The organism is Streptomyces sp. SS1-1 (assembly GCF_008973465.1).
GTDB lineage: Bacteria > Actinomycetota > Actinomycetes > Streptomycetales > Streptomycetaceae > Streptomyces.
Genome location: NZ_WBXN01000004.1, coordinates 3905055 through 3962054, shown reverse-complemented (window position 1 = coordinate 3962054; position 57000 = coordinate 3905055). Strand labels below are relative to the sequence as shown.

52 protein-coding genes and 1 tRNA gene are annotated in these 57000 nt (G+C 72.5%); 23 read left to right on the top strand and 30 right to left on the bottom strand.

Annotated features, from left to right (window positions below; genetic code table 11):
- Positions 1-20: 20 nt before the first annotated feature.
- The 7 genes from F8R89_RS19535 to ssd all read right to left on the bottom strand — a co-directional run bounded on the left by F8R89_RS19535 (position 21) and on the right by ssd (position 5661).
- Entirely contained in the window at positions 21-452 is a 432-nt protein-coding gene (locus F8R89_RS19535; protein WP_151785172.1) for an Rv3654c family TadE-like protein, read from the bottom strand.
- Positions 449-892, bottom strand: coding sequence for a TadE family type IV pilus minor pilin (locus F8R89_RS19530; RefSeq protein ID WP_151785171.1), 444 nt, complete (start codon positions 890-892; stop codon positions 449-451). The genes F8R89_RS19535 and F8R89_RS19530 overlap by 4 nt, the downstream gene beginning before the upstream one ends.
- On the bottom strand, positions 879-1088 hold the full coding sequence (locus F8R89_RS19525; protein ID WP_151785170.1) for a DUF4244 domain-containing protein: 210 nt from the start codon (positions 1086-1088) through the stop codon (positions 879-881). The genes F8R89_RS19530 and F8R89_RS19525 overlap by 14 nt, the downstream gene beginning before the upstream one ends.
- 131 nt (positions 1089-1219) lie before the next feature.
- On the bottom strand, positions 1220-2023 hold the full coding sequence (locus F8R89_RS19520; RefSeq protein ID WP_151785169.1) for a type II secretion system F family protein: 804 nt from the start codon (positions 2021-2023) through the stop codon (positions 1220-1222).
- Positions 2024-2139: 116 nt separating this feature from the next.
- Positions 2140-3021: a type II secretion system F family protein gene (locus F8R89_RS19515; protein WP_151785168.1), complete on the bottom strand. Its 882-nt coding sequence runs from the start codon at positions 3019-3021 to the stop codon at positions 2140-2142.
- The gene (locus tag F8R89_RS19510) at positions 3014-4204 is read right to left on the bottom strand and encodes a TadA family conjugal transfer-associated ATPase (RefSeq protein ID WP_264158889.1); all 1191 of its coding nucleotides are present in this window, start codon (positions 4202-4204) and stop codon (positions 3014-3016) included. Before F8R89_RS19510 ends, F8R89_RS19515 begins: the two co-directional genes overlap by 8 nt.
- A 344-nt stretch (positions 4205-4548) precedes the next feature.
- Positions 4549-5661 carry a septum site-determining protein Ssd gene (ssd, locus tag F8R89_RS19505; RefSeq protein WP_151785167.1) on the bottom strand — a complete coding sequence of 371 codons (1113 nt, stop codon included), beginning with the start codon at positions 5659-5661 and terminating at the stop codon, positions 4549-4551.
- A 574-nt stretch (positions 5662-6235) separates the two neighbouring features.
- On the opposite strand from ssd, the gene F8R89_RS19500 reads away from it, so the two are divergent.
- On the top strand, positions 6236-7069 hold the full coding sequence (locus F8R89_RS19500; RefSeq protein ID WP_151785166.1) for an HAD family hydrolase: 834 nt from the start codon (positions 6236-6238) through the stop codon (positions 7067-7069).
- A 424-nt stretch (positions 7070-7493) separates the two neighbouring features.
- Here the strand turns inward: F8R89_RS19500 and F8R89_RS19495 are convergent, their stop codons facing one another.
- Entirely contained in the window at positions 7494-8318 is an 825-nt protein-coding gene (locus F8R89_RS19495) for an oxidoreductase (protein ID WP_151785165.1), read from the bottom strand.
- Positions 8319-8463: 145 nt separating this feature from the next.
- Here F8R89_RS19495 and F8R89_RS19490 point away from each other — a divergent pair, with 145 nt between their 5' ends.
- Positions 8464-9474, top strand: a complete 1011-nt coding sequence (locus tag F8R89_RS19490) for an ATP-binding protein (RefSeq protein WP_151785164.1) — start codon at positions 8464-8466, stop codon at positions 9472-9474.
- Between the two features lie 79 nt (positions 9475-9553).
- On the opposite strand, the gene F8R89_RS19485 is transcribed toward F8R89_RS19490, so the two are convergent.
- Entirely contained in the window at positions 9554-10918 is a 1365-nt protein-coding gene (locus F8R89_RS19485) for a hypothetical protein (protein ID WP_225994440.1), read from the bottom strand.
- A gap of 292 nt (positions 10919-11210) precedes the next feature.
- Between F8R89_RS19485 and F8R89_RS19480 the strand changes: the two genes are divergently transcribed.
- The 6 genes from F8R89_RS19480 to F8R89_RS36810 all read left to right on the top strand — a co-directional run bounded on the left by F8R89_RS19480 (position 11211) and on the right by F8R89_RS36810 (position 19621).
- Positions 11211-13847 carry a bifunctional SulP family inorganic anion transporter/carbonic anhydrase gene (locus F8R89_RS19480; RefSeq protein WP_151785163.1) on the top strand — a complete coding sequence of 879 codons (2637 nt, stop codon included), beginning with the start codon at positions 11211-11213 and terminating at the stop codon, positions 13845-13847.
- A gap of 369 nt (positions 13848-14216) precedes the next feature.
- A complete protein-coding gene (gene acs, locus F8R89_RS19475; RefSeq protein ID WP_151785162.1) occupies positions 14217-16172 on the top strand; it encodes an acetate--CoA ligase in 1956 nt (651 codons plus the stop codon).
- 192 nt (positions 16173-16364) lie between these two features.
- The gene (gene nhaA / locus F8R89_RS19470) at positions 16365-17804 is read left to right on the top strand and encodes a Na+/H+ antiporter NhaA (protein ID WP_151785161.1); all 1440 of its coding nucleotides are present in this window, start codon (positions 16365-16367) and stop codon (positions 17802-17804) included.
- Positions 17805-17881: 77 nt separating this feature from the next.
- A complete protein-coding gene (locus tag F8R89_RS19465; protein WP_151785160.1) occupies positions 17882-18379 on the top strand; it encodes a phage holin family protein in 498 nt (165 codons plus the stop codon).
- Positions 18376-19311 carry an alpha/beta fold hydrolase gene (locus F8R89_RS19460; protein ID WP_151785159.1) on the top strand — a complete coding sequence of 312 codons (936 nt, stop codon included), beginning with the start codon at positions 18376-18378 and terminating at the stop codon, positions 19309-19311. Before F8R89_RS19465 ends, F8R89_RS19460 begins: the two co-directional genes overlap by 4 nt.
- A 127-nt stretch (positions 19312-19438) precedes the next feature.
- Positions 19439-19621 (top strand): hypothetical protein, encoded by a 183-nt coding sequence (locus F8R89_RS36810; protein WP_079033903.1) that lies wholly within the window; start codon positions 19439-19441, stop codon positions 19619-19621.
- Positions 19622-19651: 30 nt separating this feature from the next.
- On the opposite strand, the gene F8R89_RS19450 is transcribed toward F8R89_RS36810, so the two are convergent.
- The 3 genes from F8R89_RS19450 to nth form a co-directional block, all read right to left on the bottom strand.
- The gene (locus tag F8R89_RS19450) at positions 19652-20851 is read right to left on the bottom strand and encodes a MarP family serine protease (protein WP_151785158.1); all 1200 of its coding nucleotides are present in this window, start codon (positions 20849-20851) and stop codon (positions 19652-19654) included.
- 107 nt (positions 20852-20958) lie between these two features.
- The gene (locus F8R89_RS19445) at positions 20959-21654 is read right to left on the bottom strand and encodes an NUDIX hydrolase (RefSeq protein ID WP_151785157.1); all 696 of its coding nucleotides are present in this window, start codon (positions 21652-21654) and stop codon (positions 20959-20961) included.
- 70 nt (positions 21655-21724) lie between these two features.
- Positions 21725-22597, bottom strand: a complete 873-nt coding sequence (nth, locus tag F8R89_RS19440) for an endonuclease III (protein WP_413251294.1) — start codon at positions 22595-22597, stop codon at positions 21725-21727.
- A 274-nt stretch (positions 22598-22871) separates the two neighbouring features.
- Between nth and F8R89_RS19435 the strand changes: the two genes are divergently transcribed.
- From F8R89_RS19435 to F8R89_RS19425, 3 genes are all read left to right on the top strand, one after another.
- Entirely contained in the window at positions 22872-23546 is a 675-nt protein-coding gene (locus F8R89_RS19435; RefSeq protein ID WP_053750087.1) for a Crp/Fnr family transcriptional regulator, read from the top strand.
- A 228-nt stretch (positions 23547-23774) separates the two neighbouring features.
- On the top strand, positions 23775-24659 hold the full coding sequence (locus F8R89_RS19430) for an NUDIX hydrolase (RefSeq protein WP_151785156.1): 885 nt from the start codon (positions 23775-23777) through the stop codon (positions 24657-24659).
- 28 nt (positions 24660-24687) lie between these two features.
- Positions 24688-25536 carry an MBL fold metallo-hydrolase gene (locus F8R89_RS19425; RefSeq protein ID WP_151785155.1) on the top strand — a complete coding sequence of 283 codons (849 nt, stop codon included), beginning with the start codon at positions 24688-24690 and terminating at the stop codon, positions 25534-25536.
- An 82-nt stretch (positions 25537-25618) separates the two neighbouring features.
- On the opposite strand, the gene F8R89_RS19420 is transcribed toward F8R89_RS19425, so the two are convergent.
- Entirely contained in the window at positions 25619-26086 is a 468-nt protein-coding gene (locus F8R89_RS19420; RefSeq protein WP_151785154.1) for a RidA family protein, read from the bottom strand.
- Positions 26083-26244: a DUF4177 domain-containing protein gene (locus F8R89_RS19415; protein ID WP_003975360.1), complete on the bottom strand. Its 162-nt coding sequence runs from the start codon at positions 26242-26244 to the stop codon at positions 26083-26085. The genes F8R89_RS19420 and F8R89_RS19415 overlap by 4 nt, the downstream gene beginning before the upstream one ends.
- Before the next feature lie 105 nt (positions 26245-26349).
- On the opposite strand from F8R89_RS19415, the gene F8R89_RS19410 reads away from it, so the two are divergent.
- Together F8R89_RS19410 and F8R89_RS19405 are read left to right on the top strand one after the other, a co-directional pair.
- A complete protein-coding gene (locus F8R89_RS19410) occupies positions 26350-27330 on the top strand; it encodes an ArsA family ATPase (protein ID WP_151785153.1) in 981 nt (326 codons plus the stop codon).
- Positions 27331-27388: 58 nt separating this feature from the next.
- A complete protein-coding gene (locus F8R89_RS19405; RefSeq protein WP_225994439.1) occupies positions 27389-28834 on the top strand; it encodes an ArsA family ATPase in 1446 nt (481 codons plus the stop codon).
- Positions 28835-28986: 152 nt separating this feature from the next.
- Here the strand turns inward: F8R89_RS19405 and wblA are convergent, their stop codons facing one another.
- Positions 28987-29325 carry a transcriptional regulator WblA gene (gene wblA, locus F8R89_RS19400; RefSeq protein ID WP_055625082.1) on the bottom strand — a complete coding sequence of 113 codons (339 nt, stop codon included), beginning with the start codon at positions 29323-29325 and terminating at the stop codon, positions 28987-28989.
- A gap of 479 nt (positions 29326-29804) precedes the next feature.
- Between wblA and F8R89_RS19390 the strand changes: the two genes are divergently transcribed.
- Positions 29805-32105 (top strand): transglycosylase domain-containing protein, encoded by a 2301-nt coding sequence (locus F8R89_RS19390; protein WP_151785152.1) that lies wholly within the window; start codon positions 29805-29807, stop codon positions 32103-32105.
- Positions 32106-32198: 93 nt separating this feature from the next.
- On the opposite strand, the gene F8R89_RS19385 is transcribed toward F8R89_RS19390, so the two are convergent.
- Positions 32199-32663 (bottom strand): GatB/YqeY domain-containing protein, encoded by a 465-nt coding sequence (locus tag F8R89_RS19385; RefSeq protein WP_055625084.1) that lies wholly within the window; start codon positions 32661-32663, stop codon positions 32199-32201.
- A 141-nt stretch (positions 32664-32804) separates the two neighbouring features.
- Between F8R89_RS19385 and F8R89_RS19380 the strand changes: the two genes are divergently transcribed.
- The 4 genes from F8R89_RS19380 to F8R89_RS36805 all read left to right on the top strand — a co-directional run bounded on the left by F8R89_RS19380 (position 32805) and on the right by F8R89_RS36805 (position 35577).
- The gene (locus F8R89_RS19380; RefSeq protein ID WP_151785151.1) at positions 32805-33731 is read left to right on the top strand and encodes a metallophosphoesterase; all 927 of its coding nucleotides are present in this window, start codon (positions 32805-32807) and stop codon (positions 33729-33731) included.
- Positions 33732-33935: 204 nt separating this feature from the next.
- The gene (locus F8R89_RS19375; protein WP_151785150.1) at positions 33936-34757 is read left to right on the top strand and encodes a Pr6Pr family membrane protein; all 822 of its coding nucleotides are present in this window, start codon (positions 33936-33938) and stop codon (positions 34755-34757) included.
- A 33-nt stretch (positions 34758-34790) separates the two neighbouring features.
- Positions 34791-34864, top strand: a tRNA-Pro gene (locus F8R89_RS19370).
- Positions 34865-35358: 494 nt separating this feature from the next.
- Positions 35359-35577: a hypothetical protein gene (locus F8R89_RS36805; protein ID WP_225994438.1), complete on the top strand. Its 219-nt coding sequence runs from the start codon at positions 35359-35361 to the stop codon at positions 35575-35577.
- A 53-nt stretch (positions 35578-35630) separates the two neighbouring features.
- Here F8R89_RS36805 and F8R89_RS19360 read toward each other — a convergent pair whose 3' ends face one another.
- From F8R89_RS19360 to F8R89_RS19345, 4 genes are all read right to left on the bottom strand, one after another.
- Complete coding sequence (locus F8R89_RS19360) at positions 35631-36698, bottom strand: MerR family transcriptional regulator (RefSeq protein WP_151785149.1); 1068 nt, start codon at positions 36696-36698, stop codon at positions 35631-35633.
- Between the two features lie 122 nt (positions 36699-36820).
- Positions 36821-37228, bottom strand: coding sequence for a PIN domain nuclease (locus F8R89_RS19355; RefSeq protein WP_151785148.1), 408 nt, complete (start codon positions 37226-37228; stop codon positions 36821-36823).
- The gene (locus F8R89_RS19350; protein ID WP_151785147.1) at positions 37225-37452 is read right to left on the bottom strand and encodes a type II toxin-antitoxin system VapB family antitoxin; all 228 of its coding nucleotides are present in this window, start codon (positions 37450-37452) and stop codon (positions 37225-37227) included. Before F8R89_RS19350 ends, F8R89_RS19355 begins: the two co-directional genes overlap by 4 nt.
- Positions 37453-37530: 78 nt before the next feature.
- On the bottom strand, positions 37531-38685 hold the full coding sequence (locus F8R89_RS19345; protein ID WP_151785146.1) for an acyltransferase family protein: 1155 nt from the start codon (positions 38683-38685) through the stop codon (positions 37531-37533).
- A gap of 132 nt (positions 38686-38817) precedes the next feature.
- Between F8R89_RS19345 and F8R89_RS19340 the strand changes: the two genes are divergently transcribed.
- The gene (locus F8R89_RS19340) at positions 38818-39819 is read left to right on the top strand and encodes a sporulation protein (RefSeq protein ID WP_192806173.1); all 1002 of its coding nucleotides are present in this window, start codon (positions 38818-38820) and stop codon (positions 39817-39819) included.
- Positions 39820-39965: 146 nt separating this feature from the next.
- A complete protein-coding gene (locus F8R89_RS19335; RefSeq protein ID WP_151785144.1) occupies positions 39966-40421 on the top strand; it encodes a tellurite resistance TerB family protein in 456 nt (151 codons plus the stop codon).
- Between the two features lie 120 nt (positions 40422-40541).
- Here the strand turns inward: F8R89_RS19335 and F8R89_RS19330 are convergent, their stop codons facing one another.
- The 3 genes from F8R89_RS19330 to F8R89_RS19320 all read right to left on the bottom strand — a co-directional run bounded on the left by F8R89_RS19330 (position 40542) and on the right by F8R89_RS19320 (position 43449).
- The gene (locus F8R89_RS19330; protein ID WP_192806172.1) at positions 40542-41903 is read right to left on the bottom strand and encodes an LCP family protein; all 1362 of its coding nucleotides are present in this window, start codon (positions 41901-41903) and stop codon (positions 40542-40544) included.
- Between the two features lie 199 nt (positions 41904-42102).
- The gene (locus tag F8R89_RS19325) at positions 42103-43035 is read right to left on the bottom strand and encodes a M56 family metallopeptidase (RefSeq protein WP_151785143.1); all 933 of its coding nucleotides are present in this window, start codon (positions 43033-43035) and stop codon (positions 42103-42105) included.
- Positions 43036-43041: 6 nt separating this feature from the next.
- Positions 43042-43449: a BlaI/MecI/CopY family transcriptional regulator gene (locus tag F8R89_RS19320; protein ID WP_151785142.1), complete on the bottom strand. Its 408-nt coding sequence runs from the start codon at positions 43447-43449 to the stop codon at positions 43042-43044.
- A gap of 166 nt (positions 43450-43615) precedes the next feature.
- Here F8R89_RS19320 and F8R89_RS19315 point away from each other — a divergent pair, with 166 nt between their 5' ends.
- Complete coding sequence (locus F8R89_RS19315; RefSeq protein WP_151785141.1) at positions 43616-43828, top strand: twin-arginine translocase TatA/TatE family subunit; 213 nt, start codon at positions 43616-43618, stop codon at positions 43826-43828.
- Positions 43829-43862: 34 nt separating this feature from the next.
- On the opposite strand, the gene F8R89_RS19310 is transcribed toward F8R89_RS19315, so the two are convergent.
- From F8R89_RS19310 to F8R89_RS19295, 4 genes are all read right to left on the bottom strand, one after another.
- Positions 43863-44285 (bottom strand): hypothetical protein, encoded by a 423-nt coding sequence (locus tag F8R89_RS19310; RefSeq protein WP_151785140.1) that lies wholly within the window; start codon positions 44283-44285, stop codon positions 43863-43865.
- A gap of 65 nt (positions 44286-44350) precedes the next feature.
- Entirely contained in the window at positions 44351-44821 is a 471-nt protein-coding gene (locus tag F8R89_RS19305) for an SHOCT domain-containing protein (protein WP_151785139.1), read from the bottom strand.
- A gap of 79 nt (positions 44822-44900) precedes the next feature.
- Positions 44901-46568 (bottom strand): hypothetical protein, encoded by a 1668-nt coding sequence (locus tag F8R89_RS19300; RefSeq protein WP_192806171.1) that lies wholly within the window; start codon positions 46566-46568, stop codon positions 44901-44903.
- Between the two features lie 18 nt (positions 46569-46586).
- On the bottom strand, positions 46587-47237 hold the full coding sequence (locus F8R89_RS19295; protein WP_151785138.1) for an HdeD family acid-resistance protein: 651 nt from the start codon (positions 47235-47237) through the stop codon (positions 46587-46589).
- Positions 47238-47475: 238 nt separating this feature from the next.
- Between F8R89_RS19295 and F8R89_RS19290 the strand changes: the two genes are divergently transcribed.
- Positions 47476-48885 (top strand): DUF2252 domain-containing protein, encoded by a 1410-nt coding sequence (locus tag F8R89_RS19290; RefSeq protein WP_151785137.1) that lies wholly within the window; start codon positions 47476-47478, stop codon positions 48883-48885.
- A gap of 43 nt (positions 48886-48928) precedes the next feature.
- Here the strand turns inward: F8R89_RS19290 and F8R89_RS19285 are convergent, their stop codons facing one another.
- The 3 genes from F8R89_RS19285 to F8R89_RS19275 form a co-directional block, all read right to left on the bottom strand.
- Complete coding sequence (locus F8R89_RS19285) at positions 48929-49126, bottom strand: hypothetical protein (RefSeq protein WP_151785136.1); 198 nt, start codon at positions 49124-49126, stop codon at positions 48929-48931.
- Positions 49127-49230: 104 nt separating this feature from the next.
- Entirely contained in the window at positions 49231-49761 is a 531-nt protein-coding gene (locus F8R89_RS19280; RefSeq protein ID WP_151785135.1) for a hypothetical protein, read from the bottom strand.
- Positions 49758-52367, bottom strand: coding sequence for a LuxR C-terminal-related transcriptional regulator (locus tag F8R89_RS19275; protein WP_151785134.1), 2610 nt, complete (start codon positions 52365-52367; stop codon positions 49758-49760). The genes F8R89_RS19280 and F8R89_RS19275 overlap by 4 nt, the downstream gene beginning before the upstream one ends.
- 505 nt (positions 52368-52872) lie before the next feature.
- Between F8R89_RS19275 and F8R89_RS19270 the strand changes: the two genes are divergently transcribed.
- The gene (locus F8R89_RS19270) at positions 52873-56892 is read left to right on the top strand and encodes an AAA family ATPase (RefSeq protein ID WP_151785133.1); all 4020 of its coding nucleotides are present in this window, start codon (positions 52873-52875) and stop codon (positions 56890-56892) included.
- The last annotated feature ends 108 nt before the right edge of the window (positions 56893-57000 follow it).

The following is a 57000-nucleotide window of genomic DNA, read 5'->3' as shown; positions in this document are numbered from 1 at the left end:
CCGTCCCTCCAGGGAGCCTCCTACGGCTCCCCGGCACCCGGAGTGTCTCCCGGGCTCGGGCCAGGCGCACCCGGTCCCCCAGGGCCCGCCCGAGCCCGGACCTTCGCGGTGAACGGGCCCCGCCCCGACGCAGCCGTCACGTCCGACACGTCGCCCACCACCGCGCACCGCACGAGCCGCGCCCCGCTCGCCTCAGCAACCCGCTCCGCCCGAGCGCATGCCCCGGCCGTGCCCTCCGCCCAGTGGTCGGCCGCCGCGAGGGCCGCCAGATCCGCACCGCCCGCCGCACGGTGCCGGATCACCACCGCATGCCCGAGAGCCAGCACCACGCCGAACACAACACACAGAACGGCGATCAGGCCGAGGCTCCAGGCGGTGGCCGATCCCCGGTCGGAACCGGGACCTGTCCAGGACGCCCCGAAACGGCGCCTCCGCCCGCACCCCGCGCTCACGACTCCACCCCCACCCTCTCCTCCGCCGCCGCCACGGCCTCCTCCCGCACCTCGAAGGGCAGCCCGCGCAGCACCGGCGGTCTCGCCACCACGACCACCCGGACCACGCCCCCTTCCCGGGCGACCGTGACCTTCGCCCCGTCCGGTGCGACGTCTCCGGCCACCTCGATGACGGCGTCGTCCGGGTCCTGCCGGGCTGCCGCGCGGGCCCCGGTGCGGGCGGCATCCACGCACTGGATCTGCGCCGCCACCGCGAGCAGCCCCCACACCAGCGCCATGGCGAACATCACGAGCACCGGCAGCACGACAGCCGACTCGGCCGTCACGAACCCCCGATCCGACCCGAGCACTCCGCCCCGGCCCTTCCTGTGCCCCGCGGGGGCCCCACGGGCCGGACGACCGCCCGGCCCGCGTCGGCCTCCCCGCTCATGCCCCGCCATCGAGCGCCCGCTTCACGATGCCCTGGAGCTCCTCGCTGACCTCCCCGCTCGTCACGACCTTGTAGAGCACCACGGCGAAAGCCACCGCCGCCACGATGCCCATTGCGTACTCGGAGGTGACCATCCCCGCGTCCCTCCGCGCCGCCCGCGCCCTGCCCACCAGGGCCGCCATCCGTGCCCGTACCGCCTTGAACATCCGTAACCCCCGTAAGGTCCGCTTCTGTTGATCCAGGTCCCACACACATCCACGCTCGACGCGCTCTCACCACGCATCCGCGCCGCGCGTCCTCACCGCGCGTCCACCGCGCGTCCTCACCGCTCACCCCGTCACGTGCCGCCTCCTCCCAGCACACCGCCCGCCAGCCCGATGACCACGGGCGCCACCCCGACCGCGATGAACGCGGGCAGGAAACACAGGCCCACCGGCGCGGTGACCATGACGGCCGCTCTCCTGGCCCGCTCCGTCGCCGCACGTGTCCAGTCCGCGCGGGCCTCCGCAGCGAGCCGTGCGACCGGTCCGGCCGCCGGGAGACCGGAGACACCGGCGCGTTCCAGCAGCCGCGCCAGCGCCGCCGCCCCCGGTATCGAGGCCAACCGCCGCCACGACTCCCCCGGTTCACCACCGAGACGGCACTCCGCGGCACCCCTCGCCAGCGCATCCCCGACCGGCCCGCCCAACGCCTCGCCCACGGCCTGCGCCGCCACCACCGGACTCGCGCCGGCGGCGATGCAGGCCGCCAACAGGTCCGCTGCGAGCGGGAGTCGGCGCGACACCTCACCCGCGTCGACCGCGTCCACCTCCGCGCCCGCCGCGCCTCCACCGGAGCCCTGTCTCCGACGCCACCACCAGAGGCCGCCGGCCCCGGCCGCCCCGACCACCAGCCCCGCCAGACCACCCACCAGGGCCCAGCCGGCCATCCCGACGGCCGCGACGGGCGCCCAGCGCCGTATCCCGCGCCGCACGTCGAGGCGTCTACGAGCCGGTGCCAGGACGGCCCTCCTCATCAGCCCCACCAACCGCCCCCGGACCCTGCGCTCCCGGCGCACGTCCGCCCACCACCGCACCAGCCACCCGGCGATCAGAACCGCCCCCACAGCCATCCCCAGCCTGTGGGCAACTTCCCCGCTCACACCACCGCCCCCTTCCTGCCCGTCCGTCTCGGACCCGTCCTGTCGGACCTGCCCCTGTCCAAATCCGGGATCGCGCCCTCACTCCGCCTCCTCTCGCGGCCTCTCACCCCGCCTCCTCACCCCGCCTCCGCTCCCCGCACGATCCGCGCCGCCCACCACATGCCGGCCCCCTCCAGCACCCCGCCGACCGCGAGGCACCCGAAGCCCGCACCGGTGTGCAGCAGCACGTGCAGGGGATCCGCGCCCATGGCCGCCCCGAGCAGCAGCCCGAGCACCGGCAGCCCGGCGAGCATCACCACCGTCGATCTCGCTCCCGCCAACTGGGCCCGCAGATCGGCACGTTGATCGCGCTCCGCGCGGAGCGCCGCCTCCAGCCGGTCCAGCCCGGCCGCGAGGCCGGCGCCCTGGTCGACGGCGACCCGCCAGCACGCGGCCAGCCCCGACAGCCCTTCGGCACCGGGCTGCCGAGCCGCGGAGACGAGCGCGCCTGGCACATCGCCGCCGAACCGCGCCGCCGCCAGTACGGCGGACTGCGCCGCACCGAGCCCGCCCGAGTCATGCGCCGCCCGCAGCAACGCCTCACCGGGCTGCCGCCCCGCCCGCACCTCACCGGCCAGCGCCCCGCACAGCGCGATCACCGCGCCTCCGCGCAGCTCCCGCGCGCGCCGCTCCTCCCGGGCCAGCCGCATCCGTCTCAGCAACGGCACCCCGCCCGCCCCCGCGACGAGCGGCAGCACCGACGACCCGAGCACCGCCAGCACCAGACCGGCGACCAGAGCCCACCCCTCGGCTCGCACACGCCCCCGCACCCGCCGCAGCGTCCCGGTCACCCGCCACCAGTCGGACGGCCCGGCGTCCAGCCCCTCGCCGCCCGCGAACAGCACTCGAGCCCGCCGGACACCCTGGTCCTGCCCGCCCACCAGACAGACGGCCGCCGCTCCGAGGCACACACCGGCCGCGCCCAACCCGTCCAGCGCGCCGGAGACCACCTCACCCATGGCTCCCCCCACCTGCCCCCGCGGCACTCCTGACCTCGCCACCCCCGCGCAGAAGCGGCTGGAGCCGCTCCCAGCCCCGCTCGGCCACGAACCCCTCCGGGGCCCACCGCAGCGCCGGCACGGTCCGCACCAGCCCGGCCGGGTCCCGCTCCAGCACATGCACCTCGGCGATCCGCCGACGCCCGGTCCGGTCCCGTACGAGATGGAGGACGACCGACAGCGCTGCGGCCAACTGACTGTGCAGGGCGGCCCGGTCGAGTCCCGCCGCCGTACCGAGAGCTTCGAGACGGGCGGGCACATCGGCGGCCGCGTTGGCGTGGACAGTCCCACAGCCGCCTTCATGACCCGTGTTGAGCGCGGCGAGCAGATGTACCACCTCGGGTCCGCGCACCTCGCCGACGACGAGCCGGTCCGGCCGCATCCGCAGCGCCTGCCGCACCAGGTCCTCCAGGGTGACGAGCCCCGCCCCCTCCTGGTTGGCGGGCCGGCTCTCCAGCCGTACGACATGCGGGTGGTCCGGCTTCAGTTCCGCCGAGTCCTCGGCGAGCACGATCCGCTCACCCGGCCCGACCAGCCCCAGCAGGGCGCTCAGCAGCGTCGTCTTACCGCTGCCGGTGCCGCCGCTGATGAGGAAGGACAGCCGCGCGCCGACCAGGGCCCGCAACACCCGGTCCCCGCCCGGCGGCACCGTCCCCGCCGCGACCAGTTCGCCGAGTCTGAAGGCCCGTGGCCGCGCCACCCGGAGCGACAGACACGCACACCCCACAGCCACCGGTGGGAGCACCGCGTGCAGCCGGGTCCCGTCGGGCAGCCGGGCGTCCACCCAGGGCCGGGCGTCGTCCAGGCGCCGGCCTGCCACCGCTGCGAGGCGCTGCGCGAGACGTCGTACGGCCGCCGCGTCGGGGAAGCACACGGAGGTCAGCTCCAGGCCCCCGCCCCGGTCGACCCAGACCCGGTCCGGTGCCGACACCAGCACGTCGGTCACGGCCGGATCGGCGAGCAATGGCTCCAGCGGGCCGCTGCCGACCAGCTCGGACCGTAACTGCTCGGCCGCGCCCAGCACTTCGGCATCCCCCAGCACCCTGCCCTGCTCCCGCAGGGCCTGCGCGACCCGGGCCGGAGTCGGCTCGGACCCGCTCTCCGCCAGCCACTGCCGCACCCCGTCGAGCAGCCCCGCCGGCACATCCGCCGTCCCACCGACACCGCCCGGCGCCCACCGCCCACCGGCCGCACCACCCACGCCACCCGGCCGGGCTCCGCCTTCGCCGGCCGCCGTGCGCACAGACACCCCATGAACGCCCGACCGGACCCGCGCCCCGCCTCCACCCTCCGAACTCCGCACCGCCCAACTGGGCACCCGCGCCCGTGCAACAACACGCGCGCCCGCACCCGCACCCGCGCTCATCACCGTCTCCGAGCCCCCGCGCGCCGAACCCGAACTCACCCGGCCACCGCCGACCTCTCGCACAACTCCGCCCTCCACCTCGCCTAGACCCCTCACGCCGCCCTCCACCTCGCTCAGGCCCGTCACGCCGCCCTCGCCTCGCACAGCGCCCGCTCCCAGAACTCCCTGCAGAAGCGGGCCAGCGGGCCCCGCGCCGCCGCGCCGGGTGGTTCCCGGTGCTCGTGGGGCCGCAGCAGCCCCGGCTCCACCGGCACCTCGCCCACCAGCGGCAGATCCAGGAGCCGGGCCACTTCCCGGTCGTCGAGTCCGGGCGCGTAGGGCCCCCGTACGACCAGGCGCAGGTCTCTCAGCAGCAGTTGGATCGCCGACGCCACCTGCCGGGCGGCGGCGACGGCGCGCAGCTCGGCGGGGACGACGAGGAGGCCGACGTCGAGCTGGGCCAGGGCTTCCGCGACGCCGTCGTCGATCCGGCGGGGCAGGTCGACGACGACGGCTCCACCGCGGCGCCGGGCCGCCGCCAGTACGGCACGCATCGCCTGCGGAGGGACCGCGACGCTGTCGCCCCGGTCCCAGCTGAGGACCCGCAGGGAGTGCAGTTCGGGCAGGGACTCCTCGAGGGCGCCGCTGCCCAGCCGTCCGCGTGAGCCGGCGAAGGCGGGCCAGCGCAGGCCCTCGACGGCCTCTCCGCCGAGAACGACGTCGAGTCCGCCGCCCAGTGGGTCGCCGTCCACCAGCAGCGTGCGCAGTCCCTCGCGCGCGGCCGTCACGGCGAGGGCACACGCGAGCGTGGAGGCCCCCGATCCGCCGCGTCCTCCGATGACCCCGACGGTGAGGGCGGGCCGGCCGACGCCTTCGGCGACGTCGGCGATCCGGTCGACGAGCCACTGCTCGCCGTCGGGCAGCATCAGGACGTGGTCGGCGCCGATCTCGACGGCCCGGCGCCAGACCCCCGAGTCGTCCTGGTCGCGGCCCACGAGGACCACTCCGCCTCGGCGTCCGGCGCCGCGTACCCGGCGGGCCGCGTCGTCGCCGACGAGCACGAGCGGGGCCGCCTCCCAGCCGCTGCGGGGCTCGGGCACCCCGTGGTGGACCTCGGGTGTGGCGCCGGCCGCCGCGCACAGGCGCAGCAGATCGTCGAGCAGGTCGGCGTCCTCGGTGACGATCAACGGCTTCCCGGGCCGCCCGGAGCCGGGCCCCGGCGGATCGTGTGTGACGGCTGCGGTCACGGTGTCCATCCCCCATCGCTGCATCGTTCGCGCGGCCCTGCGGCCACGCCATTCCCAAAGGTGTGAAGAGCCGGTAAGCGGCCCCCATATGAACGGCCGATTGGAACCGGCCAATCACGCCCGACAAACCGGAACCGGCCATGAAGTCGGCCCGCCGGGACGCGTCGGAATCACGATGCAGCGATCCGGCAAATCGTGTGGATCTTGGTCAATAACTGTGGACAACTCGGTAGTTGTGAATATGACCGTCACCCAAACCGGTGAGCCTTGCACTCACCTCTGGACGATCTCCCCACAGCGGCGCCACGATTACGGAGTGTCACGGATCGGAAGCATGCCGAAAGGGCGGCAGCAGCCGCCGGGCTCCGGCCTCGCGGCCGTGGCCATAAGGGAAAAATGGCCCCGGACATGCGACGACCCCCGCCGGGGGGGAGAGCGGGGGTCGTCTCCACGGCCGACTCGGGGGGGGGGAGGAGTCGGACCGGGTTAGCACGGTCGCGAACGATCCGTGACTTCCATGGTGTACCCGAGAGCCTTCTCAAGCAAACCCACGCGCCCACCTTACGCCGAATGGGCTGCGCCTATGCTCAGGGGCGTGGAAAACCACTCCTTGCCCCGCACAGCCGCCTTCTTTGACCTGGACAAGACGGTCATTGCGAAGTCGAGCACGCTCACCTTCAGCAAGTCCTTCTACCAAGGCGGCCTGATCAACCGCCGGGCCGCCTTGCGGACCGCCTATGCGCAGTTCGTCTTCCGCGTGGGCGGTATGGACCACGACCAGATGGAGCGGACCCGCGAGTACCTCTCGGCGATGGTCCGCGGCTGGAACGTCCAGCAGGTCAAAGAGATCGTCGCGGAGACGCTGCACGACCTCATCGACCCGATCATCTACGACGAGGCAGCGTCCCTCATCGAGGAGCACCACACGGCCGGCCGCGACGTCGTGATCGTGTCGACGTCCGGCGCCGAGGTCGTCGAGCCCATCGGTGAGCTGCTCGGCGCCGACCGCGTGGTGGCCACCCGGATGGTCGTCGGCGACGACGGCTGCTTCACCGGAGAGGTGGAGTACTACGCGTACGGCCCGACCAAGGCCGAGGCGATCCGGGAGCTGGCCGCGTCCGAGGGCTACGACCTCGCCCGCTGCTACGCCTACAGCGACTCGGCCACCGACCTGCCGATGCTGCAGACCGTCGGGCATCCGCACGCCGTGAACCCGGACCGCGCGCTGCGCCGCGAAGCGCTCGCGCGCGGGTGGCCGATTCTGGACTTCCACCGGCCGGTCCGGCTCAAGCAGCGCTTCCCCGCCTTCTCGGTACCGCCGCGGCCCGCCCTCGTCGCGGCGGCCGCCATAGGCGCGGCCGCGGCCACCGCCGGCCTCGTCTGGTACGCGAGCCGGCGCCGCACGGCGCTCGCCTGAGGCGCGCTCCCGCCGCCTCTCCCGTCCCGTGCGGATATCGATGCCCGTTTGGCCCATATTTGAGAGCAAAAGTAAAGAACTGCAGCGAGGTCTTCCGCTTGGTTGCGGTCTGGAGTACAAAGGACTCAACGGCCCGCGAGACCAAGGACATCCGAGAGGATCACCTGAGCTACGCAGATTGGCCCCACGGACCGAGCATGGACATTGGGCACCCACGCGACGTCGACCCGTCGATTACGGGCCAGCCGCACCAGGTGACGGGCAAAGTTCCCGACCTGATGGGCAACATATCGAGGACGCTTGGTAACCCGATGGACATGCCAGCGGCGGTACGAATCCTCGTACCGCCGCATTTCTTTGTCCGGGTTCGCCGCGGCTCACACTGTCCGTGGAATTCGCGTCGCGCCACACGGCGGAAAGCCGCTCACGCGGCTCCGCGCTGGAGCGCCTCGCAGACCGCCGTCGACTCGCGGGCACCCAGCTCGACCGCCTTACCGCAGTGGGCGATCCAGGCCGCCATACCCTCGGGCGTGCCGGAGACATAGCCGTCGAGCGCCGCCAGATAGGCCGCACGGCCCAGCTCGGCATGCCCCACCTCGGCCGCGCACACCGACTTCGGGTCGAGCCCGCTGCCGACCAGGACGACCCGTTCGGCCGTACGCGCCACCAGGCCGTTGTGGGAGGTGAAGGGGCGCAGCGCCAGCAGCTCCCCGTGCACGACGGCCGCTGTCACCAGCGCGGGCGCCGATCCGCCCGCGATGATCAGCTCGGACAGGCCCTCCAGCCGGCCGTGCGCCTCCGCGGCGCTCGGCAGCGGCAGCTCGATCAGCGGTTCGTCGACCGCCTCGCCCTCCTGCCGCGGCCGTCCGACCCGCTGGTCGCCCTCCGCCGCGGCCACCAGGTGCAGCCGGGCCAGCACCCGCAGCGGCGACTGACGCCAGATGGACAGCAGTTGACCGGCCTCGGCGGTGAGCCGCAGGGCCGCGCCCATCACGCGCGCCTCGTCGTCACCGCTGAAGTCGGTCCGCCGGCGCACCTCCTCGAGCGCCCAGTCCGCCCCGGACAACGCCGCGGAGCCTCGGGCGCCGCGCAGGGCCGCCTCGGACGTGATCTCGTTGCTGCGGCGCCGCATGATCCGGTGCCCGTACACCCGGTCGACTGCCTTGCGCACCGATTCCACGGCCTCGGGCACACCGGGGAGCGACCCGAGGGCCGCGAGCGGATCGGCGGACGCGCCTGTCGTACTCATGAGTACGACATTACGCGCCGCCCCCGCTCCGGCCGCCACCCCGTCCGGACTCCCGCGCGCGAGACGACGGCCTCCACCCCTCGATCGGGTGGCCTTTCCGCCCCACATGCCACGTACAGCTACCGTCCCACTACTCTTGGTGAACATGAAAATTGCTTTCGTCGGGAAGGGCGGCAGCGGAAAGACGACGCTGTCCTCCCTGTTCATCCGCCATCTGGCGGCGGCCGGAGCGCCGGTCGTCGCCATCGACGCCGACATCAACCAGCACCTCGGAGCCGCGCTCGGTCTCGACGAGAGGGAAGCCGCGGCGGTCCCCGCCATGGGCGAGCGGCTGCCGCTGATCAAGGACTACCTGCGCGGCCACAACCCGCGCATCGCGTCCGCCGCGACGATGATCAAGACGACGCCACCGGGCGAGGGGTCGCGGCTGCTGCGGGTACGCGAGCCGAACCCGGTGTACGACGCCTGCGCCCGGCCGGTGGAACTCGACGGCGGCGCCGTCCGTTTGATGGTCACCGGCCCCTTCACCGACTCCGACCTCGGAGTCGCCTGCTACCACTCCAAGACCGGAGCGGTGGAGCTGTTCCTGAACCACCTCGTGGACGGCCAGGACGAGTACGTCGTGGTCGACATGACGGCGGGCTCCGACTCCTTCGCCTCCGGGATGTTCACCCGCTTCGACATCACGTTCCTCGTCGCCGAGCCGACCCGGAAGGGGGTCTCCGTCTACCGCCAGTACCGGGACTACGCGCGCGACTACGGAGTCGCCCTCAAGGTCGTCGGGAACAAGGTCCAGGGGCAGGACGACCTGGACTTCCTGCGCGCCGAGGTCGGGGACGACCTGCTGGTGACCGTCGGGCACTCGGACTGGGTCCGGGCCATGGAGAAGGGCCGTCCGCCGCGGTTCGAGCTCCTGGAGGACGCCAACCACACGGCGCTGCGCCGTCTGCGGACGGCCGCCGACGCGACGTACGAGCTGCGGGACTGGGAGCGCTACACCCGTCAGATGGTGCACTTCCATCTGAAGAACGCCCAGTCCTGGGGGAACGAGCGCACCGGGGCCGATCTGGCCGCGCAGATCGACCCCGGGTTCGTCCTCGGCGAGCACCTCGGCGCGCTCTCCGAGGCGGACTCCTCGCTGTCCCCCACCGTCTGACCACGGCCCGCCCCACCGGCCTGACGCACCGGCCCGCCCGTCCGGTCCCGCCCCGCCGCCGGGGTGGGCGGCCGGAGTCCTACCGTCCGGCCGGCGGCGCTCCCGGCACTCCCTTCGGGGCCGGGGCCCCGCTGCCCGACAGGAAGGACGCCCAGCCCTGCTTCGGAGCCTCGCCGACGGTCAGCGTGCGCAGTTTGCGCAGGGTCGCGGGGTCCTGGGCGTCGAGCCAGTCGGCGAGCTGGCGGAAGGACACGCAGCGCACATCGGGCTTGTTGCAGACGGCTTCGACGACCTCCTCGACGGCACGCATGTAGGTGCCGCCGTTCCAGGACTCGAAGTGGTTGCCGATGATCAGGGGGGCGCGGTTGCCGTGGTACGCCCGCTGGAAGCCCATGAGCAGCCCGTCCCGCATCTGGTCGCCCCAGAACTCGTGCTTGGCGGGGTCACCCTGGGTCTTGGTCCCGGACTGGTTGACCATGAAGTTGTAGTCCATGGTGAGCTGTTCGTAGGAGTGCCCCGGGAACGGCACCAGCTGCATCGACAGGTCCCACATACCGTCCTTCTTCGTGGGCCAGAGCTGGTTGTTGACGCCGCTGGAGTCGTAGCGGAAGCCCATCTCCCGGGCGGCCTTCACGAAGTTGGAGCGGCCTTCCAGGCAGGGCGTGCGGGCGCCGATGAGTTCCTTGTCGTAGTCGAAGGGCAGAGGGTCCGCCTGTGCCATCCCGGTGTTGGTCTTCCAGGACTTCACGAACCTCTTGGCCTGGCTGATCTCCTCCTTCCACTCCTTCACGGACCACTCGCCGACGCCGCCGCCCTTGCCGCAGAAGTGCCCGTTGAAGTGGGTGCCGATCTCGTTGCCCTCCAGCCAGGCGAGGCGCAGCTGCCGCACGGTGTCGGTGATCCCCGCCTGGTCGTTGAAGCCGATGTCCGAGCGGCCCGGTGAGTGCTGCGGCGGCCGGTAGAGGTCGCGCTTGTCCTCCGGCAGCATGTACACACCGCTGAGGAAGTACGTCATGGTCGCGTTGTTGGCCTTGGCGACCTTGCGGAAGTGGGAGAACAGCTTCTGGCTGTCCTCACCGGCACCGTCCCAGGAGAACACCACGAACTGGGGCGGCTTCTGGCCCGGCTTCAGGCGTTCCGGCCGCGGCAGATGAGGCTGGGCGCCGGTGTACGCCGTGGAGCCGTCGCCGATCAGGCGGATCGCGCTCTTCGGCGCGGGGGCCACCGGCTTCTGCTTCTGCGGCCCGGGCGCGGCCTGCCCGTCCGGGTCGGAGCCGATCGCGCATCCCGCGAGCGACGCCGCGCAGACGGCGGCGATCGCGGTGCCCGCGGCGATCCTGCGATGTCCGGCGGAGCGGTGCGGTGGGGTGCGTCTGCGGGGTGTGGCCGACCTGGCGGATACGGCGGTAGCGCGGTGAGGAGCGGTCCTGCGGGTGGCGGCCATGTCCGTCCACCTTCTTCCTTCTCTCGGGTCCGGCGGCGCCGCCAAGATCGCACGGGTCGAAGGTGGAATTAATACGACAAGCCGACTAATCCGCCACTTCACCCTCCAGAGGGATTTATTAGTCCATTTGCTCGGACACTCTATTCCCGGTCTTTACTCTCCATTACGATCCGTTTACCGACTGTCACCACCCGCCGCTGTACGCCGTGACCACACGGCCGCGACAGACCCCTGGCGCACCGCCAGGAGCCCCGACGATCCGCGACCGCGCTGCCCCGGAGGAGACGGGAACATGTCAGCCTGCACCCCCACACGCCACGACGACGCCAACCCCAAGGAGCACAGCCACGAGCCCCACAGCCCGCCGGCCCGGCCCCGCGGCCCCCGCCTCGCCGGCGCCGACGTATCGGCGTCCATCGCGGTCTTCCTGATCGCCCTCCCCCTCTCCCTGGGCATCGCCCTCGCCACCGGCGCCCCCCTGCAGGCCGGCCTCGTGGCCGCCGCCGTCGGCGGAGTCGTCGTCGGACGGCTCGGCGGCGCCCCCCTCCAGGTCAGCGGCCCCGCCGCCGGACTCACCGTCGTGACCGCCGAGCTGATCCAGCGCTACGGATGGCGTACGACCTGCGCCATCACCGTCCTCGCCGGACTCGCCCAGCTCGGCCTCGGCCTCCTGCGCGTGGCGCGCACCGCCCTCGCCGTCAGCCCGGCCATCGTGCACGGCATGCTCGCCGGCATCGGCGTCACCATCGCCGTGGCCCAGCTGCACATCGTCCTCGGCGGCACCCCGCACAGCTCGGTCCTGCTCAACCTGCGGGACCTGCCGGCCCAACTCGCCCAGGTACAGACCGCCGCCCTCGCGGTGAGCGCCCTGACCCTCACGCTGCTCCTGGCCTGGCCCCGCCTCCCCGGCCGGGCCGGACACCTCCTGCGGACCGTACCCGCGCCCCTGGTCGCCGTCACCGGGGCCACCGGCTGCGCGGCACTCCTCGGGTTCAGCCTGCCCAAGGTGGACCTGCCGTCCTGGAGCAGCCACGCCCTGGCCGGCCTCCCCGAAGGCCCCGTGCTCGGCCTGATCGCCGCCGTGCTCACGATCACGCTGGTGTGCAGCGTGCAGTCGCTGCTCGGCGCGGTCGCCGTGGACAAGCTGGTCGCCGCCCGGCCCGAGTTGTCCGCCCGCGTCGGCCGCGCCGACCTCGACCGCGAACTGCTCGGCCAGGGCGCCGCCAACGTCGTCTCCGGTGCCCTCGGCGGCCTCCCCATCGCCGGAGTGGCGGTCCGCAGCACGGCGAATGTGAACGCGGGTGCCGTCAGCCGGAACTCCACGATGCTGCACGGCGTTCTCGTAGTGATCGCCGCGCTGCTGATGGTCCCGGTGCTCGAGCTCATCCCGCTCGCCTCGCTCGCCGCCCTGGTGATGGCCGTCGGCATCCAGATGGTGTCCCTGCACCACATCCGCACGGTGACCCGCCACCGCGAAGTGCTCGTCTACGCCGTCACCACCCTCGGCGTGGTCTTCCTCGGCGTCCTCCAGGGCGTGACGCTGGGGATCGCCATGGCGGTCGGCGTCGCCCTGCACCGCCTCACCCGCACCCGGATCACCCACCACGCGCAGGAAGGAGTCCATCGCGTCCGTGTCCGAGGTCAGTTGACGTTCCTCGCGGTGCCCCGGCTCAGCCGCACCCTGCACCAGGTCCCGCAAGGCGCCCACGCCGTCGTGGAGTTGGACGGCTCCTTCATGGACCACGCGGCGTACGAGTCCCTCCAGGACTGGCAGAGCACCCAGGCGGCACACGGAGGCACCGTCGAACTGGTCGGCCGCCGCACCGGCGTCCGGATCGGCGAACCGACGGGAGCGGCCGGCCTCCACCTGGACGGCGGTCCGGGCACCTCCGACACGTCCGGCTGCCGCTGCCACCCGTGGACGCCGTGGCGCAACCACCAGTGCGCCATCCCGGAGACGGGCACCTCCGACGGCCCGACCGGCCCCGGCACCACGGGCGACGGACCCGCACCCGAGGACACCGAGCCCTCCACCCAGTCCCCCACCCAGCCCTCCACCCTGACCGACGGACTCACCGCACTCGCCACCGCAGCGGGGACGCTCACGGGCCCGACGACTCCGGTCGCCTCCGGCAGCCCAGCCGCCGAAGGGCCCGCGACGACCGGCACCACCAGCACACCCACAGCCACCCGCACCGCCGCGCCCGCCGGCACCGGCACCGTCACCGCCCACCAACTGGCCCGAGGCATCAGCGCGTTCCAGCGCAACACCGCGCCGCTCGTGCGGGGCGAGCTGGCGCGGCTGGCACGGGAGGGGCAGCAGCCCTCGCAGCTGTTCCTCACCTGCGCGGACTCCCGGCTGGTCACCTCGATGATCACCAGCAGCGGCCCCGGGGACCTTTTCGTCGTCCGCAACGTCGGCAATCTCGTCCCGCCGCCCGGCGAGGAGAGCGGGGACGACTCGGTGGCCGCCGCGATCGAGTACGCGGTGGACGTGCTGCGGGTGCGGTCCATCACGGTGTGCGGACACTCCGGGTGCGGGGCCATGCAGGCCCTGCTCGCCTCCGACGAGGACACCGCCCGGAACACCGCCCAGGCCACCGGCCAAGACGGCGTGGAGACCCCGCTCCGCAGATGGCTGCGGCACGGCGGACCGAGCGTCGCCCGGATGGCCGACGGCAGCCGGCCCACGGCCAGACTCGCCGGGCGAGCGGCGGCCGACGCGGTCGAGCAGCTCTGCCTGACCAATGTGATCCAGCAGCTGGAGCATCTGCGCGCCCATGACTCGGTGAGCCGGGCCCTGCGGGCCGGAGAGCTGGAGCTGCACGGGATGTACTTCCACGTCGGCGAGGCCCAGGCGTACCTGCTGGCCGAGGGCGGGGAGGACGAGGTGTTCGACCACGTCGGGGTCGCCGACCTGTCGGCCTGACCCGGCCGAAGCCGCGCGGCCCCGCCCCGAGCACGGGGCCGCGCGACACCCAGGGGGCCCGCGCATCGCAGGACGGGCGGCATCCCGCTCCCACCGGTCGCCGCAACGCACCGCGGCCCCCGGCCGGGGCCATCCGGGCGACTCGTACGGGAGTCCCCGCAGGCCCCGGCGTCGGAGTGTGAAAGGGATTACATGCCTGAACCGCGTGCGTACGGCGTCCGTGGGAACGGATGACCGGCGCCGACAGCAGGTGTGCACCCGGCCGCAGACAGGTCTAAACCAATTATCCGTCGACCCTTGTCAGCGGGCCCTCGGGTCTGATGAGCTGTGGCCTGGGACACAACGGACACCCTGGGAAAGGGAGATGTCGTGAGCAACGAAAGCCTGGCCAACCTGCTCAAGGAAGAGCGCAGGTTCGCACCCCCCGCCGACCTGGCTGCCAACGCCAACGTCACGGCGGAGGCGTATGAACAGGCCAAGGCTGACAGGCTCGGCTTCTGGGCCGAGCAGGCCCGCCGCCTGACCTGGGCCAAGGAGCCGACCGAGACGCTGGACTGGTCGAACCCGCCGTTCGCCAAGTGGTTCCAGGACGGCGAGCTCAACGTCGCCTACAACTGCGTGGACCGGCATGTCGAGGCCGGCCACGGCGACCGGGTGGCCATCCACTTCGAGGGCGAGCCCGGCGACAGCCGCGCCATCACCTACGCCGAGCTCAAGGACGAGGTCTCCAAGGCGGCCAACGCGCTGCTGGAGCTGGGCGTGCGCAAGGGCGACCGGGTCGCCGTCTACATGCCGATGATCCCCGAGACGGCCGTCGCGATGCTGGCGTGCGCGCGCATCGGCGCCGCCCACTCGGTCGTGTTCGGCGGCTTCTCCGCCGACGCGCTCGCCACCCGCATCCAGGACGCCGACGCCAAGGTCGTCATCACCTCCGACGGTGGCTACCGGCGCGGCAAGCCGTCCGCGCTCAAGCCCGCCGTGGACGAGGCGGTCTCCAAGGTGGACAACGTCGAGCACGTGCTCGTGGTCCGCCGTACCGGCCAGGACGTGGCCTGGGACGACAGCCGTGACGTGTGGTGGCACGAGGTCGTCGACCGGCAGTCCGCCGAGCACACCCCGGAGGCGTTCGGCGCCGAGCAGCCGCTCTTCATCCTCTACACGTCCGGCACGACCGGTAAGCCCAAGGGCATCCTGCACACCTCCGGCGGCTACCTCACCCAGACCGCCTACACCCACCACGCCGTCTTCGACCTCAAGCCGGAGACCGACGTCTATTGGTGCACCGCGGACGTCGGCTGGGTCACCGGTCACTCGTACATCGTGTACGGGCCGCTGGCGAACGGCGCGACGCAGGTCATGTACGAGGGCACGCCCGACACCCCGCACCAGGGGCGTTTCTGGGAGATCGTGCAGAAGTACGGGGTGACGATCCTCTACACGGCGCCGACGGCGATCCGGACGTTCATGAAGTGGGGCGACGACATCCCCGCGAAGTTCGACCTGTCCTCGCTGCGCGTCCTGGGCTCGGTGGGCGAGCCCATCAACCCCGAGGCGTGGATCTGGTACCGCAAGAACATCGGCGCCGACACCACCCCGGTCGTCGACACCTGGTGGCAGACCGAGACCGGCGCCATGATGATCTCGCCGCTGCCCGGTGTGACCGAGGCCAAGCCCGGCTCGGCCCAGCGCCCGCTGCCCGGCATCTCCGCGACCGTCGTGGACGACGAGGCGAACGAGGTGCCCAACGGCGGAGGCGGCTACCTGGTCCTCACCGAGCCGTGGCCGTCGATGCTGCGCACCATCTGGGGCGACGACCAGCGGTTCATCGACACGTACTGGTCCCGGTTCGAGGGCAAGTACTTCGCCGGTGACGGGGCGAAGAAGGACGACGACGGCGACATCTGGCTCCTCGGCCGGGTCGACGACGTGATGCTGGTGTCCGGCCACAACATCTCCACCACGGAGGTGGAGTCGGCGCTGGTGTCCCACCCGTCGGTCGCCGAGGCGGCCGTCGTCGGCGCCGCCGACGAGACCACCGGCCAGGCCATCGTGGCCTTCGTCATCCTGCGCGGCACGGCCGCCGAGACCGAGGACCTGGTCGCCGACCTGCGCAACCACGTCGGCGCCACCCTCGGCCCGATCGCCAAGCCCAAGCGGATCCTGCCGGTGGCCGAGCTGCCGAAGACCCGCTCCGGCAAGATCATGCGCCGTCTCCTGCGGGACGTCGCCGAGAACCGCCAGCTCGGTGATGTGACCACGCTGACCGACTCGACCGTCATGGACCTCATCCAGGCGAAGCTGCCGACGTCGGCCGGCGAGGACTGAGCCGTCCCACCACGTCCCGAGGGCACCCGGCGCCCAGCGCGCGCCGGGTGCCCTTCACGTTCGTACGCTGAGACCCGGATGCACCCCCGTGCACCCGTGAGTAGGCTGAACGCAGCGAAATCGTTCATAGGTGCGCCGGGAAGTCTGGTCGGCATGTGCTCCGCCATGCCCATCGACCGGAGGTAATTCCCCGTGGCCGCGTCCCCTCCCCCCGCTCCCACCCGCAAGGCCTTCGGACGGCTGTCGCTGCCCGAGCGGAACTTCGTGGCGGACGCGCTGCGCACCGAGACCGTCGGCGGTGTCCTGCTCCTCGTCGCCGCGATCGCCGCGCTGCTGTGGGCGAACATTCCGGCCCTGCAGCACAGTTACGAGACGGTCGGGCACTACCACTTCGGCCCCGAGTCGCTGGGCCTGAACCTGTCCGTCGAGCACTGGGCGGCCGACGGGCTCCTCGCGATCTTCTTCTTCGTCGCCGGGATCGAGCTCAAGCGCGAGCTGGTCGCCGGTGATCTGAAGGACCCGAGCAAGGCCGTCCTGCCGGTCGTCGCGGCCCTGTGCGGCATGGCGGCACCGGCCCTCGTGTACACGGTGACCGTGCTGACGGGCGGCGGTTCGACGGCGGGCTGGGCCGTGCCGACGGCGACCGACATCGCGTTCGCGCTGGCCGTCCTCGCCGTCATCGGCACCTCGCTGCCGAGCGCGCTGCGCGCCTTCCTGCTGACCCTCGCCGTCGTCGACGACCTCTTCGCCATCCTGATCATCGCGCTGTTCTTCACCGAGCAGCTGAACTTCGCCGCGCTCGGCGGAGCCGTCGCGGGCCTGGTCGTCTTCTGGCTGCTGCTGCGCAAGGGCGTGCGCGGCTGGTACGTGTACGTGCCGCTCGCCGTCGTCATCTGGGGGCTGATGTACAACAGCGGCATCCACGCCACCATCGCCGGTGTCGCGATGGGCCTGATGCTGCGCTGCAGCACGCGCGAGGGCGAGAAGGAGTCCCCGGGCGAGCACATCGAGCACCTCGTACGGCCGCTCTCGGCGGGGCTGGCCGTGCCGCTGTTCGCGCTGTTCAGCGCCGGGGTCGTGGTCTCGGGGGGCGCGCTGCGGGACGTGTTCACCCAGCCGGAGACGCTCGGAGTGCTGCTCGGGCTCGTCGTCGGCAAGACCGTGGGCATCTTCGGCGGCACCTGGCTGACGGCCCGCTTCACCCGGGCCTCCCTCAGCGACGACCTGGCGTGGGCGGACCTGTTCGCCGTGGCGACCCTCGCCGGGATCGGCTTCACCGTGTCCCTGCTGATCGACGAACTCGCCTTCACGGACGACCCCACGCTCACCGACGAGGTCAAGGCGTCCGTCCTCCTCGGCTCCCTCATCGCGGCGGCGCTGGCGACCGTGCTGCTGAAGATACGGAACGCCAAGTACCGCCGGATGTGCGAGGAGGAGGAGCGCGACGAGGACGCCTCCGGGGTGCCGGACATCTACGAGCAGGACGACCCCGAGTACCACCTGCGCATGGCCGCCCTGCTCGAACGCAAGGCCGCCGAGCACCGCCGGCTCGCCGAGGAGAAGGCCGCCGCGCGCGACGCGGTTGCCGAAGGGGTGGGCAGGGCAGGCGATGAGGGGCACCGTCGGGCATGATCTGACGGGACGGTACAAAAGACGGAACCGTACTCGGTCAGGCGGAAGACGGAACCGTGACTACGAGGGAGACCGCGATGAGCGCACCCGACGGCAGCCCGGTCGGCGCCGAACGCAGCATCGGCCAGCTGTTCGCCTCGGCGACGACCGAATTGTCGGCGCTGGTGCATGACGAGATCGCGCTGGCCAAGGCGCAGCTCAAGCAGGACGTCAAGCGCGGTGCGACGAGCGGCGGGGCGTTCTCGCTGGCGGGCGCGGTGCTGGTGTTCTCGCTGCCGATGCTGAACTTCGCCCTGGCGTACGGCATCAGGACCTGGAGCGACTGGAACCTCGCGCTCTGCTTCCTGCTGTCCTTCGCCGCCAACGTCCTCGTCGCGGTGGTGCTCGCGCTGATCGGCGTCGTCTTCGCGAAGAAGGCCAAGAAGAGCAAGAGCCCGCAGAAGGTCGCGTCGTCGATGAAGGAGACGGCGGGCGTCCTGCAGAACGCCAAGCCGCACCCGCGGCCGGTTCCCGCGGCCGAGCTGGAGGACCGGGCACCCGCCGCCATCGAGGCTGTGGCACGCTCGTCGTCATGACGGATCCCGCCCCTTCGGCACAACCCGGCTCGGTCGTACGACTCGACGGCCCCTGGACGCACCGGGACGTCGCGGCGAACGGCGCGCGCTTCCACATCGCCGAGATGGGCGACGGCCCCCTGGTCATGCTGCTGCACGGCTTCCCGCAGTTCTGGTGGGCGTGGCGGCACCAGCTCGTCGCACTCGCCGACGCGGGGTTCCGTGCCGTGGCGATGGACCTGCGGGGCGTGGGCGGCAGCGACCGTACGCCGCGCGGTTACGACCCGGCCAACCTCGCCCTCGACATCACCGGCGTGGTCCGCTCGCTCGGCGAGCCCGACGCCGCGCTGGTCGGACACGACCTGGGCGGCTATCTGGCGTGGACGGCGGCCGTGATGCGCCCCAAGCTGGTGCGCCGGCTCGCGGTCGCGTCCATGCCGCACCCCCGGCGCTGGCGGTCGGCGATGCTCTCGGACGTGAAGCAGACGAGTGCGGGCTCGTACATCTGGGGCTTCCAGCGGCCCTGGATCCCCGAGCGGCAGCTGACCGCCGACGACGGGGCGCTGGTCGGCCGGCTGATCCGGGACTGGTCGGGCCCGCGCCTGCCGGACGACGACGCGGTGGAGACGTACCGGAAGGCGATCTGCATCCCGTCCACGGCGCACTGCTCGATCGAGCCGTACCGCTGGATGGTGCGTTCGCTGGCCCGCCCGGACGGCATCCAGTTCAACCGCCGGATGAAGCGCCCGGTCCGCGTCCCGACGCTGCATCTGCACGGCTCCCTCGACCCGGTGATGCGGACGCGCAGCGCGGCCGGTTCGGGTGAGTACGTCGAAGCGCCGTACCGCTGGCGGCTGTTCGACGGTCTCGGGCACTTCCCGCACGAGGAGGACCCGGTCGCCTTCTCCACCGAACTCATCAACTGGCTGAAGGACCCCGAGCCCGACCGGTGACCGGGCCGGCCCGCCCGCTATCCGGAACTGAACACCTGTTCTTCGAACAGCCAATTGCCTCGCGCATAGGCCAATTGGGGTCTCCCGGCGCGGTTATCGACCTTGGGGCGGGGGCAGACGTCGGGGTATGGGCTGGACGCACGACTACAGTGACGCGGCACGCAATCGGCGCTCGGCCGGCGGGCTGAGCTCCCACCAGCGAGGCAGCGCCCCGCAGATGCCGGTCGCGGACCCCCGGGTGGGGATTCCGCGCATCCTTCGCCGCCGGGCCCGCTGGGTCTCGGTACGCCTGCGCCACCCACGCGGCTGACAGGCGCCACGCTCTCCTGTACCACCGGACTCACAGCGCGCAGCTGTCGCTGTCCACCTGCTGCTTGGCGGTACGCCCCTTGACGATGTCCTGCCGGATCTCGTCCGCGGTCAGCGCGTAGCCGGTGTCGGCGTCGTCGAGGGACTTGGCGAACACCACGCCGTACACCTTGCCCTGGGGGGTGAGGAGCGGGCCGCCGGAGTTGCCCTGGCGGACGGTCGTGTACAGCGAGTAGACGTCCCGGCTGACGGTGCCGCGGTGGTAGATGTCCGGGCCGTTCGCCGGCAGACGCCCGCGCACCCGCGCGGCCCGCACGTCGTACGCGCCGTTCTCCGGGAAGCCCGCGATGATCGCGCCGTCGCCGCTCTCGGCGTCGTCGGCCGTGAACCGCAGGGCGGGCGCCTCGAGATCGGGCACGTCCAGGACGGCGATGTCGCGCTTCCAGTCGTACAGGACGACCGTCGCGTCGTACCGCCGGCCCTCTCCGCCTATCTGGACGGTGGGTTCGTCGACGCCGCCGACGACGTGCGCGTTGGTCATGACGCGGCGCTCGGAGAACACGAAGCCGGTGCCCTCCAGGACCTTGCCGCAACTCGTCGCCGTCCCCACGACCTTGACGATGGAGCGCTGCGCGCGGGTGGCCACCGGGCTCTTCGCGAGCGCCGGGTCGGGCGGCTGGACCTCGGTGATGGGCTCGTTCGAGAACGGGCTGAAGACCTGCGGGAAGCCGTTCTGCGCGAGGACGGAGGAGAAGTCCGCGAACCAGGTGTCGGCCTGGTCGGGCAGCGCCCGCGACACACCCAGCAGCACCTTGGAGCCGCGGACCTCCTTGCCGAGCGTCGGCAGTGTCGTCCCGGCGAGGGCCGAGCCGATCAGCCAGGCCACGAGGAGCATCGCCACGACGTTGACGAGGGCGCCGCCGGTCGCGTCCAGCGCGCGGGCCGGGGACCAGGTGATGTACCGGCGCAGCTTGTTGCCGAGATGGGTGGTCAGCGCCTGCCCGATGGAGGCGCAGACGATCACGACGATGACGGCGACGACGGCCGCGGTGGTGCTCACCTCGGCGTTGTCGGTGAGGGCGTCCCAGATGACCGGAAGGAGGTACACGGCCACGAGACCGCCCCCGAGGAAGCCGATCACCGACAGGATGCCGACGACGAAGCCCTGGCGGTAGCCGATGATCGCGAACCAGACGGCGGCGACCAGCAACAGGATGTCCAGCACGTTCACCGGTTCTAGCCTCGCCTCATCATTCTTCGCTCATCAGGTCGGCCGTGGACCCGGCGGCATTTCGGACAAGACGGCCCCCGGGACGGCACAGCACCGCAGACACCCTGTCATGACCGCCAGTCGAGCGGGACCTGCTTCCCCCGGTCCCAGGGCCGCTCCCAGCCGGAGAAATGGAGCAACCGGTCGATGACACCGGCCGTGAACCCCCACACCAGGGCCGATTCGACCAGAAATGCCGGACCTCGATGGCCGCTGGGGTGGACCGTGGTGGCACGGTTGTCCGGATTCGTGAGATCCGCCACGGGGACGGTGAAGACGCGGGCGGTCTCGTTCGGATCGACGACGCCGACCGGACTCGGCTCGCGCCACCAGCCCAGCACCGGCGTGACGACGAACCCGCTGACCGGGATGTACAGCCGTGGCAGCACCCCGAAGAGCTGCACCCCGCTCGGATCGAGACCGGTCTCCTCCTCGGCCTCCCGCAGCGCGGCCCGCAGCGGCCCATCAGCCCCCGGATCACCGTCCTCGGGATCGAGCGCACCCCCCGGGAACGACGGCTGCCCGGCATGCGACCGCAGGGAACTGGCCCGCTCCATCAGCAGCAGCTCGGGCCCCCGCTCGCCCTCCCCGAACAGGATCAGCACGGCCGACTGGCGCCCGGCCCCGTCCTTCGGCGGCAGGAAGCGGCTCAGCTGCAACGGCTCGACGGTGTCCACGACCCGCGCCACCGGCTCCAGCCAGCCCGGCAGCCCGTCCTTGCTGAGCACCACCGGGCCGCCCTGCGTACCGCTCACCCGCGCCATCGCCACCCCCGTCGTCCTGCCAGCTTCAACGCGGGACGCCCCCCGGATCGTTCCGCACACCCGCACCACGTCACGCGGCCCCCAGCGGCGGAGCCGGCTTGCCACCCGCGTCCAGATAGGCCTGCGGCGGCTTCAGCCGCTGCCCGGGGAAGCCGCCCTTCTCGTACTTCAGCAGCTTCCGCGCCTTCTCCGGATCGGTCTCGCCCTCCCCGTACGCCGGGCACAGCGGGGCGATGGGGCAGGCGCCACACGCGGGCTTGCGCGCATGGCAGATGCGGCGGCCGTGCCAGATCACGTGGTGCGACAGATCCGTCCAGTCGCTCTTGGGAAACAGCGCCCCGACCTCGGCCTCGATCTTGTCGGGGTCGGTCTGCTCGGTCCACTGCCAGCGCCGCACCAGCCGCTGGAAGTGCGTGTCCACGGTGATCCCGGGTCGCCCGAACGCGTTCCCCAGCACCACGAAAGCGGTCTTCCGCCCGACTCCGGGCAGCTTGACCAGCTCTTCCAGCCGCCCCGGGACCTCCCCGCCGTAGTCCTCCACGAGCGCCTTGGACAGCCCCATCACCGACCGGGTCTTGGCCCGGAAGAACCCGCACGGACGCAGGATCTCCTCGACCTCCTCCGGATTGGCGGTGGCCAGGTCCTCGGGCCCGGGGTACTTGGCGAAAAGCGCCGGCGTCGTCTGGTTGACGCGCAGATCGGTGGTCTGGGCGGACAGAACGGTCGCGACGAGAAGCTGGAACGGATTCTCGAAGTCCAGCTCGGGATGGGCGTACGGATAGACCTCGGCGAGCTCCCGGTTGATCCGCCGGGCCCTGCGCACCAGAGCCGTGCGCGACGCACCCTTCACCGCCGCTTTCTCGCCACGCACGGCGGCTCCACCCGGCGCCTTTTTGGCCGTTTGCGCCGTTCTCTTCCCTCCACCAGGGCTCTGTTCGCCCACAGCGGAATCACGACGATCAACCACCCGCGCAGCCCCCTTGGCCTGTGCTCTCACCGGCGTTTTGGACACTCGGCCAGCCTAAAGCCCGGCACCGACATCCGCCCTGGACCGCGAAGATCGGCGCCCAATTGGACCCCTGCCGCTTACCCCAGGACATGTGTGCGGCATCCTTGTGACAGATCACACTGTTTGGACCGTCCGGCAAAATGGGGAACACGGTCCCCTGGCACGCGGGGGAATCGACCCCCTGAGCAGGTCGACAAGGAGAGAACTCGTGGACGACGTTCTGCGGCGCAATCCGCTCTTCGCGGCTCTCGACGACGAGCAGTCCGCGGAACTGCGCGCCTCCATGAGTGAGGTGACGCTCGCACGGGGCGACTCCCTCTTCCACGAGGGCGACCCCGGCGACCGGCTCTATGTCGTCACCGAGGGCAAGGTCAAACTTCACCGCACGTCCCCCGACGGCCGCGAGAACATGCTCGCCGTCGTCGGCCCCGGAGAGCTCATCGGCGAGCTCTCCCTGTTCGACCCGGGCCCGCGCACGGCGACCGCCACCGCGCTGACCGAGGTCAAGCTGCTCGGCCTCGGCCACGGCGACCTCCAGCCCTGGCTGAACGCCCGCCCCGAGGTGGCCACCGCGCTCCTGCGTGCCGTCGCCCGCCGCCTCCGGCGTACCAACGACGCGATGTCCGACCTCGTCTTCTCGGACGTCCCCGGCCGCGTGGCCCGCGCCCTGCTCGACCTCTCCCGCCGCTTCGGCGTGCAGTCCGAGGAGGGCATTCACGTCGTCCACGACCTGACGCAGGAGGAGCTGGCCCAGCTGGTCGGCGCCTCGCGCGAGACGGTCAACAAGGCACTGGCCGACTTCGCGGGCCGCGGCTGGCTCCGCCTGGAGGCCCGCGCGGTGATCCTCCTCGACGTGGAACGCCTGGCCAAGCGCTCCCGCTGACATAGAGCCGCACCGCCGGGGTCCCGCCTCCCACCCGAGGCGGGACCCCGCTGCGTTCGCCCCGGGGGCCGCGTACGGCGGTGAGGGGCCGTGCCGGGGTGTCCCGGGCGCCAGACGCACCCCCGCCCGCCCGCAGGGGCCCACCGCAGGCACAAACCCGCACCTCACCGCACTCCCGCCCCCACTCCCCTCTCGAACATCCGCGCGTCAAGAGATAGCCTCGCGCCCATGGCAAACGGGCAGTGGTACCCACCGGAGTGGCCGGACCGCATCCGCGCGCTCGCGGACGGAAGCCTGACCCCGGTCGCCCCCAGGCGCGCCGCCACGGTGATGCTGCTCAAGGACCCTGCCACGGCCCAGCAGCCGTCACCCGGCCCGCTCGTCCACATGCTCCGCCGCCGCACCTCCATGGCCTTCGCCGCCGGCGCCTACGCCTACCCCGGCGGCGGCGTCGACCCCCGCGACGAGCAGGAGATCCGCTGGGCGGGCCCCACGCGCGCGTGGTGGTCGTCCCGACTGGGCGTCGAGGAGGCCACGGCCCAGGCGATCGTCTGCGCGGCGGTCCGCGAGACCTACGAGGAAGCGGGCGTCCTGCTCGCCGGCCCCACCGAGGACACCGTCGTCGGCGACACCACCGGCGACGACTGGGAGGCGGACCGCGCCGCCCTGGTCGCCCGCGACCTGTCGTTCGCCGAGTTCCTGGACCGCCGCGGCCTGGTCCTGCGCTCCGACCTCCTCGGCGCCTGGACCCGCTGGATCACCCCGGAGTTCGAGCCCCGCCGCTACGACACCTGGTTCTTCGTCGCCGCCCTCCCGGAAGGCCAGCGCACGCGCAACGCCTCCACCGAGGCCGACCGCACCGTCTGGATCCGCCCCGCCGAGGCCGCCGCCGGCTACGACAAGGGCGAGCTGCTGATGATGCCGCCCACCATCGCGACCCTGCGCCAGCTCATCCCGTACGGGACCGCCGCCGAGGCCCTGGCCGCCGCCCCCGACCGCGACCTCACGGCCGTCCTCGCGCGGGCCAGCCTCGTGAACGGCGAGATCGTGCTCGCCTGGCCCGGCCACGACGAGTTCACCAAGCACATCCCGACCGGCGGGACCCCCGCATGACCGCAACCGCCCCGGAAGGCCCCCTCGCATGACGGACGCCGCCACCCTCCCCGGCCAGCCACGAGACGCGGTCGTCTCCGGCCCGGCCACCGCCCGCGCCGTCAACGTCCTGGCCCCCAACGCGTCGCCGATGACCCTGGACGGCACCAACACCTGGATCGTGTCGGAGCCGGACTCCGACCTCGCCGTCGTCATCGACCCGGGCCCGCAGGACGAGGCGCACCTGCGCAACGTCGTCGCCACGGCCGAGCGGTCCGGCAAGCGCGTCGCCCTGACGCTGCTCACGCACGGGCACCCGGACCACGCCGAGGGCGCCATGCGGTTCGCCGAACTGACCGGCACACGCGTGCGTGCGCTCGACCCGGCGCTGCGGCTCGGGGACGAGGGGCTCGGCGCCGGGGACGTCGTCACCGTCGGCGGCCTGGAGCTGCGGGTGGTGCCGACGCCGGGCCACACCGCCGACTCGCTGTGCTTCCATCTGCCGGCCGACCAGGCCGTCCTGACGGGCGACACGATCCTGGGCCGGGGCACGACCGTCGTGGCACACCCCGACGGCCGCCTCGGCGACTACCTGGACAGCCTGCGCCGCCTGCGCTCCCTCACGGTCGACGACGGCGTGCACACCGTGCTGCCGGGCCACGGCCCGGTCCTGGAGGACGCGCAGGGCGCGGTCGAGTTCTACCTGGCCCACCGCGCCCACCGCCTCGCCCAGGTCGAGACGGCGGTGGAGGACGGCCACCGCTCGCCGGCCGAGGTGGTGGCCCATGTGTACGCGGACGTGGACCGCTCACTGTGGCCGGCGGCGGAGCTCTCGGTCCGGGCGCAGCTGGACTACCTGGAAGAACACGGCATCATCGACCCGCGCACCACGCTCTGAACCCGCCGGCCGGCCCACGGACCCGAGCCCGGACACGCACCCGAGCCCGACGAGACCGCCCTCCGCCCGGACCGCCGGAGACCTACGCCCCGGTCAGCTCCACCTGCACCTCGACCTCCACGGGCGCGTCCAGCGGCAGCACCGCCACACCCACCGCGCTGCGCGCGTGGACGCCCTTGTCGCCCAGGACCTCGGCGAACAGCTCGCTGGCGCCGTTGATGACACCCGGCTGCCCGGTGAAGTCCGAGGCGGAGGCCACGAAGCCCACGACCTTCACGATCCGCGCGACACGGTCCAGGTCGCCCGCGACCGACTTCACGGCGGCCAGGGCGTTCAGGGCGCAGACGCGCGCGAGGTCCTTGGCCTCCTCGGCGGTGACCTCGGCGCCCACCTTGCCGGTCACCGGAAGCTTGCCGTCCACCATCGGCAGCTGGCCGGCGGTGTAGACGTACACGCCCGACTGCACGGCGGGCTGGTACGCGGCCAGCGGAGGCACGACCTCCGGCAGCGTCAGCCCCAGCTCGGCCAGCTTCTCCTCGACGGCGCTCATGCCTGCTTCTCCCGCTTCAGGTAGGCGACGAGCTGCTCGGGGTTGTTCGGCCCGGGCACGACCTGGACGAGCTCCCAGCCGTCCTCGCCCCAGGTGTCCAGAATCTGCTTCGTGGCGTGGACGAGCAGCGGCACGGTTGCGTATTCCCACTTGGTCATGCGGCCGACTTTATCCGCTGCCCCGGGCGACCCCGACGGCCGACCGCGGCACGTTGTCCACAGGCTGTCGCGTAGTCGGCGCACCGACTGGTTAGGCTCGAAGACGTGAGCAGGCTCCAGGTCGTCAGCGGTAAGGGCGGGACCGGAAAGACCACGGTCGCCGCCGCACTCGCGCTCGCCCTCGCGACGGAGGGGAAGCGCGCGCTCCTCGTCGAGGTCGAGGGCAGGCAGGGCATCGCGCAGCTCTTCGAGACGCAGCCACTGCCCTACGAGGAGCGGAAGATCGCCGTCGCGCCCGGGGGCGGGGAGGTGTACGCCCTCGCCATCGACCCCGAACTGGCCCTTCTGGACTACCTCCAGATGTTCTACAAGATGGGCGGCGCCGGCCGGGCCCTGAAGAAGCTCGGCGCCATCGACTTCGCCACCACCATCGCGCCGGGCCTGCGGGACGTCCTCCTGACCGGCAAGGCCTGCGAGGCCGTCCGCCGCAAGGACAAGGCGGGCCGCTTCGTCTACGACCACGTGGTCATGGACGCGCCGCCCACCGGGCGCATCACGCGCTTCCTGAACGTGAACGACGAGGTGGCGGGCCTCGCCCGCATAGGGCCGATACACAATCAGGCGCAGGCCGTGATGCGGGTGCTGAAGTCGCCGGAGACGGCGGTGCACCTGGTGACGCTGCTGGAGGAGATGCCCGTCCAGGAGACGGCGGACGGTATCGCCGAGCTGCGGGCGGCGCGGCTGCCGGTGGGCCGGGTCATCGTGAACATGATGCGGCCCGAGGTGTTGGACACGACCGATCTGGAACTCGTCCGCAGCGTCCCGCGCGCCGCCGTGGCCAAGTCGCTGTCGGCGGCGGGGCTGGGCGGGGCGCGGCGCGGCGGGCTGGCCGAGCGGCTGGTCGATCCGCTGCTGGGGCAGGCCGCGGAGTACGCCGAGCGGCATGCCCTGGAGCGCGAGCAGCGCGCGGTCCTGGCCGACCTGGGCCTGCCCGTGCACGAACTGCCCCTGCTCGCGGAGGGCATGGATCTGGCGGGCCTGTACGCCCTCGCGCGCGAGCTGCGGGAACAGGACCTGTCATGGTGACCCGCCGCGCGTCGGAAGCTGGTCCACGGGCGTCTGTCCCGGAAGCAGAGGGGAACTCATGAGCGGCCCGAGGCAGAAGCCGGAACCGAGGCAGACGCACAGGACGAACCCGGAACAGACCCAGGATCCGGTCCGCCGCCCCCACCACCTCTCCGCATCCCGCGTGCTCGACCTCGACCCGCTGCTCGACGACCCGGCGACCCGGATCGTGGTGTGCTGCGGCTCGGGCGGCGTCGGCAAGACGACGACGGCGGCGGCGCTGGGCCTGCGGGCCGCCGAACGGGGCCGGAAGGTGGTCGTGCTGACCATCGACCCGGCCCGCCGGCTCGCCCAGTCCATGGGCATCGACTCGCTGGACAACACCCCGCGCCGCGTGAAGGGCGTCGAGGGCACCGGCGAGCTGCACGCCATGATGCTCGACATGAAGCGCACCTTCGACGAGATCGTCGAGGCGCACGCGGACCCGGAGCGCGCGGCCGCCATCCTGGGCAACCCCTTCTACCAGTCGCTCTCGGCGGGCTTCGCGGGCACGCAGGAGTACATGGCGATGGAGAAGCTGGGCCAGCTGCGGTCCAAGGACGAGTGGGACCTCATCGTCGTGGACACCCCGCCGTCCCGTTCGGCGCTGGACTTCCTGGACGCGCCCAAGCGGCTCGGGTCGTTCCTGGACGGCAAGCTGATCCGCGTCCTCCTCGCCCCGGCGAAGGTCGGCGGGCGCGCGGGCATGAAGTTCCTGAACGTCGGCATGTCGATGATGACCGGCGCCCTCGGCAAGCTCCTCGGCGGACCGCTGCTGAAGGACGTGCAGACGTTCGTGGCCGCGATGGACTCGATGTTCGGCGGCTTCCGCACGCGCGCGGACGCCACGTACAAGCTGCTCCAGGCGCCCGGCACGGCGTTCCTGGTGGTGGCCGCACCGGAGCGGGACGCGCTGCGGGAGGCCGCGTACTTCGTGGAGCGGCTGGCCGCCGAGGACATGCCGCTCGCCGGACTGGTGCTCAACCGGGTCCACGGCAGCGGCGCCGACCGTCTGTCGGCCGAGCGGGCGCTCGCCGCCGCGGAAAATCTTGAAGAGCCCCGCATTGTGGATCAGGAGGCCGGGAAAGCTGGTCTTCGTAACTCCCCCGACACGTACGACAGTTCAGACACGGCCGCTCCCGAGGCACCAGCTCCCGACGCAGGCTCCCCCGCCGCCACGGACATGGAGCGCATCGCGGCCACCGACCAGCCCGAGACCGACGATCCGCATGTGGAGCGGACCGTCGACCAACTCACGGCCGGCCTGCTGAGGCTGCACGCCGAACGTATGCAACTGCTCTCCCGCGAGCAGCGCACGCGCGACCGTTTCGCCGCGCTCCACCCCGAGGTGGCGGTGGCCGAAGTGGCCGCGCTGCCCGGTGACGTGCACGACCTGGCCGGGCTGCGGGACATCGGAAACCGGCTCGCGGCCAACCGGCCGGAGCTCCCGGACCCCGAGCCACCTGCCCAGGGGCCCGAAGCCTGACGCGTCCCGAAGCGGCCTGACGCGCCCTTGTGGGCGCGCCCGGACACGGCACGGCCCGCTGGGCCCCGTCCCTGTATCGGGGCCCGGTGACCGGCCGCGTCTCAGCCGACGACCGCTCTCAGCCGACGGCTGCTCTCAGCGGACAGCCGCTCTCAGCCGACGGCCGCGTAGTCCTCGTACACCTCGTCGTCGTCGAGGGGCAGCAGTCCCGCTCCCCGCTCGTACTCCGTGCGCGCCGTCTCCAGCAGTCGGCGCCACGAGGTCACGGTGGGCCGCCGGCGCAGCAGTGCGCGGCGCTCCCGCTCCGTCATGCCTCCCCACACACCGAACTCGACGCGGTTGTCGAGCGCGTCCGCCAGGCACTCCGTACGCACCGGGCAGCCGGTGCACACCGCCTTGGCCCTGTTCTGCGCTGCTCCCTGAACGAACAGTTCATCCGGATCGGTAGTGCGGCAGGCCGCCTGCGCACTCCAGTCGACTACCCAGCCCATACCGGCGCCGTCCTCTCCCGAATCGAGGCTCCCCCACGGCGGCAGCGGCATATTCACCGCCGCCAGTTGAGGACGTTACGGAAGGTGGGCACAGCGCAACACCCCCAGCGGGCCCAATCTTGAATGGTCCGAACGGACTATGGGTAAGCGGCAGATCACCCGGGGGAGTGAGCTGGCGACATGCGCGACCTTCCCGGCAAACCGGGACAGTTACCTTGCGCCACAACGGACGCCGGATGACACACGAGGCGGTTTCGGACACGCCCCCACCAGAAAAGTCGGGATCTCCGGAACGATTCGGGGTCGCCGGACGTATTGATACGTGGCCGCACCGCTGTGACAGTTGAGAGCAGCTTAGGCCAAGGCCTGTGCGCCTGTCCGGCGAATCGGGAGGCACCGTGGCCCGCGTCACCCCGCCATGCCATGACCTGGCACGGTCGGCCCTCGGTTCGCTCATGTCTACGGTTTAGGCTTCCCCCATGCCAAAGAAGCGCTCGGGCGGTGGTCTGTCGCCAACGCAGCAGGCCGCCAAGTTCCTCGGTGTCAGTGTGCTCGCCGGAGCCGTGCTGGCGGGCATCGCGCTGCCCGCCGTCGGCGCGCTGGGGCTCGCGGCGAAGGGGTCGGTCGAGAGCTTCGACGAACTCCCGGCCAACCTCAAGACGCCGCCGCTGAGCCAGCGGACCACGATCCTGGACGCCGAGGGCGGCATGATCGCCTCCGTCTACTCGCGCGACCGTACGGTGCTGGAGCTCAAGGACATCTCGCCGTACATGCAGAAGGCGATCGTCGCGATCGAGGACGCCCGCTTCTACCAGCACGGCGCGGTCGACCTGAAGGGCATCCTGCGCGCCCTCAACAAGAACGCGCAGAGCGGCGGCGTCTCCGAGGGCGCCTCGACGCTCACCCAGCAGTACGTGAAGAACGTCTTCGTGGAGGAGGCCGGCGACGACCCGACGAAGGTCGCGCAGGCCACCCAGCAGACCCTCGGCCGCAAGATCAAGGAGCTGAAGTACGCGATCCAGGTCGAGGAGGAGCTCGGCAAGAAGAAGATCCTCGAGAACTACCTGAACATCACGTTCTTCGGCCAGCAGGCGTACGGCGTCGAGGCCGCCGCCCAGCGCTACTTCTCGAAGTCCGCCAAGGACCTGAAGCTCCAGGACGCGGCGCTGCTCGCCGGCATCGTGCAGTCGCCCAGCCGGTACGACCCGATCAACGACGAGGCCGAGGCCACCAAGCGGCGCAATGTCGTCCTGCAGCGCATGGCCGACCTCGGTGACGTCTCGCAGGAGGAGGCCGACGCGGCCAAGAAGGCCCCGCTGGGCCTCAAGGTCCGCCGCCCGGAGAACGGCTGCATCACCGCCGTCAAGGGCGCCAGTTTCTTCTGCGAGTACGTCAAGCACGTCTTCCTCAACGACCCGGTCTTCGGGAAGAACCGCGAGGCGCGCGCCAAGATCTGGAACCGCGGCGGTCTGACGATCAAGACGACGATGGACCCGAAGTCCCAGAAGTCGGTCCAGTCCTCGCTCAAGCAGCACGTCTACAAGTCGGACAAGGTCGCCGCGGCGGCCACCCTGGTCGAGCCCGGCACCGGCAAGATCCTCGGCATGGGCCAGTCGAAGCCGTACGGCTCCGGCAAGAACCAGACCGAGCTGAACTACTCGGTTGACGCGGCGTACGGCGGTTCCAACTTCGGCTTCCCGACCGGTTCGACGTTCAAGCCGTTCGTGGCCGCGGCCGCCCTGGAGGAGGGCCGCCCGCCGACGCAGGAGTACTCCTCGCCGTACCAGATGCAGTACCCGAGCCCGGTCCAGACGTGCGACGACAAGCCGTGGACCAACCTGCGCGGCGAGAAGCTGGAGAACGAGAGCGAGTCGGAGCACGGCCCGTACCGCCTGCGCAAGGCGATGGAGCTGTCGGTCAACACCTACTTCGTGCAGATGATCGCCGACATCGGCCTGTGCCCGGTCGTCGACATGACGGACCACCTCCAGGTCCGCCAGGGCAACGGGGACAAGCTCCCCGAGCGGCCCGCCATCGCCCTCGGCTCGGTCGGCCTCTCCCCGCTGACCATGGCGAGCGCGTACGCCGCCTTCGCCTCCCGCGGCATGTACTGCACGCCGGTCGCCATCGAGGCCATCACGCAGAAGGTCGGCGACCAGCAGAAGTCGCTGGAGGTGCCGAAGTCGACGTGCTCGCGGGCGATGTCCGAGAAGACCGCCGACACGGTCAACAGCCTGCTGCAGGGCGTGGTCGACTCCGGTACCGGTAAGGAGGCCGGTCTCACGTCCCGGCAGAGCGCGGGCAAGACCGGTACGACGGACGAGCGCCGCAACGCCTGGTTCGTGGGCTACACCCCGAACCTCTCGGGCGCGGTCTGGGTCGGCAGCGCCACCCAGAAGGTCAAGATGCGCAACATCTACATCGGCGGCCAGTACCACGACCTGGTCTACGGCGGCCGGGTCCCGGGCCCGATCTGGCGCGACGCGATGTCGGGCGCGCTGGAGGGCAAGCCGGCCGAGCAGTTCCACACCGTGCACATCCCGGACGAGGACGAGGACCGGGAGCACGGCCGCGGGGACGACGACGGTGACGACGACCACGGGCGTGGCCACGACAACGGCAACGGCGACCGCTTCATCGGCGGCCTGGTCGGCGGAGCCAACGACGGCGGCAACGGCAACGGGGGCAACGGCGGCCCCGAGCCGGACCCGACCATCTCCCTCCCGGAGGGCTTCTGGCGCGGCCAGTCGAACGGGAACGGGACCGGGGGGCGCGGCTGACGCGCGGCGCGAGTGACGAACGAAGGGGCCCGGCACAGATGCCGGGCCCCTTCGCCGTACCTCGCCGTACCTGATGCGGCCCCGCCGCACCCCTCAGCCGGCGAGAAGCTTCTTCACCGCGGCGGCGACCCGGCCGCCCTCCGCCTGGCCCGCCACCTTCGGGTTCACGATCTTCATGACGGCACCCATGGCCCGCGGACCCTCGGCACCGGCGGCCTTGGCCTCCTCGACGGCCTGCGCCACGATCTGGTTCAGCTCGTCGTCGCTGAGCTGCTTCGGCAGGTACGCGGCGAGGACCTCGCCCTCCGCCTTCTCCCGCTCGGCCTGCTCCGCACGCCCACCCTGCGCGAACGCCTCGGCGGCCTCACGGCGCTTCTTCGCCTCGCGGGTGATCACCTTCTGCACCTCGTCGTCGGAGAGCTCGCGCTTGGTCTTGCCGGCGACCTCCTCCTTGGTGATCGCGGCGAGCGTCAGCCGGAGCGTCGAGGAGCGGAGCTCGTCGCGCTCCTTGATCGCGGCGTTGAGGTCTTCCTGCAGCTTCGACTTGAGCGTGGTCATGTGTCCGATTGTCGCAGGTGCGGGGGCCGGAACGCCCCTTGATTTCAAGGGAGCTGCGCCAGAAGGCCGTACCGGGTGCTGGCGTGGCCGGTCAGGGACCGCCGGGCGCGGGGCACTTCCGAGGTCTGACACCATGTTCGTATGCGCGCGCGATACGGAGTACCCCTTGGCATCACGGCGGTCGGCGCCGCCGGTCTGCTCTACTCGGCCGGTTTCGAGGCCCGTTCCTTCCGCCTGCGACGGGTGACGGTCCCCGTCCTCCCGGCCGGCATGCGCCCCCTGCGCGTGCTCCAGGTCTCCGACATCCACATGGTCGGCGGGCAGCGCAAGAAGCAGCGCTGGCTGCGCTCCCTGGCCGGGCTGCGCCCCGACTTCGTGATCAACACGGGCGACAACCTGTCCGACCCGGAGGGCGTGCCGGAGGTGCTGGACGCGCTGGGCCCGCTGATGGAGTTCCCCGGCGCGTACGTGTTCGGCTCCAACGACTACTACGGCCCAAAGCTGCGCAACCCCGCCCGCTACCTGCTGGAGAAGGCCCAGGGCCGGCACGGCCTGAACGGCAACGCGCCCGCGGTCGGCGCGATCCACAATCCGTGGGAGGACCTGCGGGAGGGCTTCGACACGGCGGGCTGGCTCAACCTGACGAACACGCGCGGGACGCTCAAGGTCGAGGGCGTGTCCGTGGAGCTGACGGGGCTCGACGACCCGCACATCAAGCGGGACCGCTACGAGCAGGTGGCCGGCGGCCCGTCCGGCGTGGCGGACTTCGCGATGGGCGTGGTGCACGCGCCGTACCTGCGCGTCCTGGACGCGTACACGGCCGACGGCTACCCGCTGATCCTGGCCGGCCACACGCACGGCGGCCAGCTGCGCGTCCCCCTCTACGGCGCCCTGGTCACCAACTGCGACCTGGACACGGACCGGGCGAGGGGCCTGTCCACGCACACGGCGGACGGCCACCGGTCCTACCTCCACGTCTCGGCGGGCTGCGGCACGAACCGCTACACCCCGTTCCGCTTCGCCTGCCCGCCGGAGGCGACGTTGCTGACGTTGGTGGGGCGGGAGTAGGGGGCGTGTCCGGGGGGACCGGGGGGCTTGGTGACGGGTGACCGGGTGCGGGCGACCTGGGCGCCCTGGCGACGGGTGACCGGGCGCCCGCGTGACGGGCCGGGCGACACGGGTGACCGGGTGACACGGGCGTAAAAATGTGGCCGTAACCCACCCGGCCCACCCACATCGCCCATTTCACCCACGCTCCCTAGCGTGAGGTGCATGAGCGCCCCGATACCCCCGATACCCAGGGACATCCCGGATCTGCCCGCGATACCGGGCGTGCCCATACTGATGCCGTCGCACGTCCCCGCGACGGCGGTGGCGACACCGGCGCCCCGCCGCCTGACGGCAGCGTTTCGCCTGCTCATCGCGACCCTTGCGGCGGTGGCGGTGATGATCGAACTGACCCTGGGCAGCCCCCTGCGTCTCCTGAGTCACTTCGCGATCCAGAGCAACATCCTCCTGGCCCTGGTCTTCGCCGCGTCGGCCCGCCTCGCCTGGACGGCCCGCCGCCCCCTCCCCTCGTCCCTGACCGGGGCGACCCTGCTCTACGCCCTGATCACGGGCCTGGTCTACCACCTGCTCCTGGCGAGCAGCGCGAGTCCTATCACCCCGCTGCCCGGCGTCCTCACGGGCGAGGCGACCGACCCGACGGGCTGGCACGCGCTGACGACCCAGATCCTGCACACGGTGACGCCCCTGGCGGCCCTGCTGGACTGGCTGCTCCTCACACCCCCACGCGACCTGCACCTGCGCCAGGCCGCGCCCTGGCTCCTCTACCCGGTGGCCTACCTGGCCTTCGTCCTCTTCAGAGGCGAGTTCCTGACCCCCGCCGAGCCGACCCGCTACCTCTACCCCTTCCTCGACGTCTCCAGCCACGGCCTCAAGACCGTCCTGGGCAACGCGCTGCTCCTGGGCCTGGCGATGTACGCCCTGGCCCTCCTCCTGGTCGCCCTGGACCACGTCCGCCCGAACCCGCTGCGCGGCCGCGTCCACCACCGCTCACAAACCGGATTTCGTCTCCAGCCACCGGTGGGCTAAAGTAAACGACGTCGCCGCGACAAGCAGCGACATCGGGGTGTAGCGCAGCTTGGCAGCGCGCTTCGTTCGGGACGAAGAGGTCGTGGGTTCAAATCCCGCCACCCCGACGCTGGTCAGAGGGCCTGGTGTGCAAGTGGCACCAGGCCCTCTGTCATGCCCGGGGGCCAAACAGAGGGCCGGACGAAGTTGATCAGGCTACCGCGCCGCCCTCTTTTTGGCCTGCCGCGGTCGCCCCAGCGCATGCCGGTGTGCCCCTCGCACGCATGCGACTGGCTGCAGGAAGAGCACGGCCCCATCACCGAGGACGAGTACGCGGCAGCGCTCGCAGAGCTGGACGAACTCGACGCCGAACACCAGCTGCGTCGAACCGCCGGAAAGCGCGACGCCGGAGAGGCTGCGTGAGGAAGCGAGCCGGAGAGCAGGGGCAGCGGCCCCTCCGCGTCTTCGTCCTGGGCTGTGAAGCTCTGTCCCTTGCGGTACGCGGCGACCGGAGGATGATCGCCTGGCTCGACCTCGCGGCACGCGGGGAGGCCGACGTGGTGACGTCCCCGCCCTGGTCGAGGCGTACGACGGCAGCACGACCGAGCAGCGCTGGGACTGGGTGCTGTCCCGGCTCCAGGTCGTCGACATCGGTAAGGACGAGGCCCGCCAGGCACGTCGACTTCTGGCCGACGCCAAGTCGCACGGCCACAAGCACGCGGTCGATGCCGTGCTCGCCGTCATCGCGCGACAGCGGAGGGGGCGGGTCACCGTCTTCACCTCGGACGTCGACGACCTGGAGAAGCTGGTCCCGGACACGATCGTCGTCAGGAAGGTGTGACCCGACCCGCGCCTCTCCAGCGCCCACTCGGGGCGAAGAGGTTCTGGGTGCCGTCAGTCGTCCAGGCGGACCGGCATCAGGATCGACAACGTGGCCTCGTCGTCGGGGCGGCGGATCGCGATCGGTGTCGTGGGGGCTCCGAGCTCCAGGAGCAGGTGGTCCCGGGCTCCGGCGGTCAGGGCGTTCTGGAGGAACTCGCGGTTGACCGCGATGCGGTTCGGGTCGTCGTCGTTGTCCGTGCAGAGGGTCACCGTGCCGTCGTCCGCGACTTTGAGCACGCTGAGGTCGGGTCCTCCCGCCTCGGCGGTGTGGACGGGGCCGGTGGCCAGGGCCTTCTGGAAGGGCGCCACCTCGACGTGGGCCCGGCGTCCGCCGGGGGCCGGCAGGAGGCGGCGGTAGTCGGGGAAGTCGTGGTCGAGGCACTGACCGGCTGCCTGCCTGTCGCCGGTCTCCAAGGTCACGCGGTCGCCGTCGACGTGGAGTCGTACGGGTTCCTCGCCGTTCGACAGCGCCCTCATCGCGTCGACGAGCGGGGACGGCACGATGACCTGCACTCGGCTCCCGTCGTGGCCGGCGGCACCTGCCCGCGCGACGGCCATGCGGTATCGGTCGGTGGCCACGACGTGGAGGCTCTCGCCCTCGATGTCGAACAGGACTCCGCCGAGCATGGGCAGTTCGGGGTCGGTGCTCGCCGCGAAGCGGACCGCGTCCAGCGCGGCGGCCAGTTCAGGCGCGGCGATGGACAGCTCGGCGGCGGCGGTGCGGAGCGACGTCATGTTGTTCTCCCTGTCATCGAGTAGTGCTGCGAGTGGGGAGAACTCGCTGCGGGCATCGGACAGCCCTTGTTCGAGGCGGCGCAGGTGTGCCTTGAGCAGCTCGCGGACCAGGTCGGTGTCCGCTCCGGACCAGCTGGCCAGTACCAGCCGGATGTCCGCCAGCGGCATCCCGGCCCGGCGCAGACGGGCCAGCACCCGGGCCTCCTCGAGCTGCTCGGGTTCGTACCAGCGGTATCCGCTCACCGGATCCACCCACGCCGGGACCAGCACACCGGCGCGGTCGTAGAACCGCAGGGCACTCGCGCCCAAGCCGCTGTCGCGGGCCATCTCGCCGATGCTGCGCATGTCGTTCTCCACACCCGGCACTCTGCGCCCTTCACCAGGTCGAGGGTCAATCCGTCTCCAGGCCCGCGATGGTCGCGCGCACCAGGCCGATGGAGGCCAGAACGTCGGGAGCGTCCGTGCGGTTACTTGAGATCGAGCCTGTGAACCGGTTGGCCGGTCGTGCGGGCGATTGTTTCGAAGTCCCGGTCGTGGTGCAGGAGCGTGAGGCCCGCTTCCTCCGCGGCCGCGGCCAGCAAAAGGTCGACGGGTCCGGCGCTTCGATGTTCTCCCTTGGCCGTCAGTTCGCGTTGGACGACGCGGGCACGCCGGTAGACGCCGTCGGGCATGGGGCACCAGGCGAACTGGTTCAGGCGTTCCTGGAGAGCTGCACGGTCTTTCGCGGAACGTGCGGAGTAGAGCAGTTCCAGCTCCGTGAGATCGCACAGGGCGATCAGGCCGGCGGCGATCCGCTGCTCCCATTCCTCCGTCGCCTGGCGCAGCAGGACGCGTGCCAGAGCCGACGTGTCGATCAGATAGTCGGCAACGCTCACCGCGCGGAACCGCCCCGGTAGTTGCGCTTGTCCAGGAGGAGCTCGACGTCGAGGGCACCCTCGTCCGCAAGGTCCTGCAGTTCGTGGAGGGCGCGCAGGCGGCGATTGCGGGCCACGATCTCGCGTAGCGCGGTGTTGATGGTGTCCCGCTTGGTGGAGGTGCCGAGCTCCTTCGCGGCGGCCTCCAAGGCGTCGTCGTCCAGGTCGATGACGGTTCTGCTCATGGACGCACCTCCGTATACATGAATGCGTATATCAATATACATGATCCAATGTATCTCGCGGCGGGCGCACGCAGATGATCAGTTCGGCCGCAAGGGGCCCGGGGATTCCCCGCTGGTCAGCGTCCTGCGCAGAGGTGTCTCCAGGAGCGCCTGGCACACGCGCCGGACCGGTGGGGTGCACAGGGTCGTCGTGATGGCTGTCGTCAGCAGCGTCAGGATTGCCACGCCCGTCGGGGAGTGGAGCCAGGGCGACTCGTACCAGCCCTCGTGTTCCGCCGTCTGGGCCAGGAAGCCGTGGAGGAGGTACGCGTACAGGGTTCCGGTGCCCAGGGGCGTGCACCATGTCCGGCCGCGGGGGACGCAGGACAGGAAGCAGGCCGCCAGGGTCGCCGAGCAGGCGAACGTGGCCAGGGTCATCAGTGGGCCCGTCCACGCCGGGACGCCCAGGTCCGTCGCGGCGCTGTTGTGGAAGAACCACGCGTAGTCCAGGTGCGGCACCGCCCAGTAGGAGAGGGCCAGGGCTGCGATCAGGAGCGGGGCGGCGAGGGTGCGCGGGGGGCGGTGGCCGTCGTCCAGCGTCAGGCCAAGCACGAAGTACGGCAGGAACTGCAGGACCCGTTGCAGGTCCAGGTCGTCGCCCAGGGACGGGGTGAGCGTCGCCAGTGCCGCGATGGTCAGGGCCCAGGGCAGGGGGTGGCGTACCAGGCGCCAGGCCGGTGATGTCAGGCGCCAGATGAACAGGGCCGCCAGGTACCAGGTCAGGTAGAGGGGGTCGAGCAGGGTGATCGGGCGGTCGGGGTCCTCGCTGCTCCAGCGGGTGAACAGGCTGTACGCCGTCTCGAAGACGACGTACGGGACGACCACACCCGTGAGGAGGCGGGCCAGTTGACCCGGGGTGGCCTCGAAGTGGCGTGACAGGCGGCCCGAGATGATCGCGAACACCGGCATGTGGAAGGCGTACACGAGGGTGTAGAGCGCGGTGACCGCTCTGCTGCCCTCGCGCAGGGGTTCCCAGGCGTGGCCCACGGCGACCAGGAGGATGCCGAGGTACTTCGCGTTGTCCAGGAAAGGGTCGCGGGGGGCGGGCGTACGGGAGGGGTCGCGGGGGGCGGGGGTTCGTCCGAGGCCCGCTGGTCTGCGGCCCCGCCGTCGTTCCGTCGCGTCGGCGGTGGGCTGTCGTGCCGGTGCGTCCCCTGTGCGCGGCGCCACCGGTGCGGCTTCGGTGCGGAGCATCGCCTGCACCCTAATCACACGGACCCGGCCGGTTTCAACCCGTGCTCCCGGCGTCCCGGGCAGGCCCGACCTATTCTTCTACGCGCTTGTAGAGGCACAACGCAGGTACGACGTGAAGGAGTGGACGCCACGATGGTGTTCAAGCGACTGCTCGGCTCGCTCGGGGTCGGAGGCCCCACGGTGGACACGGTGCTCGATCCGCGTCCGGCCCTCCCCGGCGGCACGCTCGACGGTCAGGTCCATCTCAAGGGCGGGACCGCCGACTTCGACATCGAGCACATCACGCTGGAGCTGGTCGCCCGCGTCGAGGCCGAGCACGCGGAGGGCGAGAGCGAGGGCGTCGTCACCTTCGAGCGGTTCACCGTGGGCGGCGGGTTCCGGCTGGCCGCGGGCGAGGAGCGGACGGTGCCGTTCGGTGTCGTACTGCCCTGGGAGACGCCGGTCACCGAGCTGCACGGCCAGCCCCTCGGCGTCCTCCTGGGCGTGCGCACCGAGCTGTCGGTCGCCGGTGCGAAGGACAAGGGCGACCTGGACCCGCTGACCATCGCGCCCCTGCCGGTGCAGGAGGCCGTCCTGGAGGCGTTCGGGCAGCTCGGGTTCGGCTTCCGGTCGGCCGACCTGGAGTACGGGCACATCGGCGGCACCGGACAGCAACTCCCCTTCTACCAGGAGATCGAGCTGACCCCGGCGCCGCAGTACGCGCACCAGATGAACGAGATCGAGGTGACGTTCCTCGCCGGGCCGGCCGGTGTGGAGGTGGTCCTGGAGGCAGACAAGCGCGGGGGGCTGTTCGCGGACGGCCATGACGCGCTCACCCATGTCACCGTCGGGCACCACGACGTCCGGGACTGGAACGCGGAAGTCGAGGGCTGGGTAAGGCGGTTGATCGAGCACCGGGCCTCGTACGGGGGCGGGCACGGGCACGACGCGTACCACGGGCATGACGCGTACCACGGGCAGCACGCCCCTCAGGCGCACGGGCACCACTCCGGCCCCGGGGTCGGGACCGCCATCGCCGCCGGGGCCGCCGGGCTCGCGGTCGGGGTGGCCGGCGGTCTGGTCGCCGCCGAAGTCGTCGACGAGGTCGGCGACTTCTTCGAGGGCGACGACGAGGAGGGGGAGGATGAGGACTGACCGCCGTGCCCGGTACGACCGCCATACCCGGTACGACCGCCATACCCGGCACAACCGCCCTATCCAGTACGGCACCTGGTAGTTTCTACATCGCTGTAGAGATCGCTGTGAAGACAGCTGTGGGAACGAGCGACTGAGGAGTCCGCATGGCCCTGTGGGACCGCATCAAGGAGTCCGCATCGACGATGCAGACCCAGCTGGTGGCGAAGAAGAACGACCTCAAGAGCGGCGCCTTCCGCGACGCGAGCATGGCCATGTGCGCGCTCGTCGCCGCGGCCGACGGCACCGTCGACCCGTCCGAGCGGCAGCGGGTCGCCCAGCTCATCGCCGGCAACGAGGTGCTGCAGAACTTCCCCGCCGACGATCTGCGCCGCCGCTTCGAGGAGAACCTGAACCGCCTCACCACCGACTTCGACTTCGGCAAGGTGAGCGTGATGCAGGAGATCGCCAAGGCGAAGAAGAAGCCCGCCGAGGCGCGTGCCGTCATCCAGATCGGCATCGTCATCGGCGGCGCCGACGGGAACTTCGACAAGGACGAGCAGAACGTGGTCCGGGAGGCGTGCTACGCCCTCGGCCTGCCGCCGCACGAGTTCGACCTCTGACCGGCAGGAACGCGGAGAAGCAGTCGGCGCCGGGCGCCCCGTGACCGCACGGGGCGCCCGGCGCATCCGCGTACATATACGTCTACGTGTCCGTGTCCGCGTCCGTGTCCGTGTCCGCCGTCAGCGGATGCGTTCCACGTCCAGATCGTCGCCCACCACCAGGGTGATCACGCCCGCGCCCCCGTCGGCCGCGCGCGGCGCCGGTGCGCCCGGGACGTGCGCGGCCAGCGCCTTCGCCTGCTGCTCCTGGCCCGCCGGGTAGGTGATCTCCGACTTGGCGGACGGCTGCGGCGCGTTGCCCGTCCCCGTGACCGTCAGGCCCGCCTCGCGCAACTTGCCGGCGACCGTGTTCGCCAGGCCCGGGGTCGAGGTGCCGTTGAGGACCTGGACCTTCACCGAGGAGGCGTACAGCGGGACCTTCGTCTGTTCCTTCAGACGGTCGCCGTCGATCTCCTTGTCCTTGGCCAGGGCGGCGAACAGGTCGGTGGCGTGCGGATACTGCCAGGCGACGTTGGCCTTGTCGGTGGGGACGTCGGCCTCGCGCGGGTAGTTGGGGACCGTGACGAAGGTGAGCCGGTCGCTGGGGATGCCCTGGAGCTCGGACGCGAGCGAGTACAGGGGCTTGATTCCGGCCATATCGGGGTCGGTGGTCAGGGACTTGGTGGCGGACTTCAGGAAACCGTAGAGCGAGGTGGGGCTCGTGAGCCGGTCCTGTGCCTTCTCCACGAGGGCGTTCATGAACTCCTGCTGGCGCCCGATGCGCCCGATGTCGGAGCCGTTGCCGACGCCATAGCGGACGCGGACGTACCCGAGGGCCTCCTCGCCGGCGACGGTCTGGCAGCCGGCCTCCATGTCCAGGCGGGCCTTCTTGGAGTGGATGGCCTCCTCGGGGCACACCTCGATGCCGTCGAGGGCGTCCACCATGCCCTTGAAGCCCTGGAAGTCGACGGACATGAAGTGGTCGATGCGCAGGCCCGTCCGTGCCTCGATGGTCTTGATGGAGCAGGCGGCGGCCCCGGAGACCTCGCCGCTCGAACCGCCCAGCGCGAACGCCTCGTTGATCTTGGCGTGGTGGGGGCTGGACGTTCTGCCCTTCCCCATGTCGCAGGCCGGTATCTCCACCCAGGAGTCCCGGGGGAACGACACGACCGTGGCCCACTTCCGGTTCGCCGGCACATGGAGCACCATCAGCGTGTCGGACTGCATCGTCGTCAGGTCCTTGCCGTACTTGGCGTTCGCGCCGTCACGGCTGTCGGAACCGACGACCAGGATGTTCTTCGAGCCCGGGCTGAGCTTCTCGGGGCGGTCTCCGCCGATCTTGTCGTCCACGTCGGCGGAGCTGATGCTGCCGTCGAGGTCCTGGTAGACCCAGGCGCCGACGCCGGCCACCCCGAGCACGACCGCCGAGGTGACGCCGACGGTCCAGGCCACTATCCGGCCCCTCCGCGTCAGCCGGGTCCTGCGCGCACCGGACGACGCCATGCGCCGCCTCCCCGTTCCGCTCACCGCTTCCCTCCCCCATGGGTCCGTCGAACCCTACATGGATACGGACATACGACGACCGGACCGGCCGTGGGTCCCACGGACCGGCCGTGGGTCCCCCCTGTCACAGACGTCGATCCGCGCCGCTTCCGTTGCACGGAGGACGGAAACAGCTCAACGCCCCTGGTGGCGGGGGGAGTCAGAGCGGGGTCGCCGCGTGCAGGATCAGGACCATGGTCACCGCGGCGTTCGCGGACGACATCGCGGAGACGGCCGTCCCGGCGGCCGCGCACCACACGGCGAGGCCCACCGCCGTGAACAGCGACGGCCAGCGGCGTACGACGGGTTCCGGGCCGAGCAGGGCGGCGACCCGGCGGGGCACCGGCCCGGGGGCCGCCAGGCCGGCCAGGGTGGGCACCGGGGTGCCCCGGGACACCAGCGCGGCCTTGCCGATGGCGTGCGCCACGGTCCGGCGGCTGCCGATGTGCCGCGCGGCCTCCTCGTCCGCCCAGCGCTCCGCGGTGTACGCCACCGCCGTGCGCAGCGGGCGCAGGAACGGGTTGGCGCGGGCGGCCAGTTGGACGGTGAGCAGGAACCGGTGGTGCCCGCCGGCCAGATGGGCCCGCTCGTGCGCGAACAGCGCCCGGCGTTCGGCGGGCCGCAGCCGCTCCAGCAGGCCCGTGGTCACCACCACGCGGTCCCGCCGGCCGCCGGGCAGGGCGTAGGCGTACGGCGTCGCGTCGCGGAGGACGGCCACGGCGGTGTCCGGGAGTCCGGTCAGGGCGCGGTGGGCCCGGCCGCGTACCCGGGCGTGCCGCCGGAGCGTCCGGGCGCAGGCCGCGACCACGGCGCACAGCGCGGGGATCGCCGCCTTGCCGGCGATCTCGTCGTAGGGGACGGCGTCCCGCACCTCGGGGTCGGACCAGCCGTCGGGCAGCGGATTGCCGGGCAGTTGGGCGGTGCCCACGACCATCACCAGGGCCAGGCACAGGGTGCTGCAGGCCGCCATCACCGCGGCGACCGCGGTGAGCAGCCGGGTCGCGGTGCGGGGGTGCAGGTGCTGCTCGGCGAGCCGGGCGATCGGCCAGGCCGTGAGCGGCAGGACGAGCGGCAGAAAGACGAAGACCCCCATGAGGCGTCAGTCTTCCCCTTCGCTGTGGGTCCGACCCGTGTGTCCGGCGCGGCCGAGCAGGTCGCGCAGCAGCCGTTCGTCGTCGGGGCCGAGACCGGTGACGAAGCTGGCGAGGACCGCCTCCCGGTCGCTCTCGGCGTCGAGGACCCGGCGCATCCGGTGCGCGGCGAGACCTGCCTGGTCGGAGGCCGGGGTCCAGGCGAAGGAGCGGCCCGAGCGCTCCCGGGTGACGGCGCCCTTGGCGAGCAGCCGGGTCAGGATGGTGATGACGGTCGTGTAGGCGAGGCCGCCGCCGAGGCGTTCCTGCACCCAGCCGGCCGTCGCCGGTCCGTCCGCCTCGCCGAGCGCCGACAGGACCAGTGCCTCCAGTTCGCCCTGGCCCCGGCGCCGGGCGCCTTGTCCTCGTTCCGCCATGCCCTGTTTCCCTCCCGACGGCCCGCGCGTCACGTCGGCCCTCTACAACGGTCCGCCGTAAGGAAAGCAGAGACGGTCTCCCCCCCGCTATCTACACTGCTGTAGATTTCAGCCGGTACGGCCCGCCGTCACGGCCGGCCGCCGGTCACCAGGAGGAGCGGACCTCATGTTCGGACTGAGCGAGATCGCGATCATCCTCATCGTCGTCATAGCCGTCCTCTGCGCGAAGAAGCTTCCTGAGCTGGTCCGTTCGGCGGGCAAGTCGGCGCGCATCCTGAAGGCCGAGGCCAAGGCGATGAAGGACGAGGGCGAGCAGCCGGCGCCCCGGGTGATCCAGGGCGAGACGGTCACGCCGCGCGCGGACGAGCCGAGGGCATGAGGAGGCCCCGGCCGGTCGCCGGGGCCCGGGGCCGTCAGAAGCCGCGCATGTCGTCGCGCCGGGTGACGCACAGGGCCCAGATCACGAATCCGGAGATCGCGATGGTCACCACGGACCACACCGGGTAGTACGGCAGCGACAGGAAGTTGGCGATGATGATCAGCGAGGCGATGGCCACGCCGCCGATCCGCGCCCACATCGGCGCCTGGAACAGACCGATGCCGATGATCACGGCGACCGCACCGAGGATGAGGTGGACCCAGCCCCAGCCGGTGAGGTCGAACTCGAACACGTAGTTGCGGGTGGCGAGGAAGACGTCGTCCTCGGCGATCCCCATGATGCCGCGGAAGATCGCGATGAGACCGGCGATCGTGAGCATCACCGCGGCGAAGGCCGTCAGGCCGGCGGCCCACGCGTACTTGGTCGTCTGGTCCTGACGCGAGTGTGAGGTGGCCATCGTGTGCCTCGATTCCTTGTTCCCCGGGGCCCTTCGGCGGTCCCCGTGGTGATCGTCCCGGGCGGTCAGACCCGGGGGCCCGAGGAGGGCGGGGTGGAGGTGCCGGCCGACGGGCCGGCGCCGCTGAGGACGAGTTCCTTGGCCCGGCGGAACTCGTCGTCGTCGATGTCACCGCGGTTGCGCATGTCGGAGAGCTTCGCCAGCTCGTCCGCCTTGCTGCGGCCGCCGGACTCGCCGGCCCGCTCGCGCACGTAGTCGTCGAACGCCCGCTGCTGCGCCTGCGCGTGGGCGATCTCGCGGCTCCCCATCTGCCTGCCGCGGGCGATGAGGTAGACGAAGACACCGAGGAACGGCAGCACGATCACGAAGATCAGCCAGCCGGTCTTGCCCCAGCCGCTCAGCGAGTCGTCCCGGAAGATGTCGCCGATGATCCGGAACAGCAGGACGAACCACATGATCCACAGGAAGAACCACAGGAGCGTCCAGAACATGCTGAGCAGGGGGAAGTCGTAGGCAAGGTAGGTGGAACCGGTCATCGCTCTCCTCCGTCGCGGAGTGCGGGCCCGTCCAGCGGTCCCGCTGCCCTCAGCGTGCGCATGTTCACGTCGAACGGCCTCACCCTGGGCGGGTGAAGTCCCCCGCGGCCGGTCGGTCCCCCGGGCCGTCCGCCGGGCCGTCCGCCGCCCGCGGGGCCGCCGTCGCCGCCACCACGGCCACCAGCGCGAGGACGACCACCACCAGGCCGACGACCAGGGCGACCACCCCGACCGTGGGCCGGTTCCACAGCAGCAGGGTGAGCGCCCCGGCGCCGATGACGATGCCGGTGGCCCAGGACCGGTGGGTGTCCAGCAGGCGCCCGGCCGCGCCGGTGCGCATCCCCGCGTCGCGCAGGGCGTGCCCGGCGGCGCCGGTGCCGCGCGCCGACCAGCCGCGCACCCAGCGGGCGACCCGGCTCGGGCCGAACAGATAGGCGGCGAGGGCCGTGATCACGGCCACGACCAGCAGGGTGCGGGTGCTGTCGCGCAGGAAGCGCAGGAAGGTGTCGTAGATGGCGGCGGCCGCGTCGGTGGGCAGGACCGAGGTGGGCACGGAGTCCAGGTAGATCCGACGGGCCACGGCCAGTCCGACGAGGAGCACGATCATCATGACGGCGACGCCGGACGCCGTGATCAGCAGCATCATGCGGTGGGCCGGCGCGGTCCACACGGTGAGCGCGGCCAGCACGATCGTGATCACCGGCAGCCAGACGCCCATGACGTCGAGCAGCCGCAGCGCGTCCTGCGCCTCGCTCAGCTTGTCGGTCTGGAAGAGGGTGATCTGCGCGTCCGGCGCGGGGATCGCGGACGCCTTGTCGAAGCCCTGGTCGACCAGGCGCTGCTTGACGTCGTCGATCAGGGGGGCGACGTCCAGCTTGATGCTGTCGCCCTCGGCGCGCACCGCCCCGCTGTCGTCCCCGGTGAGCACGGCGACGACCGCCGAGTGCGCGCGCCGGTTGGCGTCCACCCACACCTGCTCGAAGGCGCCGCTGGTGACGACCCGGTCGATGATGCCGTGCACGACGTTCGACACGGCGGCCTTCAGCGGCCCGGACAGCGCCTGCGTCCGGTCGACGACGGCGGGCGGGGCGCCGGCGTCGGCGAGCGCCTTGCCCAGTTCCTTCGTCACCGCGTCGACGTCGACGTTGGCGACGACCCGGGCCGTCAGCCGGTCGGTGACGACGTCCTGCACGGCCGGGTCCGAGGCGAGCGGCGCGACGGTGTCGACGTACCGGTCGGTGTCGGAGACCGTGTCGGCCGTCCAGGCGGCGACGACGGCCGGGATCGCGAGCAGCAGCGTGATCAGGAGCAGCACCGACGACCCGGCGTAGCGCGCCTTCCGATGCCGCTGCGCGGACGCCCGCCGCAACCGGTCGTAGGCGACGGCCTCCTCCGGGGAGAGCGTACGGGGGGCGGGGGTGCGGGGGCCGGAGGCGCTGTGGCCGGAGTCGCCGGGGCCGGGTGTGCGGTGGCCGGGCGTACGGGCACCGGAGTGGCTGTCGCCGGACGGGCGGCGACCGGGGTCGGTATCGCCACCGGGGTCGGTATCGCCGGGCGGGCGGGCGCCGGAGTCGCCGTGCCCGGTGTCGCCGTGACCGGGGGCGCCGGGCGTACGGGCACCGGAGTCGCCGTCGCCCCGCGCGCGGCGGCCGGAGCCGCTGTCGCCAGGCGCACGGCGGCTGGCGTCGCTGTCGCCAGGTGTGTGGTCGCCAGGCGCCGGGGGTTCGGGGTTGGGGTCCGGGGGCATGGGCGCCTCCTCGGTCGCTCAGGCGGTCGCCGGTGGGCCGGGGGGCAGCGTCTGGCGCAGGGCGGCGCGCCAGGCGAAGGCGACGCCCAGTTCGGCCAGGCCGAGCAGGACGAGCCACAGGCCGAGGAGCCGGGTCAGCACGACGGCCGACTCGCCGGGCAGCGCCAGGACGACGATGCCGGCGACGACGCCGAGCGCCGCGGCGCCGAGGACGACCCCGCGGTGCGGCATCCCCTTAAGCGCGAGGGCGGTCCAGGCGGTCAGCATGCCGGTGACGACCCAGACGGCGCCGACGATCAGGGAGAGCGCGGCGATGGTCTGCAGCGGGTGGCGCAGGCACAGCACCCCGGCCAGGACGAAGAGAACGGCCGACAGCAGCTCCAGATGCCGGTCGCCGTGGGCCCGCGCGAACGAGGCGACGAACCGGAAGGCGCCGGTCACCAGCAGGTACAGCCCGATGATCACCGCGAGGACGTGCAGGGTGGCGTCCGGCCAGGCCAGCGCCACGACGCCGGGCACCAGGGTGGCGACGGCCGAGGCCAGCAGCCACTTCCAGGAACCGCCGAGCGCCGCCAGCAGACGTTCGGTCTGCTGGTCGGGGGTGGGGACCGTCCCGCCGGCCAGAGGATCGGATCCGGTGTGCGGCGCCGGGCCACGCGACATGGTCATGGCTCCTCCTCGCGTGGTACGGCCGTCGTCACCGGGTCCGCCGACGGGACGGTGTGTGGCACCCCTCACCGCATCAGCGTGCCCCGCCCCGCCGCTCACCGGGTCACCCCTGACGGGTGATCCGCGCGGGGCGCCGCCGGTATGGGGTGGACGGTGGAAGGGTCTGCCGGTGCGCCCGGGCGAGGAGCCGCGCACCGCGACCGCCGACTCCGGCCGCACGGACGTGGAAGGGCGAGCCATGACGATCCCGAGCGCGTTCACATCCTCCCTGTCACCGGCCGAGCGGGCCGCCTACGGCAGGAGCGCCCGCAAGCGCGCCCCACGCTCGGGCCAGGCCCGCTACGACGCCGGCGGCCGCACCGACCCGATCGACGTGATCGAGGATCAGTCGGCCACCCGGGTGAGGGAGTTGGTGCCGATCCGCTACGCCCGGATGCTGGAGTCGCCGTTCCGGTTCTACCGGGGCGCGGCGGCCATCATGGCGATGGACCTCGGACGGCACCCGCACAGCGGTCTGACCGTGCAGCTGTGCGGGGACGCCCATCTGCTGAACTTCCGGCTGCTGGCCTCGCCCGAGCGCCATCTGGTCTTCGACATCAACGACTTCGACGAGACCCTGGCCGGCCCCTTCGAGTGGGACGTCAAGCGGCTCGCGGCCAGCTTCGTGATCGCCGCCCGCGCGAACGGGTTCGGCGAGCGGGAGCAGGCCGAGGCGGTCCGCGCCTGCGTGGCCGGGTACCGGACGCGGATGCGCGAGTTCGCCGGGATGCGGACCCTGGACATCTGGTACGCGCAGGACGACGTCGACCGGATGCGCGCGCTGCTGGCGTCCGCGATGAGCAAGCAGGCCCGGCGCCGCACCGCCGAGGCGACCGCGAAGGCCCGGACCCGCACCCATATGCAGGCGTACGCGAAGCTGACCCGGCGCACCGCCGTGGGCCGGCTGCTCGCGCCGGACCCGCCGCTGATCACTCCGCTGCGGGACCTGCCGAGCGAGGCGTCCACGGACCAGCAGGAGAAGGAGCTCCAGTCGGTGGTGGAGGGCTACACGAAGTCGCTGTCGTCGGAGCGCCGGCATCTGCTGCGGCACTACCGGATGGTGGACATCGCCCGCAAGGTGGTCGGGGTCGGCAGCGTCGGCACCCGCTGCTGGATCGTCCTGATGCTCGGCCGCGACGACGACGATCCGCTGCTGCTCCAGGCCAAGGAGGCGCAGGAGTCCGTGCTGGCCGCGCACACCGGCGGGGAGCGCTTCGACAACCAGGGCCGCCGGGTGGTGACGGGCCAGCGGCTGATCCAGACGACCAGCGACATCTTCCTGGGCTGGACGCACGTGGTCAGCGGGATCGACGGGCGCGGCCGGGACTTCTACGTACGCCAGCTGCGGGACTGGAAGGGCATCGCCCGGCCGGAGCTCTGGGACCCGGCGACGCTGTGCCTGTTCGGGCAGGTGTGCGGAGGCAGTCTGGCCCGGGCGCACGCCCGCTCCGGCGACCCGGTGGCCATCGCGGCCTATCTGGGGGGCGGCGACCGCTTCGACCGCGCGCTGACGGAGTTCGCGCGGGCCTACGCCGAGCAGAACGAGCGGGACTTCGAGGCGCTGGGCACGGCGGTGGCGACGGGCCGCGTCGAGGCGAGGGACGTCTGAGAGAGCCGTACGGAACACGTCCAGGGGCGGCGGGGCGCGGCCCTCACTCGGGCAGTTGCCGCATCTCCACCACGCGCAGGCCCAGCGACTGGCAGCGGGCCAGGAGGCCGTACAGGTGCGCGTCGTCGACGATCGGCCCGAACAGCACGGTCTGGCCGGACATCACCACGTGGTCCAGTTCCGGGAAGAGTCCGGCCAGCGTCTCCGACATGTGCCCCTCGACGCGGATCTCGTAGCGCATGTGCTGCTCTCCCGCCGACAGCCGATGGCAGTCCTGCCATCGTCGCGCCCGGCCGCCTCCCTCACCTCACCCGGCACAGGTGAGCCGGGGGCCGCGCGGGCGGCTCAGTGGGACACCACGATCTTGAACACGACGATCACGAGACCGAACAGCAGGTTGACGGCGGCGCTGAGGGCGATCAGCCGCCGGGTCGCGCCGGCCCGCGCCGCCGCCGCCACCGACCAGCCCACCTGCCCCGCGACGGCGACCGCGAGGGCCAGCCAGGCGGTGCCGGAGAGGTCCAGGCCGAACAGGGGGCTGACCGCCACGGCCACGGCCGGAGGGATGGCCGCCTTGACGATCGGCCACTCCTCGCGGCACACCTGCCGGAAGGTCTCCCGGCTCCACGGGCGGTCGGCGAGCCGCGCGCCGAACAGCTGGGCGTGCACGTGCGCGGCCCAGAAGACCAGACCGGTCAGGAGCAGCAGCACGACGAGCTCGGTGCGGTGGTAGGTGCCGAGGGCGCCGGCGCCGATCACCACGGACGCGGCCAGCATGGAGCCGTACACGCCGCCGGTGTAGTCGGCGTGCGCCCGCAGTCGCGCCCGGCGCTCCCGCGCGGCCGCCGGCTGTCCGGTGGCCCGCCGGACCGTCACAGCAGGTCCAGTTCACGGGCGCGCCGCACGGCGTCGTTGCGGCGGTTGACGGCGAGCTTGCGGTAGACGCTCTTCAGATGCGTCTTGACCGTGTTCACGGACACGTACAGATCGGCGGCGATGTCCTCGGTGGACATCATCTGGGCGAGCCGCAGCAGCACGTCCCGTTCCCGTCCGCTCAGCGGCTCCACCGGGAACGGCAGCGCTCCCCGGTCGGGCCCGGCCGCACGCGCGTCGGCCAGGTAGGGCTCGATCCAGGGGCCGGCCTCCCGGAAGGGCCGCCGCAGCCGTTCGTGCCGGGCCTCCGCGACGGCCTGCGCGACCAGGCGGCGGGCGGTCGCGGTGTCCCCGGCGGTGTGCGCGGCCTGCGCCCGCAGCAGCGTGGCGCGCACGAGCACGGCGGGGCCCGCGCCCCCCACGGTCCCGGCCGGGTCCAGCAGCCCGAGCGCCGTGTCCGGGTCGCCCGCCGCGAGCCGGGCCCGGGCGGTGGCGACGGCGAGGACCGGGTGTTCGCCGCCGAGCTGCTCCAGCACCTTCGTCGCCAGGTCGGGCCGCCCTTCGGCGAGGTGGGCGGAGGAGGCGACCAGCGCGGTGTGCAGCCGCTGCCAGGGGGAGCGGACGGCGGCCGGCACGACGGGGTCGGCGGCCTCCAGCGCGGCGCGCGCCCGGCCGCGGGCCAGCAGCAGCCGGGCCGTCGCGAGCGAGCGGCCCGCCGCCGTGACCGGGTCGTGCACCGCGGGTCCGGGCGTCCGGTCGAGCAGGTCCCGCGCCTCGGTGAGGTCGTCGCGTTCGACGGCCACGGCGGCCAGGACGACGTTCCCGAGCCCGGTGCCGGCGCCTTCGGCCAGGCCGTACCGGTCGGTCTCGGCGAGGGCGGCGGACGCCTTGCGCTCCGCCGTGGCCGGCCGGCCGTCGAGGTGGTCGATGAGCGCCAGCAGTTCCAGGGCGTCCGCGCGGGGCAGGGCCGTGGCCGCCCCGGTCGTGGTGCCGGCGACGGTGGTGAGCGCGGCCCGCGCCGCGTCGAGGTCGCCCGCCCACAGCCGGGTGGAGCCGAGGTGGGTGAGGAGCAGCGCGGACAGTTCCGGGTGCTTGTCCAGCAGGTCGGCGGGGAGCTCGTGCTGGAGTTCGCGGGCCGCGCGCACCGCGTCCTCGGCGCGCTGCGGGGAGCCCGTGACCCGGGCGGCCAGCGCCTCCAGCAGGGCGCAGCCGAGGCGGCCGGCGGCGGTGCCGGGCCCGGCGGCGGCCAGCCGTTCACGGACGGGCCCGAGGCGGGCCAGGGCGTGGTCGAGGTCGCCGCGGGAGAGGTCCCGTGCGACCCGGACCAGTTCGGCGGCGGGGCTGGCCGCGGCCGGGTCCATGCCGGAGAACAGGTCGACGAGATGGCCGGTGCGCAGCCCGGTGAAGAGCTGTCCGAGGGCCAGGTCGTCGACGAGGGCCCCGGCGGTGAAGTCCCACTCCCCGGCGGCGGCGCCGTGCGTCAGCATCTCCGGCACGTACCCGGAGCGGCCCAGCCACCGCGCGGCCCGCAGATGCAGCCGGGGTTCCAGCTCGGCGGAGCGTTCGCGCAGGTGGGCCCTGAGGATCTCCCGGAACAGCGGGTGCAGGCGGTACCAGCCGTGCCCGAGGTCCTCGACGAAGGCGTTCTCCCGGTGCAGGCCGGCCAGGATCGCCTCGGCGTCGCCGCGCCCGGTCAGCTCGCCGGCGAGGTCGGCGCAGAAGCGGTCCAGGACGCTGACGCGCAGCAGGAGGTCCTGGGTGGGGGGCGGCTGCCGTTTGAGGACCTCGGCGAGCAGGAAGTCGGCGACCGTGCTGTGCCCGGCCTCGAACTCCTTGAGATACGCCTCCGGGTCGGGGTGCTGCTGGGCGGCCAGGGCGCACAGCCGCAGGCCGGCGGCCCAGCCCCCGGTGCGTTCGACGAGGGCGGCGGCGGCCTGCACGGACAGGCGCAGTCCGTGCCGCCGCAGCAGCGCGACGGTCTCCTCGGGGGTGAAGGCCAGCTCGGCGTTGCGGATCTCGGTGAGGGCGCCGGCCGCGCGGTAGCGGTGCAGCGGCAGCAGCGGCTCGGTGCGGGTGACGACGACCAGGTGCAGGCCGGGCCCGGCGTGGTGCAGGACGAACTCCAGCTGCTCGGCGACCTCGGGGGTGCCGATCCGGTCGTACTCGTCGAGCACCACGGTGAGCTCGTCGCCGTCGGTGCCGAGCTGGGCGGCGAGCCGGGTGAGCAGCGTGTGGTGCACGCTTCCGGCGTCGGCGGGTGTGCCGACCCCGTCGGCGACCGGCACCCCGTGGGTGCGCAGCGCCTGCAGCAGGTGGGCCCAGAACATCCCGGGGCCGCGCAGCGACGGGTCGAGGCTCAGCCAGGCCACCGGGTGCTCCAGGCCGGCCGCCCAGTCGGCGACCAGCAGGGTCTTCCCGGCTCCTGCGGCGCCGTTGACCATGGTCAGCGGGGTGCCGAGGGCCTGGTCGAGGTGGTGGGCCAGACGGGCGCGGCGCAGGAACGTGGCCGGCCGGGCGGGCAGCGCGAAGCGGGTCCGCAGGAAGGGGTCGCCGAGGGGGTCCGCGTGGGGGGAGCCCGGTCCGGGGGGGATGTCGTCGCTCTCTGCCACCTCGTTCACCGCCTTGCAGCGCGAGACCGGCCTGTCGTCCCCTCCCCCACCACCATCACAGCTTTCGGGGGTTCACGCGCGCCAGGGGCACTCGCCGTCGCGGACGGTGACCGCGTCGTCCGGCACCGGTCCCTCCCCTCGTGGGGACCGGTGCCGGACGGCGGCGCGGGGTCCGGTCCACGACCTGTCTCAGGACTCACGGGACCGGCGCGGTTCCGGGTGGGGCGGGCGGGACGACGGCGGCGCGGCGCGCTCGTGACTCCCGCGGACGGCGAGGTGGGAAAGCTGTCCGAGAACGTGCGGCGCCGGGTGAGGCGGCTTCGGGCTCTGCGGCTGGTGAGCCCGCCTCGGCGGCGCGCGGCGGCTCCCGCACTTGCGTCGTGATCCTGCCAGTCGGAGGGTCCCCGCGAGGAGGTTCCGGTCTCCGGAGCGGGGCTTCCTCGCAGGTCAGCCGTATAAGGTGAGTTTTCCGGTCCGGAAGAGCCGGTGGCGCGCGAGTGAGGGAGTGACGGTCTTGAGTTCCGAGTCGGCGGCGCGCGCGGCCTTCGCGGAACGGCTCGCGCTGCTCTACAAGGAGGCCGGGAACCCACCCCTGAAGAGCGTGGCCGAGGCGGTCGTCCGGTTGCAGCGGGTGGACGAGCGGGGGCGCCCCGTGCGGGTGTCCGCCCAGCGGATCAGCGACTGGCGGCGCGCCAGGAACGTACCGGCGCAGTTCGCCGCGCTCTCCGCCGTCCTGCACGTCCTGATCCCCCAGGCCCGGCGGCTGCGGCCGTCGCCCGTGTCGCCCGGCCTGTACGACCTGGTGCAGTGGCAGCACCTGTGGGAGCGGGCCACCTCCGGCCAGGGGCCGGAGCCGGAGCAGCCGGCCCCGGCGGCGGTGTCGGGCGGGGTGTGCCCGTACCGGGGGCTGGCCTCGTACCGGCAGGAGGACGCCCGCTGGTTCTTCGGCCGGGAGCGCAGCACGGACACCCTGGTCGCCCGGCTCCGCGCGGCGGAGCGCACCGGGGGCCTGGTGATGCTGGTCGGCGCCTCGGGGGCCGGGAAGTCCTCGCTGCTCAACGCCGGTCTGGTGCCGGCCGTGCGGGAGGGAGCGCTGCGTGCCGCCGAGGCGCCCCGGGCGAGTGTCGTGCTCCAGCTGGTGCCGGGCGCCGATCCGCTGGGCGAGCTGGTCGGCCGGGTGCCGGAGCTGACGGACGTGATCTCCACCGCCCGCGCGCCGGACGGGCCGGACGACGGCGACGCGGGCCTCGTCCGGGACGTGCACACGGCCGTCCTCGCCTGGGCCCGGCGCGACACCTCCGCCACCGGCCCGCCCGGGTCGCCGCCGGACGGTCTCCCCGCACCGCCCGTACTGATCGTCGATCAGTTCGAAGAAACCTTCACTCTCTGTGCCGACGAGGCCGACCGCCGCGCCTTCGTCCGCGTCCTGCACGCGGCCTGCGCCCCGCCCGCGCCCGGTGCTCCCGCCCCCGCCCTGGTCGTCCTCGGCATCCGCGCCGACTTCTACGAACAGTGCCTGGTCCACCCCGAGCTGGCCGACGCCCTCCAGCACCGGCACATGGTCCTCGGCCCGCTCACCACCGCCGAGCTGCGGGACGCCGTCACCGGCCCCGCCAAGGCGGTCGGCCTCGAACTGGAACCGGGACTCGCCGAGCTGATCGCCCGCGAGGTGGGCGTGGACGGCCCGCGCGGCGCCCATGACGCGGGCGTGCTGCCCCTGCTGTCGCACGCGATGCTCTCCACGTGGCAGCGGCGCAAGGCCGGCCGGCTCACGCTCGCCGGGTACCGCGCCGCCGGCGGCATCCAGGGAGCGGTCGCCGCGACCGCCGAGCGCGCCTGGGCCCAGCTGGACCCGGCGGCCCGCACCGCCGCCCGGCTGCTGCTGCTGCGCCTGGTCCGGATCGGCGAGGACACCCAGGCGACCCGGCGCCGCGGCACCCGCCGCCAGCTCGCGGCCGAGGCGGCGGACCCGGCGAAGACGGAGGAGTCGCTGGAGGCGCTGGTCAGAGCCCGGCTCGTGACCCTGGACGCGGACACGGTCGAGATCACGCACGAGGCCCTGCTGCACGCCTGGCCCCGGCTGCGGGACTGGATCGAGGAGGACCGCCAGGGCCATCTGCTGCGCCAGCGCCTGGAGGAGGACGGCCGGGCCTGGGAGGAGTCCGAGCGGGACTCCGCCCTGCTGTACCGGGGCTCGCGGCTGGAGCGGGCGCACGAGTGGGCGCGCTCCGCCGGGGACCCCTTCCTCACCCGGGGTGCCGTGGAGTTCCTCGCCGCCTCCGTCCGGCTGCGCCGGCGCACGGTGTGGATCCTGCGCGGCGGGGTCGCGGCACTCGTCGCGCTGGCGCTGGTGGCCGTCGGCGCGGCGGCGGTGGCGTGGAAGCAGCGCGACGACGCCCTGTTCGCGCAGGTCCTCGCCGAGGCCGACCGCTTCCAGTACACCGACCCCTCGCTCTCCGCCCAGCTCGACCTGGTGGCCCACCGGCTGCGCCCGGACGACGAGGAGACCGGCAGCCGGCTCGTCTCCATCGTGAACGCGCCGCTGGCCACCCCGCTGAGCGGCCACTCCGGCGCGGTCTACCTCACCTCGTTCCGCCCCGACGGCAAGGTCCTGGCCACCGCCGGCTCCGACCGGACCGTCCGCCTGTGGGACGTGTCGGACGGGCGGCGCCCCCGCCCGCTGGGCGAGCCGCTGACAGGGCACCGCAGCTGGGTGAGCAGCGCGGTGTTCAGCCCCGACGGCCACACCCTCGCCAGCGCCGCCGACGACGGCACCGTCCGGCTGTGGGACGTACGGCACCCGGAGCGGCCGAAGGCGCTCGGCGCGCCCCTGACCGGGCACGAGGGCACCGTCTACCTGGTCGCGTTCAGCCCGGACGGGCGCACCCTGGCCTCCGTGAGCGAGGACCGCACGGTCCGCCTGTGGGACGTGGCCGACCCCGGGCACCCGACCCCGCTGGCCACGCTCACCGGCGCGGAGGCCGCCGTGCGCTCGGTGGCGTTCAGCCCGGACGGCGGGACGCTGGCGGCAGGCGGCGACGACGACACCGTACGGCTGTGGGACGTGACCGACCGGCGGCGGCCCGAGCCGGTGGCCCGGCTGACCGGGCACACCGGTCTGGTGCACTCGGTGGCGTTCAGCCCCGACGGGCGCACCCTGGCCAGCGGCAGCGCCGACGACACCGTCCGGCTGTGGGACGTCTCCGACGGGGCCCGCGCCCACCAGATCGGCACCCCGCTGACCGGGCATCTGGGGCCCGTGTGGTCGGTGGCGTTCAACCCGGCCGGCACCATGCTCGCCGTCGCCAGCGCGGACAGCACCGCGAGCCTGTGGAACGTCAGCGACCCGGCGGACGCCTCGCAGGTCGGCGAGCCGCTGGCGGGCGGCAGCGGGGAGATGTACGCGCTGGGCTTCAGCCCGGACGGCCGCACCCTGGCCACCGGCAGCGGCGACGGCAAGGTCCGGCTGTGGTCCGTCCCCACGTCCGACATGACGGGCCGCACCGGCGCGTTCCGGCCGGACGGCAAGGTGCTGGCGACGGCCGCGCGGGACGGCAGCGTGCGCCTGTGGGACGTCTCCCGTCCCGACCGGCCCGCGCTGCTGAACAAGCCCTTCCTGCCCGGCGACGGCGGACAGCGCTCGCTGGTGTTCTCCCCGGACGGGCACACCCTCGCGGTGCTGACCGGCAGCAGCGCGGTCCATCTGTTCGACGTCCGCGACCCCGCACACCCGTCCCCGCTGGGCTCGCCGCTGCCGCTGCGCACCCGGTTCATGGGCCCGGACGCGCTCGCGTACAGCCCGGACGGGCACACGCTCGCCACGGCGTACGACGACCGCACGATCCGGCTGTGGGACGTCCGCGACCCCGCGCACGCGGTCCCGCTGGGCGAGCCGCTGACCGGGCACGGCGGCTACATCAACTCGCTCGTCTTCAGCCCGGACGGGCGCACCCTGGCCAGCGGCAGCGCGGACGCCACGGTCCGGCTGTGGGACGTGGCCCGGCCCGGCCGGGCGCCGGCGCTCGGCGGCCCGCTGACCGGGCACGGCGGGCCGGTCAACTCCCTCGCCTACGCCCCGGACGGCCGCACCCTGGCCAGCGCCGGCGACGACGACACGGTCCGCCTGTGGGACGTCGCCGACCCGGCCCGGGCGCGGGCGCAGGGCCGTCCGCTCACCGGCCACACCGAGGCGGTCGTCTCCCTGACGTTCGGCCCGGACGGGCACACCCTCGCCAGCGGCGGCAACGACAACACCGTGCGGATGTGGGACGTCGGGGACCCGGGGCACGCCTCGGCCGTCGGGCAGGCGATGAGCCCCAACGCGCGGACCGGCAACTTCCTGGCGTTCCGCCCCGCGAGCCGCATGCTCGGCGTCTCCAGCGGCACCGACACGGTCCGGCTGTGGAACCTGGACGTCGCCCAGGCGATCCGCCGGGTCTGCTCGACGACCCAGGGCGTGCTGACCCGGGAGCGCTGGCGGGAGTATCTGCCCCGGCTGTCGTACGAGCCGCCGTGCTCCGACTGAACCGATGCGACCGGTGTGACCAGTGCGCAGCGTGAGGGAGTGGAGACGCAAGTGGTATGCCGGAGCCCTTCGGGACAGCGGTTTCCGTGATCCCGATCACAACGCCTC

Bases quoted from the DNA above. Each gene is read 5' to 3' on its own strand.
- F8R89_RS19490 (WP_151785164.1), top strand. From the start codon at position 8,464: ATGAAAATTGCTTTCGTCGGGAAGGGCGGCAGCGGAAAGACGACGCTG.
- F8R89_RS19525 (WP_151785170.1), bottom strand. From the start codon at position 1,088: ATGTTCAAGGCGGTACGGGCACGGATGGCGGCCCTGGTGGGCAGGGCG.
- F8R89_RS19415 (WP_003975360.1), bottom strand. From the start codon at position 26,244: ATGACCAAGTGGGAATACGCAACCGTGCCGCTGCTCGTCCACGCCACG.
- F8R89_RS19350 (WP_151785147.1), bottom strand. From the start codon at position 37,452: ATGAGCAGAACCGTCATCGACCTGGACGACGACGCCTTGGAGGCCGCC.
- F8R89_RS19330 (WP_192806172.1), bottom strand. From the start codon at position 41,903: ATGGCGTCGTCCGGTGCGCGCAGGACCCGGCTGACGCGGAGGGGCCGG.
- F8R89_RS19515 (WP_151785168.1), bottom strand. From the start codon at position 3,021: ATGGGTGAGGTGGTCTCCGGCGCGCTGGACGGGTTGGGCGCGGCCGGT.
- F8R89_RS19420 (WP_151785154.1), bottom strand. From the start codon at position 26,086: ATGAGCGCCGTCGAGGAGAAGCTGGCCGAGCTGGGGCTGACGCTGCCG.
- F8R89_RS19485 (WP_225994440.1), bottom strand. From the start codon at position 10,918: ATGGCCGCCACCCGCAGGACCGCTCCTCACCGCGCTACCGCCGTATCC.
- F8R89_RS19340 (WP_192806173.1), top strand. From the start codon at position 38,818: ATGGTGTTCAAGCGACTGCTCGGCTCGCTCGGGGTCGGAGGCCCCACG.
- F8R89_RS19425 (WP_151785155.1), top strand. From the start codon at position 24,688: ATGACGGACGCCGCCACCCTCCCCGGCCAGCCACGAGACGCGGTCGTC.
- ssd (WP_151785167.1), bottom strand. From the start codon at position 5,661: ATGGACACCGTGACCGCAGCCGTCACACACGATCCGCCGGGGCCCGGC.
- F8R89_RS19430 (WP_151785156.1), top strand. From the start codon at position 23,775: ATGGCAAACGGGCAGTGGTACCCACCGGAGTGGCCGGACCGCATCCGC.
- F8R89_RS19380 (WP_151785151.1), top strand. From the start codon at position 32,805: ATGCGCGCGCGATACGGAGTACCCCTTGGCATCACGGCGGTCGGCGCC.
- F8R89_RS19500 (WP_151785166.1), top strand. From the start codon at position 6,236: ATGCTCAGGGGCGTGGAAAACCACTCCTTGCCCCGCACAGCCGCCTTC.
- F8R89_RS19325 (WP_151785143.1), bottom strand. From the start codon at position 43,035: ATGGGGGTCTTCGTCTTTCTGCCGCTCGTCCTGCCGCTCACGGCCTGG.
- F8R89_RS19360 (WP_151785149.1), bottom strand. From the start codon at position 36,698: ATGCGCAGCATCGGCGAGATGGCCCGCGACAGCGGCTTGGGCGCGAGT.
- F8R89_RS19375 (WP_151785150.1), top strand. From the start codon at position 33,936: ATGAGCGCCCCGATACCCCCGATACCCAGGGACATCCCGGATCTGCCC.
- F8R89_RS19405 (WP_225994439.1), top strand. From the start codon at position 27,389: ATGAGCGGCCCGAGGCAGAAGCCGGAACCGAGGCAGACGCACAGGACG.
- F8R89_RS19290 (WP_151785137.1), top strand. From the start codon at position 47,476: ATGACGATCCCGAGCGCGTTCACATCCTCCCTGTCACCGGCCGAGCGG.
- F8R89_RS19460 (WP_151785159.1), top strand. From the start codon at position 18,376: ATGACGGATCCCGCCCCTTCGGCACAACCCGGCTCGGTCGTACGACTC.
- F8R89_RS19305 (WP_151785139.1), bottom strand. From the start codon at position 44,821: ATGACCGGTTCCACCTACCTTGCCTACGACTTCCCCCTGCTCAGCATG.
- F8R89_RS19345 (WP_151785146.1), bottom strand. From the start codon at position 38,685: ATGCTCCGCACCGAAGCCGCACCGGTGGCGCCGCGCACAGGGGACGCA.
- F8R89_RS19385 (WP_055625084.1), bottom strand. From the start codon at position 32,663: ATGACCACGCTCAAGTCGAAGCTGCAGGAAGACCTCAACGCCGCGATC.
- F8R89_RS19480 (WP_151785163.1), top strand. From the start codon at position 11,211: ATGTCAGCCTGCACCCCCACACGCCACGACGACGCCAACCCCAAGGAG.
- F8R89_RS19445 (WP_151785157.1), bottom strand. From the start codon at position 21,654: ATGGCGCGGGTGAGCGGTACGCAGGGCGGCCCGGTGGTGCTCAGCAAG.
- F8R89_RS19315 (WP_151785141.1), top strand. From the start codon at position 43,616: ATGTTCGGACTGAGCGAGATCGCGATCATCCTCATCGTCGTCATAGCC.
- F8R89_RS19320 (WP_151785142.1), bottom strand. From the start codon at position 43,449: ATGGCGGAACGAGGACAAGGCGCCCGGCGCCGGGGCCAGGGCGAACTG.
- F8R89_RS36810 (WP_079033903.1), top strand. From the start codon at position 19,439: ATGGGCTGGACGCACGACTACAGTGACGCGGCACGCAATCGGCGCTCG.
- F8R89_RS19465 (WP_151785160.1), top strand. From the start codon at position 17,882: ATGAGCGCACCCGACGGCAGCCCGGTCGGCGCCGAACGCAGCATCGGC.
- F8R89_RS19390 (WP_151785152.1), top strand. From the start codon at position 29,805: ATGCCAAAGAAGCGCTCGGGCGGTGGTCTGTCGCCAACGCAGCAGGCC.
- F8R89_RS19310 (WP_151785140.1), bottom strand. From the start codon at position 44,285: ATGGCCACCTCACACTCGCGTCAGGACCAGACGACCAAGTACGCGTGG.
- F8R89_RS19295 (WP_151785138.1), bottom strand. From the start codon at position 47,237: ATGACCATGTCGCGTGGCCCGGCGCCGCACACCGGATCCGATCCTCTG.
- F8R89_RS19335 (WP_151785144.1), top strand. From the start codon at position 39,966: ATGGCCCTGTGGGACCGCATCAAGGAGTCCGCATCGACGATGCAGACC.
- F8R89_RS19495 (WP_151785165.1), bottom strand. From the start codon at position 8,318: ATGAGTACGACAGGCGCGTCCGCCGATCCGCTCGCGGCCCTCGGGTCG.
- F8R89_RS19285 (WP_151785136.1), bottom strand. From the start codon at position 49,126: ATGCGCTACGAGATCCGCGTCGAGGGGCACATGTCGGAGACGCTGGCC.
- F8R89_RS19300 (WP_192806171.1), bottom strand. From the start codon at position 46,568: ATGCCCCCGGACCCCAACCCCGAACCCCCGGCGCCTGGCGACCACACA.
- F8R89_RS19530 (WP_151785171.1), bottom strand. From the start codon at position 892: ATGGCGGGGCATGAGCGGGGAGGCCGACGCGGGCCGGGCGGTCGTCCG.
- wblA (WP_055625082.1), bottom strand. From the start codon at position 29,325: ATGGGCTGGGTAGTCGACTGGAGTGCGCAGGCGGCCTGCCGCACTACC.